Genomic DNA, 57357 nt, shown 5'->3' with positions numbered 1-57357 from the left:
TTCCAGAAGCGCATCTGCGCCGGTGCGGTGAACGGCGTGTTCCGTCTCGCCGATGCCCTGGCCGACGGCTACCAGGCCGGCAGCCAGGCGGCTGTCGACGCAGGCTTCAAGGCCGTCGAAGGCGACCTGCCGGCCGCTTCCGAGCGCGTCGAGGAAGCCACCCTGGCGCTGTTCCAGGTGCCCCACGAGAAGTCCACCTCCCGTGCGCCCAAGCAGTTCGTCGACACCCAGAACGACGTCACCGCCGCCGCCATCGAACTGGCCTGCCGCGAGGGCTTCGAGTCCATCGAGCACGTCAAGCGCTACACCGCGCTGGGCTTCGGCACCGACCAGGGCAAGCTGGGCAACATCAACGGCCTGGCCATCGCGGCCCGCGCCCAGGGCAAGAGCATCGCCGACACCGGCACCACCATGTTCCGCCCGAACTACACCCCCGTGACCTTCGGCGCCGTCGCCGGCCGTCACTGCGGTCACCTGTTCGAACCCGTACGCTTCACCGCCCTGCACGCCTGGCACGTGAAGAACGGCGCCGAGTTCGAGGATGTCGGCCAGTGGAAGCGCCCGTGGTACTTCCCCAAGCGTGGCGAAGACATGCACGCCGCCGTGGCCCGCGAGTGCCGCGCCGTGCGTGAGTCGGTCGGCCTGCTCGATGCCTCGACCCTGGGCAAGATCGACATCCAGGGCCCGGACGCCCGCGAGTTCCTCAACCGCGTCTACACCAACGCCTGGACCAAGCTGGACGTGGGCAAGGCCCGCTACGGCCTGATGTGCAAGGAAGACGGCATGGTCTTCGACGACGGCGTGACCGCCTGCCTCGCCGACAACCACTTCGTCATGACCACCACCACCGGCGGCGCCGCCCGCGTGATGGAATGGCTGGAGCTGTACCACCAGACCGAATGGCCGGAACTGAAGGTGTACTTCACCTCGGTCACCGACCACTGGGCCACCCTGACCCTGTCCGGCCCCAACAGTCGCAAGCTGCTGGCCGAAGTCACCGACATCGACCTGGACAAGGAAGCCTTCCCCTTCATGACCTGGAAGGAAGGCAAGGTCGCCGGCGTACCGGCGCGGGTGTTCCGCATCTCCTTCACCGGCGAGCTGTCCTACGAGGTGAACATCCAGGCCAACTACGCCATGGGTGTGCTGGAAGCGATCGTCGCTGCGGGCGCCAAGTACAACCTGACCCCGTACGGCACCGAGACCATGCACGTCCTGCGCGCCGAGAAGGGCTTCATCATCGTTGGCCAGGACACCGACGCCTCGGTCACCCCAGACGACCTGAACATGGGTTGGGCCGTGGGTCGCACCAAGCCGTTCTCCTGGATCGGCTGGCGTGGCATGAACCGCGCCGACTGCCAGCGCGAGGACCGCAAGCAACTGGTCGGCCTCAAGCCCACCAATCCGATGGACGTCCTGCCTGAAGGCGCGCAGCTGGTGTTCAACACCCAGCAGTCGATCCCGATGAACATGGTCGGCCACGTCACCTCCAGCTACATGAGCAGCAGCCTCGGCTACGGCTTCGCCCTGGCGGTGGTCAAGGGTGGTCTCAAGCGCATGGGCGAGAAGGTCTACGCCCCGCTGGCCGATGGCCGTGTGATCGAAGCGGAAATCTGCAGCTCGGTGTTCTACGACCCGAAAGGGGAACGGCAGAACGTGGATTGATCGGAGTGGGGTTCGCCCCTCTCCCCCGCCCTCTCCCTGAAGGGAGAGGGAGTGACTGAAGCTCCCGGATAGCACGGTGCGTAAAGCGCACTCGGATATCCCCTCTCCCTTCAGGGAGAGGGTCAGGGAGAGGGCAGACAGGTTTCCAGGGCGCACGACGCCCCAAGGTGAAAAAGAATGAGCAAGGCAAACCTCTACGAACAGCGCCCCGAAGCCGGCATCCAGGCCGAATCGCCCCTGCACCACGCCGAGCTGGACAAGCTGGCCAACCGCAAGGTGGCCAACGCCGGCGTGACCCTGCGCGAGAAGAAATTCCTCGGCCACCTGACCCTGCGTGGCGACGCCCACGACCCGGCCTTCGCCGCCGGCGTGAAAAAGGCCCTGGGCCTGGAGCTGCCGGTAGCCCTGACCCTGGTGGCCAAGGGCGACACCTCGCTGCAATGGCTCGGCCCGGACGAATGGCTGCTGATCGTCCCCGGTGGCCAGGAATTCGCCGTCGAACAGAGCCTGCGCAAGGCCCTGGGCGAAGAGCTGCACTACTCGGTGATCAACGTCAGCGGCGGCCAGACCCTGCTGGAACTGGAAGGACCCAAGGTCCGCGAAGTGCTGATGAAGTCCACCAGCTACGACGTGCACCCGAGCAACTTCCCGGTGGGCAAGGCGGTGGGCACCATCTTCGCCAAGTCCCAGCTGGTGATCCGCCACACCGGCGAACACACCTGGGAGCTGGTGGTGCGCCGCAGCTTCTCCGACTACTTCTGGCTGTGGCTGCAGGACGCCTGCGCCGAGTACGGCCTGCAAGTCGCCGCCTGAGTGGTACCCGGCCCCCCTCTCCCACCGGGAGCGGGGGCACTCTCCGATCGGAGCCAGACCATGAGCCGCACACCCGAGACCTGGATTCTCACCGCCGACAGCCCGAGCCTGCTGGGCACGGTCGACGTGGTCACGCGCTACCTGTTCGAACAACGCTGCTACGTCACCGAGCACCATTCGTTCGATGACCGCCTGGCGCAGCGCTTCTTCATCCGCATCGAGTTCCGGGCCGGCGACGGCTTCGACGAAGCGGCCTTCCGCGCCGGCCTCGCCGAACGCGTCTCGCCCTTCCAGATGAACGTCGAGCTGACCCCACCGGGCTATCGCAGCAAGGTGGTGATCATGGTCTCCAAGGCCGACCACTGCCTGAACGACCTGCTCTACCGCCAGCGCATCGGCCAGCTGCCGATGGACGTGGTGGCGGTGGTCTCCAACCACCCGGACCTGGAACCCCTGGCCCGCTGGCACGGCATCCCCTACCACCACTTCCCCCTCGACCCGAACGACAAGGGCGCGCAGGAAGCGAAGGTGTGGCGGGTGATCGAGGAATCCGGCGCGGAGCTGGTGATCCTCGCCCGCTACATGCAGGTGCTCTCCCCCGAGTTGTGCCGCAAGCTGGACGGCTGGGCGATCAACATCCATCACTCGCTGCTGCCCGGCTTCAAGGGCGCCAAGCCCTACCACCAGGCCTACCAGAAGGGCGTGAAGCTGGTCGGCGCCACCGCCCACTACATCAACAACGACCTCGACGAAGGTCCGATCATCGCCCAGGGCGTCGAGCCCGTGGACCACGCCTACTACCCCGAGGACCTGATCGCCAAGGGCCGCGACGTGGAGTGCCTGACCCTGGCGAAAGCCGTGGGCTTCCATATCGAACGCCGGGTGTTCCTGAACGCCAACCGGACGGTGGTGCTGTAACGGCGCTGCCCTGCGGTCCTCCCCCACCTGTGGGGGAGACGCTCTTTTCACTGGGTTCCCGCGTTCGCGGGAATGACGCAACCGGGGCACTGATTTCCCCGTCATCCCCGCGAACGCGGGAACCCGGAAAACCCGAGCAACACCGACAGACCGCCGGCTGCCAGTAATCCCGGCCCTGTCGCGCAACACACGACATCCCAGTGCAAAACCGTGTGGCCCTAAGTGCCCGCATTTGTACCCACAAACACAATGAGGAATGCGTATGTCTGGCAATCGTGGTGTGGTTTATCTCGGCCCGGGCAAGGTCGAAGTACAGAACATCCCCTATCCGAAGATGCAGGACCCGCAGGGCAAGCAGATCGACCACGGGGTGATCCTGCGCGTGGTCTCCACCAACATCTGCGGCTCCGACCAGCACATGGTGCGCGGCCGTACCACCGCGCCCGTCGGCCTGGTGCTGGGTCACGAGATCACCGGTGAGGTGGTGGAAATCGGCCGTGGCGTGGAAACCATGAAGATCGGCGACCTGGTCTCGGTGCCGTTCAACGTCGCCTGCGGCCACTGCCGTACCTGCAAGGAGCAGCACACCGGCGTCTGCCTGACCGTCAACCCGGCTCGCGCCGGCGGCGCCTACGGCTACGTCGACATGGGCGGCTGGGTCGGTGGCCAGGCCGAATACGTGATGGTCCCCTACGCCGACTTCAACCTGCTGAAGCTGCCGAACCGCGAGCTGGCGATGGAGAAGATCCGCGACCTGACCTGCCTCTCCGACATCCTGCCCACCGGCTACCACGGCGCAGTGACTGCCGGCGTCGGTCCGGGCAGCACCGTCTACGTCGCCGGCGCAGGTCCGGTGGGTCTTGCCGCCGCCGCCTCGGCCCGCCTGCTGGGCGCCGCCGTGGTGATCGTCGGTGACGTCAACCCGACCCGCCTGGCCCACGCCAAGTCCCAGGGCTTCGAGATCGCCGACCTGTCCAAGGACACTCCGCTGCACGAGCAGATCGCCGATCTCTTGGGCGAGCCGGAAGTGGACTGCGCGATCGACGCGGTAGGCTTCGAAGCCCGTGGCCATGGCCATTCCGGGTCGCAGCACGAGGCTCCGGCCACCGTGCTCAACTCGCTGATGGGCGTGGTTCGCGTTGCCGGCAAGATCGGCATCCCGGGCCTGTACGTCACCGAAGACCCGGGTGCGGTGGATGACGCCGCCAAGCACGGCGCGCTGAGCATCCGCTTCGGCCTGGGCTGGGCGAAGTCGCACACCTTCCACACCGGCCAGACCCCGGTCATGAAGTACAACCGCCAGCTGATGCAGGCCATCATGTGGGATCGCATCAAGATCGCCGACATCGTCGGGGTGGAAGTCATCACCCTGGACGACGCACCGAAGGGCTACGGCCAGTTCGATGCCGGCGTGCCGAAGAAATTCGTCATCGACCCGCACAACACCTTCCGCGCCGCCTGACGGCGCAGCCACCCCCGGCCGCGGTCCCACTACCGCGGCCGTCTCTCCAGGGGAGCCGCAAGGCTCCCTCTTTTTTTTGCCTGCTATTCCACCCAGCCCAACGCCGTTCCGTGCGGTTCGCGGAAGGAGTCCGCTCCTACGAGAGCCTCTCAGGCGCACCTCAGCCCACAGGTGAAATCCCGTACCCGGCCGACATCGTGCCGTGCGGTTCGCGAGCAAGCTCGCTCCTACAAGAGCCATCGCCCAGTTGCACCGCAAACTGCAGGCGAAACCCCGTAGGAGCGGACTCCGTCCGCGATTTCCCGGCCGCCACCGTGCAGTGCGCTTCGCGGATAAGATCCGCTCCTACGAGAGCCAACCACCCGCAACGCAGGTTCTTCCCGTAGGAGCGGGCCATGCCCGCGAATCGCGCCCATGGGGCGCTCCTACGATCGCGCGGACGTTACGGCTTCGGCGCAGGGCAATCGAAATCGCCTTCCTCGCAGGCGGACAGGCCCTTGAGCTCCTTCACCCGTGCATCGGTGACCTCGGCCAGGCAACCATCGAACACCATGGTGTAGGCCGACCCGCCCTCCACCGACGAGGCGGCGAACTTGCAGTGCAGGTCGCGGTAGTGCAGCCAGGCTTGCTGGGCCTCCTTCAGACCGTCCTTCTGCTTCGCGTCCAGGCGCGCGCGATAGCTGTTGTAGACCTGGTTGAGGCGCTTGTCGGCGGCAGAGTATTCCTGGGCGGCGCAGGCGTTGAAGGTGGCCTGGTCCATGGGATTGGCGCAGTCGGCCGCGTAGGCGGCGAGAGGGGCGGCCAGCAGGCCGAGGGACAGGAGCATGAGCTTCATGGGGACGCGATCCGTTCGATTGGATTGAGCCCCCACTCTAGCCGCTCGAACTTCCGAGCGGGGTACCGTCGGGCCATGAGCGGTGAATACGCCGCCTGGCCGGGCCATTACCCCAGCAGCTTCGCCGCCATTCGCTCCAGAGCCTGACGCTGGAAGGCGCGGAAGTCGGCATCCGGCTGCTGGCCTTCGAGCATCGGCAGGAAGGGGTCGACCACTTCGGTGCGCACGCCGGCCATTTCCTCGATCACCGCGTGGCCACAGAACGGCACGTAGGCCTCCGCATAACCACCCTCGTGCACCACCACCAGGCGCCCATCGCACAGGCGCTCGGCGGCGGCGCGTACGGCGGCGGTCATGAAGCGGAAGGTCTCGCTGTGGGCGAGCATGCGCGCCAGCGGGTCCACGCCGTTGGCGTCGAAGCCGCTGGCGACCACGATCAGCTCCGGCTGGAAGCGCTCCAGCGCCGGCACGATGATGGTCTCCATGGCCACGCGATAAGCATCATCACCGCTGCCCGGATAGAGCGGCACGTTGAGGTTGTAACCCTTGCCCGCGCCCTCGCCGATGTCGTCCACCGCGCCGGTGCCGGTGGGGTAGCAGTCGGCCTGGTGGATCGACAGGGTCAGCACATCGTCGCGGCCGTAGAAGATCGCTTCGGTGCCGTTGCCGTGGTGCACATCCCAGTCCAGCACCGCCACGCGCTGGATGCCATGGCGCGCCTTGGCCGTTTCCACCGCCACGGCAATGTTCGCCAGGTAGCAGAAACCCATGCCGCGATCGGGCAGGCAGTGGTGGCCCGGCGGACGCGACAGCGCGTAGGCGTTGTCCAGCTCGCCGCGCAGCACCGCGTCCACCGCGGCGATGGTCAGGCCGGCGGACTGCCGGGCGATGTCGTAGGTGCCATGGCTGACCATGGTTTCCTCGCCCATGTCGCCATGGCCGACTTCGCTGTAGGCCTTGAAGCGCTCCAGGTAGCTTGCCGGGTGTACCCGCAGCAGGTCTTCCTCGCTGGCCAGGGGCGCGCTGGAAAGATGCAGCTGATTGCTGAGGCCGGAGACGTCCATCAGGCTCTTCAGCCGGCGCTTGCTCTCGGGCGACTCGGCATGGCCGCCGCCCACCGGCGGCTGCAGCCAGCCACCGACCGGGAGGATCAGCGCGTGCAGTCCGGTCGCATGCCAGAAGCAGCGTTCGTCGAAGAAGAATCCGGTGCGACGGCTCATGCGCGGGCCACCTTCAGGTTCTGCTGGCGCTTGCGGCTGAACAGCCAGTAGACCGGCGACACCACAGCCAGGCCGACCACCCAGGAGATGTCCGCACCGTTCATGGCCTGGGCGGCCGGACCGGTGTAGAGCGCGGTGGACATGAAGGGAATCTGCACCAGGATGCCAAAGATGTAGCAGTTCACTGCAGTCCAGTTGAAGGTGCCGTAGATGCCGCCGTCGCGGCGGAAGAACGACAGCACGTCGTACTCGCCGTGGGCCACCAGGTAGTAGTCGACCAGGTTGATCGCGCTCCAGGGCACCAGCACATAAAGCAGCAACAGGATGAAGTTGGTGTAGTTGGCCATGAAGTTGTCCTGGCCCAGCAGGGCGATGGCCAGGGAGCCGCCGAACAGCACCAGGGCGATCACCGTGCGCCAGCCGGCCTTGGCGCTCCACGCCGGGAGCAGGGTCTGGCCGACGGTGATGGTGGAGAGCGTGCCGCAGTACAGGTTCATCGAGTTGGTGGCGGCGATGCCGAAGGAGAACACTGCGACCATCACGGCGCTGAAGCCACCGGTCATCTCGATCAGCCCGGCGATCACGTCGCCTTCGCCGACCGCGAGGCCAACCAGCACACCGAGCAGCATCGGCAGGATCGAGCCCAGGCAGCAGCCCCAGTAGCTCGACCAGAAGGCCGTGCGCGAACCGGTGCCCTGGGGCATGTAGCGCGAGTAGTCGGAGACGTAGGGCGCGTAGGCCAGCTGCCAGAGCGCGGCGATGGACAACGCGCCGAGGAACCCGGGGATGGTGGTTTCGTTACGATCCAGCAGGTCCGCCGGCAGGCCGTGGACGAACAGCAGCCAGATGAAGCAGACCAGCAGCACCGCGCCGGACAGCCAGCACATCAGCCGGGTGTAACCGTGGATCAGGCGGTAGCCGAAAATGGTGGCGATGACGCTCAGCGCGCCGACCGCGAGGATGCCTTCATTGGTGCTGATCGCCGGGAAGCGCGCGCTCAGGGTCTGCCCGCCGAGCACCAGGTTGGAGGCGAAGAAGCCCAGGTACATGATCACCACCAGGGCGACCACCAGCAGCGAGCCGAAGGAGCCGAACTGCCCGCGGGTCTGCACCATCTGCGGCACGCCCAGTTGCGGGCCCTGGGCCGAGTGCAGGGCCATGAAGATCCCGCCGACCAGGTGGCCGAGCACCAGCGCCAGCACGGCGCTGAAGAACGGCAGCTTGAACACGGTGACGGCCAGCGCACCGGTGACCACGGTGAGCAGCATGATGTTGCTGCCGAACCAGATGGTGAAAAGATCACGGGCACGGCCGTGACGTTCATGGGCGGCAATGGGCTGAATGGTGCTCAGCTCCAGAGTCGCCGACGAATTTTGCGTCGTTGTCATTGGAGGTCTCACGCGGGTAATACGAGGCAGGTGCCCGGCGCGGGCGCCGGGCACGAGTCAGGACGGGATCAGTGTGCCGCCCAGGCGTTGAAGCGCTGTTCCAGTTCCTCGCCGTGATCCACCCAGAAGGCGGAGTCGACGGCGCGGGCGCCTTCGAGGTTGGCCGGCGCGGTGGGCAGTGCGCTGCGCACGTCCGCCGGCAGCAGGTCCAGGGTGCCCTTGTTGACCGGGCCGTAGGGGATGTTGTCGGAGAAGACCTTCTGGGTCTGCGGCTGGCTGGCGAAGGCGATGAACTTCTCGGCCAGCGCCTTGTTCGGGGTGCCCTTCACCACGGCCCAGTATTCCGGGTCGTACAGGCTGCCCGGCCAGACGATGCCGAGCTTCACGCCTTCTTTCTGGGCGGCGGCGATACGGCCGTTGTAGGCGGCGCTCATTACCACGTCACCGGCGGTCAGCCACTGCGGCGGTTGCGCGCCGGCTTCCCACCACTGGATGTTGGCCTTGAGCTGGTCGAGCTTGGCGAAGGCACGGTCGACGCCCTCCTTGGTGCCGAGCACCTTGTACAGGTCTTCCTGTTTCACGCCATCGGCCAGCAGGGCGATTTCCAGGGTGTACTTGGCGCCCTTGCGCAGGCCGCGCTTGCCCGGGTATTCGGCGGTGTTCCAGAAGTCCGCCCAGCTCTGCGGCGCCTTGGCGACCTTGGCGCTGTTGTAGGCCATCACCATCGACCAGACGTAGGTGGCCACGCCGCACTCGCTCAGGGTGCCGGGTACGAACTGCGATTCGTTGCCGATGGCCGCCGGATCGATGCGCTCGAACAGGCCCTCCTCGCAGCCGCGCAGCAGCTCGGGGCTTTCCACTTCCACCACGTCCCATGTGACCTTGCCGACGTCCACCATGGCCTTCACCTTGGCCATCTCGCCGTTGTATTCACCCGCGACGATCTTCCCGGCGCCGCTGGCTTCGAAAGGTTTGAAATAGGCCTGCTCCTGGGCCGCCTTGGTGGCGCCGCCAAAAGAGATCACGGTCAGGCTTTGCGATTGCGCCTGGGCACTGCCGGCAATGGCGGTGGCGAGCAGGGCACAGGACAGGGTTGCGTGCTTGAGCAAGGACGGATACATGGAACGAACTCCCACAGCCGGTTGGCGTTGTTGTGTTGCTGGGCAGTAGCCGGCGACAAACCGGCCAGAAGGGGTTCCATCGCGCGGGCGTCTTTGCGCTCGCGGCGTTGTTGTTGGAATAGCTTTTCGCAGCAGCCGGCTTGCTCGCGAGCAAGCCGGCTACCACGGGGCGCGCCTTACAGCACGCCGATTTCCTGGGCAGTGCGGTCGACCGCGCGGCGGGTCTTCTCGACCAGCTCGTCGATCTCGGCACGGCCGGCGACCAGCGCCGGGGCCATGATCATGCGGCCGAGGGTGGAGCGAATGATCACGCCCTCCTCGAAGCCGATGGTGCGGCAGCGCCAGGCGATGTCGTTCTCGTTCTCGTAACGCTTGCGGGTAGCCTTGTCCTGGACGAACTGCAGCGCGGCGACGAAGCCGGCGCCCTGGATGTCGCCCACCAGCGGGTGGTTGCCGAAGACTTCGCGCAGGCACTGTTGCAGGTACGGGCCGGTGTCGTTCTTCACCTGGTTGACCCAACCCTCGTCACGCAGCGCGCGCAGGTTGGCCACGGCCACCGCCGCCGCCACCGGGTGGCCGGAGTAGGTCAGGCCGTGGGCGAACACGCCGCCCTCTTCCACCAGGGTCTGGGCGATGCGCTTGCTCAGCACCAGGCCGCCCATGGGGATGTAGCCGCTGGTCAGGCCTTTGGCGATGGACAGGGTGTCGGGCTGGAAGCCGAAGTGCTGGTGGGCGAACCACTCGCCGGTACGGCCGAAGCCGCCGATCACTTCGTCGGCGCACAGCAGCACGTCGTACTGGCGGCAGATGCGCTGGATTTCCGGCCAGTAGCTTTCCGGCGGGAAGATCATGCCGCCGGCGCCCTGGAAGGGTTCGGCGATGAAGCCGGCGACGTTTTCCGCGCCCAGCTCGAGGATCTTCTCTTCCAGCTGCAGGGCGCAGCGACGGCCGAACTCGGCCGGGGTCAGGTCACCGCCGGCGGCGAAGAAGTAGGGCTCGTCGATGTGCGCGATGTCCGGGATCAGGCCGCCCATCTCGTGCATGAACTTCATGCCGCCCAGCGCGGTGGCCGCCAGGGTGGAGCCGTGGTAGCCGTTCCAGCGGCCGATCATGATCTTCTTCTGCGGCTTGCCGGCGACCTGCCAGAAGCGACGCACGGTACGGATCAGCACCTCGTTGGCCTCGGAGCCGGAGTTGGTGTAGATCGCGTGGCTGTAGTGGTCGGGCAGCAGGCTGAAGAGGGTCTCGGAGAGCTCGATCACCGCCGGGTGGGTGGTGTGGAAGAACATGTTGTAGTAGGGCAGTTCATCCAGCTGCGCGGTGGCGGCGGCGGTCAGGTCCTTGCGGCCATAGCCCAGGTTGGTGCACCACAGGCCGGACATGCCGTCCAGGTAACGGTTACCGTCGTTGTCCCACAGGTGCAGGCCTTCGCCGCGCACCATCACGCGCGGGCCTTCGGCGTTCAGCGCCTTCTGGTCGAGGAAGGCATGGATGTGGTGAGCCGCGTCCGCTTTCTGGTAATCGCGGGTGTCACGTTGCGGTCTGATCTGGTCGGTCATCGACGTTCTCCAAGTTCCCGAGGCGTACGTCTGGCCATCGGGGTTTGCAGGGATCGAGGGCGACGGACTTACCTGGGCAGTCTCACCAGCCGTCTCGAGCGGTTCGGGTACGAAAATAAGTTCTAGAGCATCTCTTGCCTGCCCGACCGGACCACACGGGTCCGAAGGGGCTTCAGCGCAGCTGGAACCAGGTGGTCTTCAGCTGGGTGTATTTGTCGAACGAATGCAGCGACAGGTCGCGGCCGAAGCCGGACTGCTTGCCACCGCCGAACGGAATCGCCGGGTCCAGGGCGTCCACGGTGTTCACCGACACGGTGCCGGCGTTCAGGCGGCGCGCCACGCGGTGGGCACGGTGCAGGTCATCGCTCCACAGGGAGGCGGCCAGGCCGTAGATGCTGTCGTTGGCCATGCGCACGGCGTCGTCTTCGCTGTCGAACGGGATCACCGCCAGCACCGGTCCGAACACTTCGTCGCGGGCCAGGCTCTGCTCCGGGCGCACGCCGGTGAAGATGGTCGGCTCGATGAAGTTGTCCGAACCATTGAAGCTCAGCTGACGGCCGCCGCAGGCGAGCGTGGCGCCGTCGTTGGCGGCCTGGTCGATGCAGCGCAGGATGCCGGCGGTCTGCTTGCCGTCGACAATGGCGCCGGCGCGGCTGGCCGGGTTCAGCGGGTCGCCCGGCGCCCAGTTGCGGGCCTTGGCGATCAGGCGCTCGACGAATTCGTCGTGGATCGAACGCTCCACCAGCAGGCGCGAGTTGGCCGAGCAGACTTCGCCCTGGTTGAAGAAGATGCCGAAGGCGGCCTTCTCGGCGGCCAGGTCGAGGTCGCGGCAGTCGGCGAACACCAGGTTCGGGCTCTTGCCACCGCACTCCAGCCAGACCTGCTTGAGGTTGGACTGGGCGGAATATTGCATGAAGTACTTGCCGACCTGGGTCGAGCCGGTGAACACCAGAGCGTCCACGTCCGGGTGCAGGCCGAGGGCCTTGCCGGCGGTTTCGCCCAGGCCCGGGACCACGTTCAGCACGCCTTCGGGGATGCCGGCTTCCAGCGCCAGCTCGGCCAGACGCAGGGCGGAGAACGGCGACTGCTCGGCGGGCTTGAGCACCACGGAATTGCCGGCGGCCAGGGCCGGAGCCAGTTTCCAGGCGGCCATGTCGAGGGGGAAGTTCCACGGCACCACGGCACCGATCACGCCCAGCGGGGTGCGGGTGATGGTGGCCAGGGCGTCCTGGGCGGTCGGGGCAACCTGGTCGTAGAGCTTGTCGAGGCTTTCGGCGTACCAGGAGAACACGCCAGCGGCGCCGGGCACGTCGATGTTCCACGCGTCCATCACCGGCTTGCCCATGTTCAGGGTGTCGAGCAGGGCCAGTTCTTCGCGATTCGCCATCATCAGCTCGGCGAGCTTGAGCAGCACGGCCTTGCGCTCGCGCGGCGCCATGCGCGCCCAGGGGCCGGTCTCGAAGGCCTGGCGGGCGGCACGCACGGCGGCATCGACTTCGGCCTCGCCGCAGGCGGCGACATTGGCCAGCAGGCGGTTGGTCGCCGGGTCGATGGAAGCGAAGGTGGCGCCGTCACGAGCGGCCACGCGGCGGCCGCCGATCAGGGCGCTGTCGATGAAGGTCTGCCGGGCAGCGCGCTGCTGCCAGTCGTTGAGCTCGTACACCAAGGCACTCCTGCTTCAAGTCGCATCACGGGCGACTCTGTTGTTCTGGATATGCAATCGATGGTCGCGCAAGCCCCGAGATAGGAAAATTATTAAATTTGTCTTCGGGGTATATGAAAAAGCTGGGCAGCCCGCACCGCGATGGTTCGCGGCGCACCGCCACGGGGCTTGCCGTCAGCGGGTGAGTGCGCCGTACAGCTCGGGGCGGCGGCCCGGCAGGTAGGGGAAGGTCTCCGCCAGATTGGCCCGCTGGTTCGGGTCCAGGTTCACCAGCAGCAGGCTCTCGCCCGAACCGGCCACCGCCAGCCGCTGGCCGTCCGGCGCGGCGATGCAGGAGCCGCCAAGGAACTGCAGCCCCTCCTCCACCCCGCTACGGCTGCAGCAGGCGACGAACAGCTGGTTCTCCAGCGCCCGCGCCGGGGCGATCACACTCGACACCACGGCATATTCCGGGGTCAGCGCGGTGGGAATCAGCACCAGTCCGGCGCCGTTCAGGGCATGGGTACGCACCGCCTCGGGGTATTCCAGGTCGACGCCATTGAGCAGGCCGATGCGCCAGCCGGCATATTCGAAGGGCAGCCCCAGGCGGTCGCCGGGGCTGAACAGCTCCGCTTCCATGGCGCCGAACAGGTGCGTCTTGCGGTAATGGGCGATGGGTTCGCCGCTCGGGCCGATCACCTGCACCGAGTTGTACGGCTTGCCGCCCTGGGGATGGCGCTCGGCGTAGCCGTAGGCGATGGCGATGCCGAGGCGCCGCGCCACCAGCTCGCCGATGCAGCGCGCCGACGGGCCGTCCGTCGCCTCAGCCAGCTCAGCCATGCGCTGGGGAACGTTGTAGCCGCCCAGCCACAGTTCCGGGCACAGCAGCAGCTGTGCACCGGCCGCCGCCGCGGCGTCGGCCTGGCGCTCCAGCTGTTCGAGGTTGCCGGCGATGTCGCCGGGAAGTCCGCAGGTCTGCCACAAGGCGATGCGCATGAGCTTTACTCCGAGCTGCGTGTAGGAAAATTGCGCGGTCGCCGGAGTATGCCCGTGCCCGGCGGGACGCAGCAGACGGTCAAGGCCATGAAAAATGTGGTCGCCGGCGAGGAAAATCTTCGCCATGCCCCGTCCCCGCGGGCCGGCGCAACACGGTATCTTGTATAAAAAAGCATCAACGAGGCGTGCAGTGGCTTCCTATACCTTGCGGCAATTGAAGTATTTCGTGACCACCGTGGAATGCGGCAGCGTGGCCGAGGCGTCGCGCAAGCTGTACATCGCGCAGCCGTCCATCTCCACGGCGATCAAGGGCCTGGAGGAAAGCTTCGGCGTCCAGCTGTTCATCCGCCACCACGCCCAGGGCGTGTCGCTGACCCCCAGCGGCGCACGCTTCTACCGCAAGGCGCAGGAACTGCTGCGCATGGCCCACGAGTTCGAGCAGAACGCCCTGGCGGACAACGATGTGGTGGCCGGGCAGATCGATATTGGCTGCTTCGAGACCGTCGCCCCGCTCTACCTGCCGCGCCTGATCGCGGGCTTCCGCGAGCGCTATCCGGGCGTGGAAATCCGCATCAGCGACGGCGAACAGCAGGAACTGGTGCAGGGCCTGACCGCCGGCCGCTTCGATCTCGCCCTGCTCTACGACCACGACCTGGACGGCACCATCGCCACCGACCCGCTGATGCAGGCCCAGCGTCCCTACGCGCTGCTGCCGGCGGACCACCGCTTCGCCCAGCAGGACAAGGTATCCCTGCGCGACCTCGCCCTGGAGCCGATGATCCTGCTCGATGTGCAGCCCAGTCGGACCTATTTCGTGAGCATCTTCGAGGAACTGGGGCTGAACCCGCACATCGCCTTCAGCTCGCCGTCGATCGAGATGGTACGTGGCATGGTCGGCCAGGGCTTCGGCTTCTCGGTGCTGGTGACCCGCCCGCATTCGGAGTGCACCTACGACGGCAAGAAGGTGGTGATGGTGAACATCGCCGAGGACGTCAGCGCCTCCGGCCTGGTCGCCGCCTGGCTCAAGCGCGCCCAGCTGACCAAGCCGGCGCAGCTGTTCGTCGACTACGCGCGGGAAGAGCTGGGCGGGCAGCACTGAGGCTGCTTTTCGCTTTTCGTAGGACCGAGGGGGACGCCCAGTCCTTGCTCGCGAACCGACCGTCGGCGCCCGGGCACTCCCCTCACCCTAACCCTGGCTGCGCGCCCCGCTCCAAGGGGAGAGGGGACTGTTCCGCATGCGTTGAAAACTCGACACTCGCCGGCTGACTCCGCAACCTGTCGACACAGTGGACGCCCCCCTCTCCCTCCGGGAGAGGGCTGGGGTGAGGGAAGTCCGAGGCACAGGACCATCCCCTCCCATCATCTCCGCTGCCCCCAACCGGCCCAGGAGGTTACAATCCCGCCTCCTTTCGCTTTCGTTGTTCCGCCCCGCCCATGCTCATCTGGAAAGAGCGCGTGCAGCGCCTGATCACCCTCGTCCTCGGCCTGCTGCAGCGCTACCCGCGCGTCATCGCCCTGTTCGGCTTCTGCTCCGGGGTGTTCAGCTTCATCATGGTGGACCGCCACCGCGCCGGCTTCGCCCGGGTGATGGCCATCGTCATGCTGGTCAGCTGGATCTGGCTGATGCTGGAAAACCTGCTCACCGACCGCTTCAAGCGCCGCTTCGGCTGGGAAGTTCCACCGGGCCTGCTGCGCTACGCGACCCAGTTGATCCACCAGGAAAGCCTGTTCTTCTGCCTGCCGTTCTTCTTCGTCACCACCACCTGGAACAGCGGCCAGGCCCTGTTCACCGGCGCGCTGACGCTGGCCGGGCTGATGGCGATCACCGACCCGATCTACTACAAATTCCTCTCGGTGCGGCGCTGGACCTTCCTCGGCTACCACACCTTGACGCTGTTCGCGGTGCTGCTCACCGCGCTGCCGATCATCCTCCACCTGAGCACCCCGCAGAGCTACCAGGCGGCGCTGGGCATCGCCGTGCTGCTGTCCTTCCCGAGCCTGGCGGTGACGGTGAAGATCCACAAATGGTGGCGCTGGTTCGCCCTGGTCGGCCTGACCCTGTCGATCGGAGCGTTGGGCTGGTTCGCCCGCGCCTGGGTGCCGCCCTCGACCCTGTGGATGACCGAGATGGCGGTGACCGAAAGCTTCGACAACGCCCAGCGCACCCCCGGCGACAGCCTGGAAACCGTCAGCATCGCGCAGATAAAAAGCCAAGGTCTCTACGCCTACACCGCGATCAACGCCCCGCGCGGGCTGAACGAGCGCATCTACCACGCCTGGCGCCTGAACGGCCAGGAAGTCGACCGCATCGCGCTGGACATCAAGGGCGGCCGCGAAGCCGGCTACCGCGCCTGGACGCACAAGCAGAACTTCCCGACCGATCCGGTCGGCGACTGGCAGGTGCAGGTGCTCACCGAGGCCGGGCAGGTGATCGGCACCCTGCGTTTCGAGGTCACACCCTGACCGGTCGGTATCCTTGACCCTAAGCGGCGCTTTCCCCTAAAAGTTCCTCTTCCGAGAACAGAAAGCGCCGAGAGAGTCATGACCGATACCGCCCTGCACCCGTTCGACCGCGCCGTCGCCCTGCAACCCGTGGAAGGCCAGCCCGGCCTCTACGACGGCCACACCAGCCAGGACTACTGGAACATGGTCGGCCCCTTCGGCGGCATCACCGCGGCCATCCTCCTGCAGGGCGCGTTGCGCCACCCACAGCTGCTCGGCAGCCCGCTGTCGCTGACGGTCAACTACGCCAGCGCCGTGGTGGCCGGCGCCTTCCAGGTCCAGGCCACGCCGGTGCGCACCAACCGCTCGACCCAGCACTGGCTGCTGCAGCTGCTGCAGGCCGATGAAAGCGGCGAGCAGCAGGTCACCACCACCGCCACCCTGGTCACCGCCCTGCGCCGCGAGACCTGGAGCCAGAGCGACCTGCACATGCCACAGGTGACCCCGCCCGGCGAACTGGAGCGGATGTCCCTTGCGGGCAAGAGCGTGGCCTGGCCGCAGCAGTACGAAATGCGCGCCGCCAGCGGCAGCATCCCGACCCGCTGGGACGGCAGCGGCGAGCACAGCCGCAGCCAGTTCTGGCTGCGCGACGCCCAGCCCCGCGCGCTGGACTTCCTGTCGCTGGCGGCGATGAGCGATATCTTCTACCCGCGCGTCTGGCTGCGCCGCGCCACCCCGGTCCCGGCGGGCACCGTGTCGATCACCACCTACTTCCACACCGACCACGCGCAACTGGCGGAAGTCGGCACCGGCTACCTGCTCGGCGACGCCCGCGGCCAGGCCTTCCGCAACGGTTTCTTCGACCAGGCGGCGGAACTGTGGAGCGAATCGGGCGAGCTGCTGGCGACCAGCAACCAGATCGTTTACTACAAGGAATGACCTGTACCCGACCTGTAGGAGCGCGCCATGCGCGCGATCGCGGGCATGGCCCGCTCCTACAAGGGAACCCTGGAACAAAAAGCATGTAGGGCGGATAACGCGCAGCGTTATCCGCCGTGATGGGTATCGCTTCGCTCCACGCCATCCTACGAAACGGCAGACATGAAAAAGCCCGGCACTTGGCCGGGCTTTTTCATGTCAGCGAGAAGGCTCAGACCTTCTTCACGAACTCCGACTTCAGCTTCATCGCGCCGATGCCGTCGATCTTGCAATCGATATCGTGGTCACCGTCCACCAGGCGGATGTTCTTCACCTTGGTGCCGACCTTCACCACCAGGGACGAACCCTTGACCTTCAGGTCCTTGATCACGGTGACGGTGTCGCCGTCCTGCAGCAGGTTGCCTACGGAATCCTTGATCACACGAGCATCACCGTCAGCCTCGGCCGCGCCATTGGCGGACCACTCGTGAGCGCACTCCGGGCAGATCAGCAGGTCGCCGTCTTCATAGGTGTATTCGGAGTTGCATTTTGGGCAGGCAGGCAAGGTGCTCACGGCGATTCTCACATTGGAACGGTTGAAAGACCGCAAAGTATATAAGGTTTAACCCCTCCTTGTCGGCCTCCTCAGTCGGACACCCCTTTTTCCTTTCTCACAAGAGCGTTTCGGAAAACTCCGAACGAGGCTCGGAACCTTCAGCATTCCCTCCTCTGCAATGCGCGGCAAAGCTTGCGGGCTTCGGTCGTCCGGCCGATTTTCCGCCAACCGTTCAGAGTGAGCACTCCATGAAACGTCTCTGCATCCTCCTCGCCACCTGCGCCCTCCTCGCCGCCTGCGACAAGAAACCCGAACCGGCTCCACAAGCCAGCGCGCCCGCCGCCCAGCCGGCTGCTCCGGCCCCGGCCCCTGCTCCGGCGCCGGTTCCTGCCCCAGCCGAACCTGCCGCAGCCCCGCAAACCCAACCCGCCGCCGCTCCGGCTCCGGAAGCACAAGCCGCCCCGGCCGCTGCTCCACAGTCCACCGAGCAGCCCGCCGCCGAGCAGCCTGCCGAGCAGCAACAGCAGCAGTAAAGTCCCGCAGCGGCGTGCGCCCTTCCCGGCGCACGCCCATCGCGCAGGCAAAAAAAAGGGGGAGCATCGTGCTCCCCCGGGGACTGAACCTTAAAGACCCGTCTGTCCTTGGTCAGCCTTCAATTTCTACCAGGATCTCACCGGGGTTGACCCGGTCGCCCTTGGCCACGTGAATGGCCTTCACGGTGCCGGCGATGCCCGCCTGCACCTCGGTTTCCATCTTCATCGCTTCGGTGATCAGCACGGCCTGGCCGGCCTTGACGCTGTCGCCTTCCTTCACCAGCACGTCGACGATGTTGCCCGGCATGGTGGTCGTAACGTGGCCCGGCTCGCTGGCGTTCTTGCGCTTGCTGCCGCCACCGCTGACGAACTCGTTGAGCGGCTCGAACACCACCTCTTCCGGCATGCCGTCCACGGACAAGTAGAAGTGGCGCTTGCCGTCGGTCTTCACGCCGACGCCGGTGATGTCCACGCGGTAGCTCTCGCCATGCACGTCGACCACGAACTCGGTCGGCACGCCTTCACCGCCGGCCGCAGCGACGCCCTTGCCGTTGGGGATCGGCAGCAGCTCTTCGGGTTTCAGGGTGCCGGCGGCACGCTCTTCGAGGAACTTGCGGCCGATATCCGGGAACATGGCGTAGGTCAGCACGTCCTCTTCGGACTTGGCCAGGCTGCCGATTTCCTCGCGCAGCTTGTTCAGTTCCGGCTTGATCAGGTCGGCCGGACGGACGTCGATGACTTCCTCGTTGCCGATGGCCTGGCGGCGCAGCGTCTCGTCGATCTTGCCCGGCGCCTTGCCGTAGCGGCCCTGCAGGTACAGCTTCACCTCGTTGGTGATGGTCTTGTAGCGCTCGCCGGCCAGTACGTTGAAGAACGCCTGGGTGCCGACGATCTGCGAGGTCGGGGTGACCAGGGGCGGGAAGCCCAGGTCTTCGCGAACGCGCGGGATTTCCGCCAGCACTTCCGGCATGCGGTTCAGCGCGCCCTGCTCCTTGAGCTGGTTGGCCAGGTTGGAAATCATCCCGCCCGGCACCTGGTTGACCTGCACGCGGGTGTCCACGCCGGTGAACTCGCTCTCGAACTGGTGGTACTTCTTGCGCACGGCGTGGAAGTACATGCCGATTTCCTGGATCAGTTCCAGGTCCAGGCCGGTGTCAAACGGGGTGTCGCGCAGGGCGGCAACCATGGACTCGGTACCCGGGTGGCTGGTGCCCCAGGCCATGCTGGAGATGGCGGTGTCGATGCGGTCGGCGCCGTTCTCGACAGCCTTCAGCTGGCACATGCTGGCCACGCCGGCGGTGTCGTGGGAGTGCACGACCACGTCCAGCGGCAGCGCGTCTTTCAGCGCCTTGACCAGTTCGCCGGTGGCGTAGGGGGTCAGCAGGCCGGCCATGTCCTTGATGGCGATGGAGTCCACGCCCATGTCCGCCATGGCGCGGCCCTGGGCAACGAAGGCCTCGATGGTGTGCACGGGGCTGGTGGTGTAGCAGATGGTGCCCTGGGCGTGCTTGCCGGCGGCCTTCACCGCTTCGATGGAAACGCGCAGGTTACGCACGTCGTTCATCGCGTCGAAGATGCGGAACACGTCGATGCCGTTGACCGCAGCCTTGGCGACGAAGGCACGGACCACGTCATCGCTGTAGTGGCGGTAGCCCAGCAGGTTCTGCCCGCGCAGGAGCATCTGCAGGCGGGTGTTGGGCAGCGCGGCCTTGAGCTTGCGCAGGCGCTCCCACGGGTCTTCCTTGAGGAAGCGCACGCAGGCGTCGAAGGTGGCGCCGCCCCAGACTTCCAGCGACCAGTAGCCGACCTGGTCGAGCTTGTCGCAGATCGGCAGCATGTCTTCGGTGCGCATCCGGGTCGCCAGCAGCGACTGGTGGGCGTCGCGCAGGATGGTATCGGTGACGGTGACTTTCTTGCTCATTCGATGATCCTCACAGGCCAGCGTGGGCGGCAATGGCGGTGGCGATGGCGATGGCCAGGTGCGACGGGGTGCGCTTGATGGAGTACTCGGTCAGTTCCGGGTGGCTCTCGACGAAGCTGGTATTGAACTGCGCGCTACGGAATTCCGGGTTCTTGAGGATTTCCTGGTAATAGGCGGCGGTGGTCTTCACGCCCTGCACGCGCATGTCGTCCAGCGCACGCAGGCCACGGTCCAGCGCCTCTTCCCAGGTCAGCGCCCAGACCACCAGCTTCAGGCACATCGAGTCGTAGTACGGCGGGATGGTGTAGCCGGTGTAGATCGCCGTATCGGTGCGCACGCCGGGGCCGCCGGGCGCGTAGTAGCGGGTGATCTTGCCGAAGGACGGCAGGAAGTTGTTCTTCGGGTCTTCGGCGTTGATGCGGAACTGCAACGCGTAGCCACGGTGGATGATGTCTTCCTGCTTCACCGAGAGCGGCAGGCCCGAGGCGATACGGATCTGCTCGCGGACGATGTCGATGCCGGTGATTTCCTCGGTGATGGTGTGCTCCACCTGCACGCGGGTGTTCATCTCCATGAAGTACACCTCGCCATCGGCGAGCAGGAACTCCACGGTGCCGGCGTTCTCGTAGCCCACGGCCTTGGCCGCGCGCACCGAGAGGTCACCGATGTAGGCGCGCTGCTCGGGGGTGAGCTGCGGGCTGGGGGCGATCTCGATGAGCTTCTGGTTGCGGCGCTGGATCGAGCAGTCGCGCTCGAACAGGTGCACGGTGTTGCCGAAGGAGTCGGCCAGCACCTGGGCTTCGATGTGCTTCGGATTGACGATGCACTTCTCGAGGAAGACTTCCGCGCTGCCGAAGGCCTTGGTGGCCTCGGAGATCACGCGGGGGAAGTTCTGCTCCAGCTCTTCGCGGCTGTTGCAACGGCGGATACCGCGGCCGCCACCGCCGGAGGTGGCCTTGAGCATCACCGGGTAGCCAATGCGCTCGGCCTCGGAGATGGCTTCGGCCAGGTCCGCGACGTTGCCTTCGGTGCCGGGAGTGCAGGGCACGCCGGCGGCGATCATGCTGCGGCGCGCTTCGGTCTTGTCACCCATGCGGCGGATGACTTCCGCCGACGGGCCGATGAACTTGATCCCGCGCTCGGCGCAGATATCGGCCAGCTCGGCGTTCTCGGAGAGGAAGCCGTAGCCCGGGTGCAGTGCGTCGCAGCCGGTTTCCACCGCCAGGTTCACCAGGGCGCGCGGGTTGAGGTAACCGGCGAGCGGGTCGGTGCCAATGCTGTGCGCTTCGTCGGCACGCTTGACGTGCAGGGCGTGGCGGTCGGCGTCGGCGTAGACGGCCACCGAGCGGATGCCCATCTCGGCGCAGGCGCGCACGATCCGGACAGCGATTTCCCCACGGTTGGCGATCAGGATTTTCTTGATCACTACGGCTTTCCCTCGGCCCGGGCCTTTGGGACCCCGGCGTAAAAACCAATCGGCAGCGCCGGTGGCGGCAGCTGGACGTGTGGGCCGGAGCGGGTTCCGGCGTGGGATTTACCCTAGCGCGGGAAGGAGGATTAACCAAAATCAATAATTATTGGGGTAGCCATAAAGAATGCTTTATAGTCATTCAAAAATACCGCCAAAAGACAGGCTTCTATGCGTAAGTCATTGATGCGTATGACCCTTCGCCAGCTGCAGGTTTTCCGCGCAGTGTGCGAAAGCCGTTCCTACAGCCGGGCGGCCGAGGAAATGGCGCTGACCCAGCCGGCGGTCAGCCTGCAGATTCGCCAGCTGGAAGAACTGGTCGGCCAGCCGCTGTTCGAATACATCGGCAAGAAGCTCTACCAGACCGACGCCGCCGACGCCCTGCTGCGCGCCACCAACGACATCTTCCAGCGCCTGGAAGTGCTGGACATGAACCTCTCCGACCTCAAGGGTTCGCTGCAGGGCCAGCTGCGTCTGGCGGTGGAGTCCAGCGCCAAGTACATCACTCCGCACCTGTTCGCCGCCTTCCACGCGCAGCACCCGGATGTCAGCCTGAACCTCACGGTGGTCAACCGCGCCCAGGCGATCAAGCGTCTCTCGGACAACCGCGACGACCTGGTGATCATGTCCCTGGTGCCGCAGGACATGGCCCTGGAGTTCCTGCCCTTCCTGAACAACCCGATCGTCGCCGTGGCGCCGCCGGACCACCCGCTGTGCAACGCGGCCAAGCTGTCGCTGAAGGACCTGGAGCCCTACCCGCTGCTGGTCCGCGAGCCCGGTTCGGGCACGCGCAAGGCCTGCGAGGAACACTTCCAGCAGAAGCGCGCGCATTTCCCGCAGACGCTGGAATTCGCCTCGCTGGAGGGCTCGCGGGAAGGCGTGCTGGCCGGCCTGGGCCTGGCGCTGCTGCCGCGCCATGCGGTCAGCCGCGAACTGCACTCGGGCCTGTTGCGCGAACTGCCGGTGGAAGAGCTGCCGCTGTACCGCAGCTGGTGTCTGGTACACGCCCGCGGCAAGCGCCTGAGCCCGGTGGCCCAGGCGTTCGTCGCCTTCATCCGTGAAGAGCGGGCGCTGATCAGCCAGCTGGCCGAGCGCTTCGCCGGCCCGCCCGCGCAGAAGTGAGGTAGGCGACGGCGATCAGGTCGGGGTAATCGGAGGTTTCCACGGCGAGGCGCTGCGCCTCCATGCGGTCTTCGATGGCGCGGCGGAACTGCATGCGCCGCTGATCTTCAATCTTGCGGCGGGTCTTGGCGTCCAGTTGGAGCTGGGTGTCGTCGATATGGCGGGGCATCTCGCATCTCCCAAGGCCGAAGGGCTGGAGACGCCAGCATGCTGACGACGGATGACCGTTTGACGACGTGGCGGTGAAGCACCGGTGACGCCGACGGGCGGTAGTCAGGCTGGTTTTGTAGGAGCGAGCTTGCTCGCGAACCGTCCAACCCTGAAGCCGCCGGAAAATCCATTCGCGAGCAAGAACTAGGCGTCCCCCTCGCTCCTACACAAAAGCGCTTAGGACGCCTCTTCCGGGCGCTCCTCGTGGCTCTTCACCACTTTCGGCGACAGGCGCAGGCTACGCAGGCTGCGCTTCACGCTCTTGAGGTGATTCACCAGGTCCGGGCCGCGGGCCATGGCCACGCCCATCGCCAGCACGTCGATCACCACCAGGTGGGCGATACGCGAGGTCAGCGGGGTGTAGATGTCGGTGTCCTCGTGCACGTCCACCGCCAGGTTGACCGTGGCGAGGTCCGCCAGCGGGGTCTGGCTGGGGCACAGGGTGATCAGCGTGGCGCCGGCCTCGCGCACCAGGTTGGCGGTCACCAGCAGGTCCTTGGAGCGGCCGGACTGGGAGATGCAGATGGCCACGTCCGAGGGCTTGAGGGTCACCGCCGACATGGCCTGCATGTGCGGGTCGGAATAGGCAGCCGCCGAGAGCAGCAGGCGGAAGAACTTGTGCTGGGCATCCGCCGCCACCGCGCCGGACGCGCCGAAGCCGTAGAACTCCACGCGCTGGGCATGGGCGATGGCCGCAATGGCGCGCTCCAGGGCGTGGGTATCGAGGTGCTCGCGCACTTCCATCAGCGAGTGCAGGGTGGTGTCGAAGATCTTCAGGCTGAAGTCCGCCACCGAGTCGGTCTCGTTGATCGAGAACTGGCCGAAGCTGGCACCGGCGGCCAGGCTCTGCGCCAGCTTGAGCTTGAGGTCCTGGAAACCGCTGCAGCCGATGGCGCGGCAGAAGCGCACGATGGTCGGCTCGCTGACGCCAACGCCATGGGCGAGGTCCGCCATGGAGCTGTGCATGACCGATGCAGGGTCCTGCATCACGTGATCGGCAACCTTGAGCTCCGACTTGCGGAGCAGATGACGCGACTGGGCAATGTGCTGCAAAAGGTTCACAGGGGTAGGCTCGGTGATGATTGTCTGAGAATTCTGTAGTCTTGTTGTAGTTATACTACAAATCGACACGCCACGCCCAGGGAATAAGTCTTGAATACGCCCGCCAGCCCTAGTCTCCCCGGCTCCTGCGACATCCTGGTGTTCGGCGGTAGCGGCGACCTCGCCCTGCACAAGCTGCTGCCGGCGCTCTACCACCTGCACCGGGAAAACCGCCTGCCGGCCGATACGCGGATCTTCGCCCTCGCCCGCAGTAACCGCGACACCGCCTCCTACCTCGCCCTGGCCGAACGCAACTGCCGCGCCCAGGTGGCGCGCAACGACTTTTCCGCCGAGGCCTGGCGCAGTTTTGCCCAACGCCTGGAATACCTGGCGATGGACGCCTCGCAGAGCGCCGACTTCGGCCGTCTGGCCAAGGCGCTCAAGCGCAGCGAAGGCCGCGTGCTGGTGCATTACCTGGCCACCGCGCCGAGCCTGTTCGCACCGATCGCGCAGAACCTCAAGGTCGCCGGGCTGGCCGGCCCCCTGGCGCGCATCGTGCTGGAGAAGCCGCTGGGCCATTCGCTGGACTCGGCGCTGGCGATCAACCAGGCCATCGGCGAGGTATTCGACGAATCTCGGGTGTTCCGCATCGATCACTACCTGGGCAAGGAAACCGTGCAGAACCTGATGGCCCTGCGCTTCGCCAACACCCTGTTCGAGCCGGTGTGGCGCAACGGGCACATCGACCACGTGCAGATCACCGTCAACGAGACCCTGGGCGTGGAGAACCGCGGCGCCTACTACGACCAGGCCGGCGCCATGCGCGACATGGTGCAGAACCACCTGCTGCAGCTGCTCTGCCTGGTGACGATGGAAGCGCCGGTGCGCTTCGACGCCGAAGCGGTGCGCAACGAGAAGGTGAAAATCCTCCAGGCGCTCAAGCCGATTTCCGGGCAGGACGTGCAGGACAAGACCGTGCGCGGCCAGTACACCGCCGGGCACATCGGCGGGCAGGAGGTGCCGGCCTACTGGTTCGAGAAAAATGTCGACAACGACAGCGATACAGAGACCTTCGTCGCCGTACAGGCCGAGATCGACAACTGGCGCTGGTCCGGCGTGCCGTTCTATCTGCGCACCGGCAAACGCATGGCGAAGAAGTGTTCGGAGATCGTCATCCAGTTCAAGCCGGCGCCGAACGGCCTGATCGGCGCCGCCAGCACCGCCAACCGCCTGTGGATAAGGTTGCAGCCGGAAGAGCGCATCAGCGTGCAGCTGATGGCCAAGGCACCGGGCAAGGGCATGCAGCTGGAGCCGGTGGAACTGGACCTCAACCTGGCCGAGGCCTTCAGCCGCAACAAGCGCCGCTGGGACGCCTACGAGCGCCTGCTGCTGGACGTGATCGAGGGCGACTCGACGCTGTTCATGCGCCGCGACGAGGTGGAAGCCGCCTGGAGCTGGGTCGACCCGATCCTCGCCGGTTGGCAGGAGCACTACCAGAGCCCGCGCCCCTACCCGGCCGGCAGCAATGGGCCGGAGCAGGCGCAGACGCTGCTGGAGTTGCAGGGCCGCAAATGGCTGGAGTGATGCGCCAACCCAACTTCGCAGGATGAACGCTGCGTAGGATGGCGTGGAGCGAAGCGATACCCATCAATTCCGCGCGCCGGCAGCATGGGTATCGCTGCGCTCCACCCATCCTACGAAGAGCAGGACGGCCATGCCGTCGCGGGGAGCGGATAGAGCATCCGTTGACCTCGCTCATCACCCGCAAGCCCTGATTTCCCTAGAGTGGCGGCCTTTATCCACAGCCCGCTCCGCCACCATGTCCCACACTCCGTTTTCCCCCGAACTGCTCTGCCCTGCCGGCTCGCTGAAGAGCCTGCGCCACGCTTTCGCCTACGGCGCCGATGCCGTCTACGCCGGCCAACCGCGCTACAGCCTGCGAGTGCGCAACAACGAATTCGACCACGCCAACCTCGCCACCGGCATCCACGAGGCCCACGCCCTGGGCAAGCGCCTCTACGTGGTGGTGAACATCGCCCCGCACAACGCCAAGTTGAAGACCTTCCTGCAGGACGTCGAGTCGGTGATCGCCCTCGGACCGGATGCGCTGATCATGTCCGATCCCGGCCTGATCATGCTGGTTCGCAAGCATTTCCCCGAGGTTGATATCCACCTCTCGGTGCAGGCCAACGCGGTGAACTGGGCCAGCGTGGAGTTCTGGCGCCAGCAGGGGCTCAAGCGGGTGATCCTGTCCCGCGAGCTGTCGCTGGAAGAAATCGGCGAGATCCGCGAGCGGGTGCCGGGCATGGAGCTGGAAGTCTTCGTCCACGGCGCGCTGTGCATGGCCTACTCCGGGCGCTGCCTGCTGTCGGGCTACATCAACCGCCGCGATCCGAACCAGGGCACCTGCACCAACGCCTGCCGCTGGGAGTACCAGACCCACGCCGCCCATGAGGACGAACTGGGCCACGCGGTGCGCAACATCGAACCGACCCTGGGCATCGGTGCACCAACGAAGGACATCTTCCTGCTCGAAGAAGGCAACCGCCCCGGCGAGCTGATGGAGGCCTTCGAGGACGAGCACGGCACCTACATCATGAACTCCAAGGACCTGCGCGCCATCCAGCATGTACAACGTTTAACGCAGATGGGCGTGCATTCGCTGAAGATCGAGGGCCGAACCAAGTCCCACTACTACGTCGCGCGCACCGCCCAGGCCTACCGCAAGGCCATCGACGATGCCGTCGCCGGACGCGCCTTCGACCGCGGCCTGATGGACACCCTGGAGTCCCTCGCCCATCGCGGCTACACCGAGGGCTTCCTGCGCCGCCACGTGCACGACGAATACCAGAACTACCAGTACGGCCAATCGCTGTCCGAGCGCCAGCAGTTCGTCGGCGAGTTCACCGGCGAGCGCCGCAACGGCCTGGCCGAAGTGCGGGTGAAGAACCGTTTCGAAGTGGGCGACAGCGTCGAGCTGATGACCCCGGCGGGCAACCGCACGCTGCATTTGCAGGCGCTGGAGAACAGCCGGGGCGAATCCATCGGCGTGGCGCCGGGGGATGGGCATGTGGTTTATCTGCCGGTTCCCGAGGGGCTGGACCTGCAGTACGCGCTGCTGATGCGCAATCTGAATGGCGGGACCACGAGGGATGCACGGGAGTCGGTATCGGCCGGTGGTTGCGGGAATGACTGCGGCAAGTGCGGGTGTGGCGGGAGTTGAACGCACTGCGTTTCGCCTGAGAGCACCCTCACCCTAACCCTCTCCCAAGGGGAGAGGGGACTGATCGGCACAGGATGAAACGTCGGCGTCAGCCGGCACGGACGGCTCCCTCTCCCTCCGGGAGAGGGCTGGGGTGAGGGGAAAGCCCGTGCGCAAACGGTTCGCGAGCAAGAACTAGGCGTCTCCCTCGATTCTACGAAGAGCGGAGCGTCCTCACGGATTCTGCAGAAACACCACATACCCCCTGAACCACGGACTCCGCGCCAGGTAATCCGGCGCCTGCCACTCCCCGTACTGCGCCAGCCCGATGCGGAACGGCAACTGCAGCCGGGCCACGCGCGGCAAGTACGCCGCGTAGTTGGGAATGGTGTGCCGCCCCTGGTAGGTCTGCACCACCACCTCGTCCACCACGCCGGCCAGGCGATTGATGGTTTCCGGCGCGGCGTTGCTGCCCCAGTCCATCAGCCCGGTGATGCTCAGCCGGCAGTCCGCCGGCAGGCGCTTGCGCAGGTCCTCGAGGAATTCGACGTACTCGCCCAGGTAGCGCGTGCGCGCGTCGAAGTCGATCTGCACGCCCACCACCGGATTGCCGGCGGCACGCCAGCGGCGCAGCTGGGCCAGCAGGGTGCGGTAGATATCCTCGTGCCAGCGCAGGGTATGGGCGCGGTAGACCACCCAGACCTCGCCCTTCGACAGGCGTGGAATGGCGATGCCCTGGGCGATCAGCCGGGCGTTGCCGTCCTTGTAGCGCGGCGCGCTGACCTGGCCCTGCAGCACATAGAGGGTGCGCGCCTGGGCCAGCACCGGCTGCGCGGCGACGCCGCTCCATAGCCAGAAGGCATCGTGGTCGGCGGCATCCACCTCGCCTGCAGCGGCTCCGGCGCTGCCCAGCAGCAGCGCCAGGGCGACCGCGACGGCACGCAGCATCGGCTTACCAGTAGTACTTCAGCGCCTTCGCCCAGGGCGTGGCGGCGTACTGGCTCTTCAGGGTGCGGAACCACTGCTTGCGCTGGGACGGGGCGATGTCCTGGCTGCCGCAGCCGTTGAAGCCGCTGGGCGCGTAGCAGTTGATCGCGCGGAACAGGGCGTAGGCGCGATCGTCTTCCGGCGCCTGCTTGTCGGCGATGATCTTGAGGTAGCCGTCCATGCGCGAATAGGCGGTGCCGGGGAACAGCGACTCGCCGCCACCCAGTTCACGCTCGCTCGGCGGGTTGTCCAGCGGGAAGCCGTCCAGGTTGTTGCGCAGGATGAACTCGCCCAGGCAGTTCAGCGCCTTCGGCGGCTGCGGGCTTTGCTGCAGGTCGCGGGCGACGTCGACGATCGCCGGGCACTCGTAGCCGGTGTCGTTCTTGCCGCCCGGCCACTGGAACAGCGTCAGCGGCATGCTGCCGTAGAGGTAGCCAATGCTGGCGCCCAGCGGCTTGCGGGCCGGCTCGGACGGCAGCAGTGCGAGGTCGTCGATGAAGGCCTGGTACTGGCCGTGCAGCAGGTCCTTGTAGAGCAGGGCGAACAGCGCGGTATCGCGCTCCTCGACCGAGGCCGAGGTGGAGCGCGCCTGCTGGCGCAGCAGGTCGGGGCCGGCGACGTGGCGCAGGAGAATCTCGCGGACGATCGGCGTCTGCACCGGCGAGCCCTCGGCGAAGACCTTCACCAGGCGGTCGCTACGCTCGTAGTTGAAGGCCAGCGCCAACTCCAGCTGGTCGCGCTGCATCGGCTGCTTCGCCAGCGGCAGGAGGCGCAGCCAGAGCTTCTCGGCGGCGATCCAGTCATTGCCGGCTTCCAGGGCGAAGCCCCTCAGGACCTGCTGACTGAAGGCGAGGTAGTCGAGCTTGTTCGGCAGCTCTTCGGGGAGGGATTTCAGCGCATCGGCCGGTTTTTCCTCCACGTACAGCTGGTAAGCCGCCGTCAGGTAGCCGTGCAGGCCGGGCTGCTTGGCGAACAGCTCTTTCTGCCCCGCCAGCCCGGCACTGTCCAGGGCACGCGGCTCGTTCGGTTCGTGATGGCGCATCTGCATCAGGTCGAGCACGGCCAGCAGGCGCGGATCGCGGACGTCCGCCGGATGGGCAGTGACCAGTAGCTTGTTGTCGACTTCCTGGATCAGCGGCGCGAGGTCCGCGTCGTGACGGGCGAACAGCTCGGCGTATTCCCCGGCGAGTCGGCCCTCGTCGCTCATCAGCCAGTAGACGCGGCGCATCAGGCCCTGGGCCGAGCCGGCGTACTGGCCCTGTGGATAACGCTTGAGGTAGTCGCCCAGGCTCGCCTCGGCGTTCTTCAGTCCGTTCTTGTCGACCTTGCGCAGGTCGGGGTAGCCCATGTCGTCGAAGGCGTTCTGCTGGGCCTCGTTGAGCTGGCTGCGGGCGATCATGTAGCGCGCGGTTTCCTGCAGCCAGGGCAGGTCGCTGTCCTGCAGGGCGCGGAAGGCCTTGAGCGCCTCGCCGAAGCGACCGCTGTAGAACTCCGCAGCGCCCTTGAGGTAGGTGGCGAAAGCCTTGCCCGGCGCGGACTGCAGGTCGCTGGGCAGGATGACGGTGAGCTGGGTGTCGTCCCACTGGCAGGCGCCGAGCAGGGTCAGGCGGGCGCGCGCCAGGCTCTGCCGCTCCTCGGCGGGCAGCCCCTCGACGAGCAGCAGCTGGCTGAGGAAGTCCTGGGCGGTGCTGGCGTTGTTGCTGCGGCAGCGGCTGCCTTCGCCGCTGGCGAAGCTGTCGGCGGACTGCGCCAGGCTGTCCGCCGGCAGGCCGATGCGCGCCACCAGGTCGGCCAGCGGCGCGGACGACTGGGTAACACCGGCCGAACCGTCGCCATCGCCGGGCGCCCCATCGTCGAGCAGGCGCGCCATCGGGAACGGCACCTTGCCGTAGCCCAGTTGCTGCTCGTCGTCGGAGAGCGGCCGGTCCGGGAGGTTCGCCTGGCCGGCGTCGGCCAGCAGCAGCTGCAGGTTGATCCGGCTGTCGTTGCCGGGGCTCAGGAACGGCAGGCTGTTGCACACGTCCAGCGTGTCGCGCTTGAGGTTCCAGCTCGGGTAGCAGGAATCGTCGCTGCTCGCGCGCGCTTCCTGCACGCCGAGGCAGCCAATGGTCAGGGCCAGCAGGGTAAGTCCGTGCAGACGCATGGAGGGTCCTTGTCCGTTGGGGCCCGCACACCAGGCGCGGGGGGTTAACTCAGTGAGCAGAATCTTACCTCGCCGTCTTCTTCCTTGCCCGTATCCATCGTTGCAAGACTGTAAATGGGAGCTACTGCACAACAGTGCCTGCGACACGTTGTCCGACTGTGGGCTTGTTTGCTCCGGCGCAAAGAAGATTCCGGCCCAAGGCGTATCTCTGTGCTCGACGACAGTTCGTCCATTACGGAGAAGTACCCATGCAAGATCAGGAAGAAATGTCCCTTTCCCGGCGCACCCTGCTGGCCGGCGCAGTGGTCCTCGGCGTCACCGGCTCGATGCTCGGCAGCACGCGCGCTTTCGCCAAGGGCGAGCCGGCACCGAAGAGCATGGGGCCGGCGCCCGACCTGTCGACGCTGGAGCACGTCAAGGTCGAACTGGTCGCCCCGCCGTTCGTCCATGCGCACGAGCAGCGCGCCACGGGCAAGCCGCGCGTGGTCGAGTTCCGCATGGTCATCGAGGAGAAGAAGCTGGTCATCGACGACGACGGCACCGAGATCCACGCCATGACCTTCAACGGCTCGGTCCCGGGGCCGCTGATGGTGGTGCACCAGGACGACTACGTCGAACTCACCCTGGTCAACCCGGCCAGCAACACCCTGACCCACAACATCGACTTCCACGCCTCCACCGGCGCCCTGGGCGGAGGCGCGCTGACCATCATCCAGCCCGGCGAGGAAGTGAAGCTGCGCTTCAAGGCCACCCGCCCCGGCGTGTTCGTCTACCACTGCGCGCCGGGCGGGGCGATGATCCCCTGGCACGTGGTCTCGGGCATGAACGGCGCGATCATGGTGCTGCCGCGCGACGGCCTGAAGGACCGCGAAGGCCGGCCGCTGAAATACGACAAGGTGTTCTACATCGGCGAGCAGGACTTCTACGTCCCGCGCGACAAGGACGGCAACTTCAAGCGCTACGCCAAGCCGATGGACGGCTACAACGACATGCAGGAGGTCATGAAAGGGCTGATTCCCAGCCACATCGTGTTCAACGGCAAGGTCGGCGCCCTCACCGGCAAGAATGCGCTCACCGCCAAGGTCGGCGAGACGATGCTGCTGGTGCACTCCCAGGCCAACCGCGATACCCGCCCACACCTGATCGGCGGCCATGGCGACCACGTCTGGGCCACCGGCAAGTTCAACAACCCGCCGGAGCAGGACCTGGAAACCTGGCTGATCCCCGGCGGCGCGGCCGGCGCGTCGCTCTACACCTTCCTGCAGCCGGGCCTGTACACCTATCTCAACCACAACCTGATCGAGGCCGTCCTGCTGGGTGCCGCCGCCCACATCCAGGTCGAAGGCCAGTGGAACGCCGACCTGATGAGCCAGATCGAGCCGCCAACGGCGATCAAGTAAGGCCCGAGGCCGGCCCGCGGGGGCCGGCCCTTTCCAGGCTATGCCCCGGACATTACCGCCATGCGCAAGACAACCCTGATCGGCGCATCCCTCGCACTGCTGATCGCCGCCGCTACCCTGCTGCAGCCGCAGTACGACACCGAATTGGCACCGGAAACCGTGAAGCTGGTGCCGCGCGACTTCGACTTCCGCCCCGCCGGCGACTACTGGCGGGAGAAGCGCGCGGTGGATGCCCCTTCGCGGCGTGAACGGCTGGCGCCGCGCTTCGAGGTGATGAAATACCAGGTCAGCCAGGCCGAGTACGTCCGCTGCGTGGCCGACGGCGACTGCCTGCCCCTGGACAGCAACAGCAGCGCGGACCTGCCGCAAACCGGCGCCAGCCTGCTGGATGCACAGCGCTATGCCGCCTGGCTGTCCCGGCGCACCGGCCAGGACTGGCGCCTGCCCACCGACCGCGAGTGGGCCTTCTTCGCCGGCTCGCGCTGGGCCGACGATGCCCTGCGCATCGAAGAGGATGACGGCAGCAATCCGGCCCGACGCTGGCTGGCCCGCTACCGCCTCGAAGCCGAGAGCCGCACCAGTGCCTCGGCGCAGCCGCAGGTACGCGGCAGCCACGGGCTGAACGAGTTCGGCGTGGCCGATCTGGGCGGCAACGTCTGGGAATGGACGCAAAGCTGCCACCAGCGGGTCAATCTCGATGCGCAGGGCATTCAGACCGAGCGCGCCGAGTACTGTTCGATCCGCATCGCCGAAGGCCGCCACCGCGCCGCCATCAACGATTTCGTCCGCGATGCCCGTGGCGGCGGTTGCAGCGCCGGGCAACCACCGGACAACCTGGGATTCCGCCTGGTCCGGGACATCCCTTGATTCCCCTCAAGTCTCGCCGCAGCGCTTGAACGGTATGCTGCGGCGAACCTACGGAAATCACCGCCGTGACCGCCAATCTCCCCCCGAGCCCCGCCATGACCGACAACCTGACCGAACGCACCCTGAGCGACCTGGCCTTCAGCCTGCCGGGCAGCACCGCGCTGTTCCACGACTACAAGCTCGACTTCTGCTGCGCCGGCCAGCGCAGCCTCGGCGAGGCGGCCAGCGAACAGGGTCTCGACGGCCAACGCATCGCCGCCGAGCTGCAGGCCCTGCCGCCGGCAAACGAGCAGGCCGACTGGCGGCACAGCAGCAATGACCAACTGATCGACCACATCCTCGAGCGCTACCACAAGGTCCACCGCGAACAGCTGCCGGCGCTGATCCCGCTGGCCGAGCGCGTCGAGAACACCCACGCCGCGCACCCGCAATGCCCGACCGGGCTGACCGCGCACCTGAAGAAGATGCAGGAAGAACTGGAATGGCACATGTGCAAGGAGGAAAGCGTGCTGTTCCCCTGGCTACGCCAGGGTATTCCGCTGACCCACGTGCAGGGGCCGATCGGCGTGATGCGTCATGAGCACGACGAACATTCGCAGTCACTGGCGGTACTGGCCGATCTGACCGGCGACCTCAGCGTCCCCGCCGACGGCTGCAACAGCTGGCGCCGGCTCTACGCCGGGCTGGAAGAGCTGCGCCGCGACCTGATGCAGCACATCCACCTGGAAAACAACCTGCTGTTCCTCGGCGCCAACCGTCCGGGCTGAGGCGTGGCGGCGGCCGTGGACGCTGACCAGACCCGCTTCACACATAGGGCAAGGCGCGAAGGGTTGTTGATCGCCATCAAGCCGGGGCCGTTCAGGGCGCTCCTAGAATCGCCCCGGATGCCAGGCGGGAAGCCGGCGTCATCGACCGGCGCTCCGGCGCCCAGCCCCGAGGAGGAGATTTCATGAACAAAGCCCTGGTTGCCCTGCTGTTCGGCGGACTGCTGGTCCAGACGACGGCCACGGCCAGTACCGGCGAGGAACTGTTCAAGACCAAGGCCTGCGTGGCCTGCCATGCCGTCAACAAGACACTGGTCGGCCCGGCCTTCAAGGAAGTCGCGGCGAAGTACGGCACCGACGGTGTTGCACACATCAGCAACAGCATCGAGAAGGGCAGCAAAGGTGTTTGGGGTCCGATCCCGATGCCGGCCAACGCCGTCAGCCCGGAGGAGGCCAGGACCCTCGCCGAGTGGATCGTCACCCTCAAGTGACACCCCGCGCGGCCGGCGCGCTCAGCGCCGGCCGACGCTCCCCAGCAATTCCAGGCAATCCCCCGCCGCCAGCGGCGGGCTGATCAGATAACCCTGGATCTCGTCGCAGCCGTGGGCGCGCAGGAAGCGCAGCTGCTCGGCCTGCTCGACGCCCTCCGCCACCACCTTCAGCTCCAGGCTGTGCGCCATGGCGATGATCGCCCGGGTGATGGCTGCGTCCTCGCCGCGCTCGGAGAGGTCGCGGATGAAGGTCTGGTCGATCTTCACGTAGTCCACCGGGAAGCGCTTCAGGTAGCTGAGCGAGGAATAGCCGGTGCCGAAGTCGTCGATGGCCAGTTTCACGCCCATCTCGCGTAGCTGGCGGAAGGTCGTGGTGACGCTCTCGACGTTGTCCAGCAGCTGGCTTTCGGTCAGCTCCAGCTCCAGCAGGTGCGACGGCAGGCCGGTCTCTTCCAGCACGGTGCGCACCAGGTCCACCAGGTTGCCGGTGCGCAGCTGGTGCACCGAGAGGTTCACCGAGACCCGCAGTTCATGGCCCTGGCGCTGCCAGTCGCGGGCCTGACGGCAGGCGCGGCGCAGGACGAACTCGCCGATGGCGCCGATCAGTCCGGTTTCCTCGGCGAGGCCGATGAAGTCGCTGGGCGGCACCATGCCCAGCTCCGGGTGGCGCCAGCGCACCAGCGCCTCGGCGCTGTCCAGGCGTTCGTTGGCGAGGTTCAGCTTGGGCTGGTAGTGCACGTCCAGCTGGCCTTCGTCGATGGCCTTGCGCAGCCGGGTTTCCAGCTGCAGGCGCTCCAGGGTGCAGGCCTGCAGGTTGTCGGTGAAGAACTGGAAGGTGTTGCCGCCCAGGTGCTTGGCGTGGTGCATGGCCATGTTTGCCTGGCTCATCAGTGCGGAGATTTCCCAGGCGTTCTCCGGCAGCAGGCTGATGCCCACCGAGGCGCTGATCACCAGTTCGTGGCCGCCCACGGTCATCGGCGTGCGGAGCTTGGCCAGCAGGCGGCTGGACAGGCGCGCCAGCGCGGCGAGGCTGGCGTAGGAGTCGATCAGCACGGCGAATTCGTTGCCGGACAGCCGGGCGATGGTGTCCGCCTCGGGTACCGTCTGGGTCATGCGCCGCGCCATCTGCCGCAGCAACTGGTCGGCGACTTCGTGGCCGAGGCTGTCGTTGAGCAGCTTGAAGCGGTCCAGGTCGATCAGCAGCAGCGCCGCCGTGCGGCCTTCCTGGCGGGCGCGCTGGCTGGCTTCGTGCAGGCGCTCCTTGAACAGGCTGCGATTGGCCAGGCCGGTGAGTTCGTCGTAGTGCGACAGGTAGCGCAGGCGCTCCTCGGCATCGCGGCGGGCGGTGAGGTCAGCGAAGAAGCCGACCACATGGGTCACCTGGCCACGGCCGTCACGCACGACGTTGAGCTGCAGCCACTGCGGGTACAGCTCGCCATTCTTGCGGGTCTCGATCAGCTCGCCCTGCCAGGTGCCCTGGCACTCCAGCTCGGTGCGGATCGCCTGGTAGCGGCGCAGGGTTTCCGCCGAGCCCATCAGGCGGCTGACATTGCGCCCCAGCAGTTCTTCGCGGCGGTAGCCGGTGAGGCGGGTGAAGGCTTCGTTGAGGGCGAGCAGGCGGTAGCTCGGGTCGAGGATGATGATGCCTTCGCTGGCGGCCTCGAACACCGTGGCGGCCAGGCGCTGTTCTTCCTCGCGCAGCTTGCGGGCGGAGATGTCGCAGCGGGTGCCGACCATCCGCGTGACCTGCCCGGACTCGTCACGCTCCATGGCCCGGCCACGGTCTTCGACCCAGACCCAATGGCCGTCGGCGTGGCGCACGCGGTATTCGATGCGGTAGCCATCGGTACGGCCCTTGAGGTGTTCGACCAGCGCACGGCGCAGCAGCGGCAGGTCGTCGGGGTGCAGGCGCGGGCGCAGGTCGTTGCGCACGCTCTTCACCGCCGCCTGGGTGATGCCGAAGATTTCCTCCAGGTGCGAGTGATGCACCTCGTCGGTCAGCAGGTTCCAATCCCACAGCCCCAGCTCGCTGGCTTCCAGCGCCAGGGCCAGGCGCGCCTCGGTGTTGCTGAGCTGCGCGCTGCCGGCCTCCACCCGCGCCTGCAAGGCGTCGCGGGCGCGGCACAGCTCGCGTTCGGCGCGGCGGCGCTGCTCGACTTCGCGCTCCAGGTCCTGGTTCAGCGCTTCGGTCTGGCCCTTGGCACGCTCCAGGTGCGCCACCAGCGCCTGGGCCTGGAAGCGCCGCAGCAGGCTGGTATGGACCAGCCGGTGAATCTGCCAGGCCACCACCAGCAGCGCCGCCAGCAGGATCACCCCGAGCACGCCCCAGCCCTGCTGCAGCGGGTTTTCGCTGAGCAGCAGGTAGGAAATCGAGGGGAACAGGCAGGGCAAGGCAAAGGTGAGGAAGGCTGGCAGGCTGACCGCGTAGGCCACGCTGGCCGAGAGGATGGCGGCGGCGATCAGGCCGAATACCAGGGATTGCTGGAGGAAGGCGTCCGCCGGCACCAGGGCGATGGCGGCAAAGGCCAGGGTCAGGCCGGAGGCACCGGCGCCGAACAGGAAGGCGCGTTGCCAGTGCGGACTGGCCTGGCGCTCGGCGCTGGCGGCGTGGAAGGCCGATACCTGGATCAGCCGCAGCACGGCCAGCAGCACCAGCGATACCAGCCAGCCGCTGAGCAGGGCGGTGGATACCCGTTCCCACAGCAGCCCGGCACAGGCCAGGCCGTTGAGCAGCATGAGCAGCGTCGGAATCCGCGACCCCTGATACAGCAGGCGGGTGCGTTCGACGGCAATTTCGTGAGCATACTGCTGGCGGATCTCGGCATGGCTCACCGGGATCGCCGAAGGCTCTACATACGCTGTCATAGGCAGTTTTTCTTGTAGGTTCTGGCCTAAGAGTCGGCGGAGCATAACCGAGGACAATCCTCCGCTGACAGCATCACAGATGGCATTTCGCCGGCTGCCTGCCCAACTTTCGTCGGGAATCCGCCGAACGGCGGTCCGGTTTGCCCGGGTTTCGGCCCCACCGGTAGAATGCCGCCCCATGAATGACGACCTCTCCCTCCTGCTCAACTCCCTCAATGACCCGCAGCGCCAGGCCGTGGCCGCGCCGCTGGGGCGCCAGCGCGTGCTCGCCGGCGCCGGGTCCGGCAAGACCCGCGTGCTGGTGCACCGCATCGCCTGGCTGATCCAGGTCGAGCGCGCCTCGCCGCACAGCATCCTGGCCGTGACCTTCACCAACAAGGCCGCCGCCGAGATGCGCGCGCGGATCGAGCAGCTGCTGGGGATCAACCCGGCGGGCATGTGGGTCGGCACCTTCCACGGCCTGGCCCACCGCCTGCTGCGCGCGCACTGGCAGGAAGCCAACCTGCCGGAGAACTTCCAGATCCTCGACAGCGACGACCAGCTGCGCCTGGTCAAGCGCGTGGTGCGCGAGTTGGGCCTCGACGAACAGCGCTGGCCGCCGCGCCAGGCGCAGTGGTTCATCAACGGGCAGAAGGACGAGGGCAACCGCCCGCAGAACATCCAGGCCAGTGGCGACCTGTACCTGTCGACCATGGTCAGCATCTACCAGGCCTACGAAGAAGCCTGCGCCCGCGCCGGCGTGGTGGACTTCGCCGAGCTGCTGCTGCGCTCGCTGGACCTCTGGCGCAACCGCCCGAGCCTGCTGGAGCACTACCAGCGGCGCTTCCGCCATATCCTGGTGGACGAGTTCCAGGACACCAACGCCGTGCAGTACGCCTGGCTGCGCTTCCTCGCCAAGGGCGGCGAGAGCCTGATGGTGGTGGGCGACGACGACCAGTCGATCTACGGCTGGCGCGGCGCGAAGATCGAGAACATCCAGCATTTCGCCGATGACTTCGCCGGCACCGAGGACATCCGCCTGGAGCAGAACTACCGCTCCACCGCGACCATCCTGAAGGCCGCCAACGCCCTGATCGCCAACAACAGCGGGCGCCTGGGCAAGGAGCTGTGGACCGACGGCGTCGACGGCGATCCGATCACCCTCTACGCCGGCTTCAACGAGCACGACGAGGCGCGCTACATCGTCGAGACGATCGAGGACGCCCTGCGCAAGGACGGCCTCAAGCGCAGCGAAATCGCCATCCTCTACCGCTCCAACGCCCAGTCCCGGGTGCTGGAAGAGGCGCTGCTGCGGGAAAAGATCCCCTACCGCATCTATGGCGGCCAGCGCTTCTTCGAGCGCGCCGAGATCAAGAACGCCCTGGCCTACCTGCGCCTGATCCGCCTGCGCGACGACGACGCCGCGCTGGAGCGGGTGATCAACGTGCCGCCACGCGGCATCGGCGAGAAAACCGTCGAGGCGATCCGCAACGCCGCGCGCCTGAACGGCACCTCGATGTGGCGCGCGATCAACGACGTGATCGCCGCCAAGGCCGTGGCCGGCCGCGCCGCCAGTGCGCTGAGCGGCTTCCTCGAAGCCGTCGACCTGCTCGCGCTGAAGGTGGAAGGCATGCCGCTGCACCAGATGACCCAGATCGTCATCGAGCAATCCGGCCTGATCACCTACCACAAGGAAGAAAAGGGCGAGAAAGGCCAGGCTCGGGTGGAAAACCTGGAAGAATTGGTCAGCGCCGCCCGCGCCTTCGAGACCCCGGACGACGAGGACACCCCCCCGCTGGTGGCCTTCCTCGACCACACCGCGCTGGAATCCGGCGACACCCAGGCCGACGCCTTCGAGGACAGCGTGCAGCTGATGACGCTGCACAGCGCCAAGGGCCTGGAATTCCCGCTGGTGTTCCTCGCCGGCGTGGAAGAAGGGCTGTTCCCGCACAAGATGAGTCTGGAAGAACCGGGCCGTCTGGAAGAGGAGCGCCGCCTGGCCTACGTGGGCATCACCCGCGCCATGCACCGTCTGGTCATGACCTACGCGGAAACCCGCCGCCTGTACGGCAGCGAGACCTACAACAAGGTCTCGCGCTTCGTCCGCGAAATCCCGCCGAGCCTGATCCAGGAAGTGCGCCTGTCCAATTCGGTGAGCCGTCCGCTGTCCGGCAACCAGCGCAGCGGCAACCTGTTCAGCGGCGCCAGCGTGCCCGACACGCCCTTCAGCCTCGGCCAGTCCGTGCGCCATCCGCTGTTCGGCGACGGCGTGATCCTCAACTTCGAAGGCTCCGGCGCCCAGGCACGGGTGCAGGTGAACTTCGACAGCGAGGGCAGCAAGTGGCTGATGATGGGTTACGCGAAGCTGGAAGCGATCTGACGCGCTAGTAGCGAACTCACCGGGATACGTAGGAGCGGACTCCGTCCGCGATAGCTCTCAGCGAGCTCGGAACATCGCGGACAGAGTCCGCTCCTACGCCCCGTTCGGCAGCGACATCAAGGGTGATGCCCACCGCCGTTCTGCTCGAAGGTTTCGATCAGCGCCACCTGCATCCGCGAATGCACGCGGATGAACCAGCGCCAGAACACCGCGATCACCAGCGCGGCGATCAGCGCCACGACGACCAGCAGCTCACCCGGCGGCAGGATGCTGGAACTCAGCGCCGCCAGCAGCAGCATCATGCCGCCCAGCGACAGCAGCGGGATCAGCTCGGAAATCACCCGGCGCACCCGCGCCGTATGGCGGCCCGCGCTTTCCGCCTTCACGCCCATTTCCGCCAGCAGCATCGCCAGCGCCTTGAGCTTGCGGTAGGCGGCGATCAGGAACGGCAGCGACAGCAGCAGCGCGGCGCCCCAGACCAGTGCCTTGTGCAGCGCTTCCTGCTCGACGATATCGGCCAGCCACTGGGAAATGGTCCCGGCGAAGTAGGCCAGGCCGAAGAAGATGGCGATCACCAGGGTCAGGTTCACCCCCACCTGCAGCAGGATGCGGCGGATCATCCCGGCGAGGATCGCCTTGTCGCCACGCGGCTTGATGCTGCGCAGCCATTCGCCGTACAGGCTGAACACCCGCACCATGGGCGACGGCAGGCTGCGCCCCAGGTACAGCGCCAGCGGGTCGGCGGAGCGGATCAGGTAGGGCGTCAGCAGCGTGGTAATGGCCGACACGCCGACCACCACCGGGTAGAGGAAGTCGCTGGTCACGCCCAGGCTCATGCCCAGCGCGGCGATGATGAAGGAGAACTCGCCGATCTGCGAAAGGCCCATGCCGACACGCATCGAGGTGCGCCCGTCGTTGCCAGCGATAAAGGCGCCAGCGCCGCAGGACACCAGCTTGCCGGCCACCACCACCAGGGTGATCACCAGTATCGGCGCGGCATAGTCCACCAGCACCTTGGGGTCGATGGTCAGGCCGATGGCAACGAAGAAGATCGCGCTGAACATGTCGCGCACCGGCTCCATCAGGCGTTCGATCTGCACCAGCTGGCGCGACTCGGCCATGATCGCGCCGATCAGGAAGGCGCCGAGGATCATGCTGTATTCCAGCTTCACCACCAGCAGGCAGAAACCGAAGCATAGGCCCAGCACCGTCACCAGCAGCATCTCGTTGCTTTCGAACTTCGCCACGTAGGCCAGCAGGCGCGGCACCAGCAGAATGCCGACGACCAGCGCGACGACCATGAACAGGCTGAGCTTGCCGACCGTGGAAAACACCTGGTCGGCTTCCACCGTGCCGCTCACCGCAATTCCGGAGAACAGCGCGATGATGCCGATGCCGAGGATGTCCTCGATGATCAGCACGCCGAAGATCAGCTGGGCGAAGCGTTCGTTCTTCATCTTCAGGTCGCCCAGCACCTTGATGATGATGGTGGTCGAGGACATCGCCAGGATCGCGCCGAGGAACAGCGAGTCCATGGTGTTCCAGTCGAACAGCCGGCCGATCTCGAAGCCGGCCCAGATCATCAGGGTGATTTCCAGGAACGCGGCGATGAACGCCGTGGCGCCGACCTGGAACAGCTTGCGCAGGGAGAACTCCAGGCCCAGGCAGAACATCAGGAAGATCACCCCCAGTTCGGCGAGGGTCTTGATCGTCTCCTGGTCGTGCACCAGGGCGAAGGGCGGGGTGTGCGGGCCGATGATCACCCCGGCGATGATGTAGCCCAGCACCACCGGCTGCTTGAAGCGGTGGCAGAGGATGGTGACGAAGCCGGCGATCAGCATGATCACCGCGAGGTCCTGGATGAAGTCGATGGCATGCATGGTCGGCGGTCCTCGCGGCGTGGGGTCTGGGGATCGCGCGGCGAATGGCCTCGCTCAGCGAAGCCTAACACCCGACCCGACCGGCGGGCGGCTCTGAAAAAATCAGTAACAGACTGATTTGGAAAGGGAATCCATAGACCCCATCTAAGCGGCGAGCCCGAAAAAGACAGGGCAACAGCGCGAAACAAAATCCGACTGGTCCTCTAAGGCATTGCTCGGCAACATGACGCGCGTCGAATACCAACCAAGAGAATGACAACGATGAAGCGCTTTCTCAGCCTTGCCATGGCCTTCTGTGTCGCCGTGACGCTCAGCCTCGACGTCAACGCCGCCAAGCGTTTCGGTGGCGGCAAGAGCATGGGCTCGGCGCCGAGCCACCAGACCCGCCAGGCGCAACCTTCTGCCGCCCCGACTTCCCCCACCGCCGCCCCGGCCGCGACCGGTGCCGCCGCAGGTGCTGCCGGCGCCGCCGCCAAGAGCGGCGCTTCGCGCTGGCTCGGCCCGCTGGCCGGCCTCGCCGCCGGTGGCCTGCTCGCCTCCATGCTGATGGGCGACGGCTTCCAGGGCATGCAGTTCCTGGACATCCTGATCATCGCGCTGATCGCGTTCATCGCCTTCCGCTTCATCGCCTCCCGTCGCCGCCAGCAGCAAGGTCACCAGCCCGCCATGGCAGGTGGACATGCGCCGATGCAGCGTGAAATGCCGACCCAGCCGTCGGTCTTCGGTGGCGCATCCCGTCCGGTCATGGATACCCGTCCGGTGATCAACGCGCCGAGCTGGTTCGATGAAACCCGCTTCGTCGGCGCCGCCCGCGAGCACTTCATGGCCCTGCAGCAGCACTGGGACGCCAACGAAATGGACAAGATCGCCGAGTTCGTCACCCCGCAGATGCTGCAATTCCTCAAGCAGGAGCGCGCCGACCTGGGCGACGGCTACCAGTCCACCTACATCGACAACCTCGATGTGCAACTGGAAGGCGTGGACGACAACGCCGAGAAGACCATCGCCACCCTGACCTTCAGCGGCGTGTCGAAGACCTCGCGCTTCGACCAGGGCGAGCCCTTCAGCGAAAGCTGGCGCATGGAGCGTGCCCAGGGCGAGAACCAGCCCTGGCTGGTGGCGGGTATCCGTCAGAACTGATCCTGCACGCAACACTGGAAAAGCCCGGCCTTGCCGGGCTTTTTCGTTTCCCGATGAAGTCCGGCGCGGCGACTTGCCCTCACCCCAACCCTCTCCCGGAGGGAGAGGGGGCAGGCTGGAGCGGCCGGAAGATTCAGCATCCGCCCTGGTCGCTTGGACTTGCCGGCTGACGCCGGTGTATCCGAACTCGCCGAACGGCCCCCTCTCCCCCTGGGAGAGGGCTGGGGTGAGGGCGCTCTCAGGCACCAACACCACTCCAACCGCCCGTCCGGCCACCGCCACGGCAGTGGCCTTGCGCGAAGTGCCGGCTACTACTGTATAAAGCGCGCCACCATCCAGACGTAGAGAGGCCCCGCCTGTGGAAGATGTGATCGAGAAACTGCGTGAAGCGAACGAACCGGTTCCCGTCCCGCTGGAATTGCCGGACGAAGAACTGCTGGTGGAGATCGAAGAAGCCCTGCTGATTGGCATTCCGTCGGAATTCCGCGAATTTCTGCTGCAGGTCAGCGACGTGGTTTATGGGCGTCTGGAGCCGGTTACGGTGACCGATCCGCAGTCCCATACCTACCTGCCGGAAGTGGCCGCCGTGGCCTGGGCCATGGGCCTGCCGCGCGAGCTGATCCCGCTCTGCGCCGATGGTGACGACTATTACGCGGTGGCCGAGGACGGCGAAGTGGTGCTCTGGGCCGACGGCGAGCTCACCGAAGAGACCTGGGACTCGGTCTGGACCTGGGCACGCGACGTATGGCTCGACACCTGATCGCGAGCTTCGGAATTTCCTGACACTTCGATGGTCTCACTGGCAACTCACCGTACCTTCGGCCCCTTTGCTGTCCAGGCCAGGCACGATGCCTTGTTGTGGAGATGCTATGAAGTTCAAAGCCCTGTTCACCAGCCTGTTGCTGCTCGGTCTCGCCGGATGCGCCGACAAGGCCGTGGTGACGCTGCAGGATGGCAGCGAAATCCTGGTGAAGGATCACTCTGATTACGACAAATACAATGACTACTACGAATTCGAGCAGCTCAATGGCGAAACGATCCTGATCAAGAAGGACAACGTCCGCTTCATCAAGACGCCTTGAATGCCGACACGGTGAGATATCGATCAGCAAGGAGCTGAGCGCAGCGCCCGCGCTCCTGGCTGATCCTGTCCGCTTTGCTGCGGGGCCTATCGCGCCCCCAGCCGTCCCCCGCTTTCCAGTTCGAGCAGATTGAGCAGGTACTGGCCGCAATAGCCCAGGTCCTGCTCGATGGCCTTGCGCGCGCCTGCGCCATCGCCGCGCTCCAAGGCGCGCAGCGCGTCCTCGTGGAAGTCGTTCAGGCGCAGCGACAAATCGGCCTCGGTGAACAGGCGGTTGAAGAATGGCCCGACCTGCAGCCAGAGCGCCTCGATCATGCGCAGCAGGGTCGGATTACCGCAGGCGCTGTAGAGCGTGAGGTGGAACAGGCTGTTGGCGTCGAGATAGCCCTGGACGTCACGGGCGTTCAGCGCGCTTTCCATGCGCTCGGTGCATTCGCGCAGCACGTCCATGTCGGCCGGGCGCAGATGCCGGGCCGCATCCTCCACCGCCAAGCCCTCCAGCGACTGCCGCACCTGCAGGATCTGCAGGTAGCGCTCGCGGGTCATCACCGGTACCCGCAGCGAGCGCTGCGGCTCGCCTTCCAGCGCACCCTCGGCCACCAGCCGCTGCAGGGCGGCGCGCACGGGCATCGGGCTGGTGCCCCATTCTTCGGCCAGATCACGGATCTTGAGCCGCTCGCCGGGCTGGAAGCGCCCGCTCAAGAGCGCCTGGCGCAGGTCCAGGTACAGCTGTTCCTGAAGGTTGTCGGCCATCGCACATCACTCCCGGCCGGCCGGCGGCGCCGGCAGTTGGGCGAAGGTCAGGCTGCAGTTGTGCATCATCTTGCGTATCCTTTTTTCAATCTGTGATCACAGAATTTGTTGCAGGCCAGATTATCAGGCTGAACATCTTCTGTATTGACATTTTTGTGATCACAAATGGAAGATGTGCGAAATAACAAACGAGGTGTGCAACATGACCGCCAGCGGAATCGCCCAACAGGCCGTTGATCTCTTCACCGCCCGTGAGCGCCAGCGCTTCCTGGAACAGAACCCCAAGTCCGTCGCCCTCGCCGAGCGTGCGCACAAGTCGCTGTACGCTGGCGTGCCGATGCACTGGATGGCCGACTGGTCCACGCCCTGCCCGCTGTTCGTCGAGCGCGCCCAGGGCGCCCGCTTCCATGACGTAGACGGCCATGACTATGTGGACTTCTGCCTGGGCGACACCGGCAGCATGTTCGGTCACTCGCCGGCGCCGATCGCCCGCGCCCTCGCCGAACAAGGCGCCCGCGGCCTGACCACCATGCTCCCCGGCGAAGACGCCGTGGTCTGCGGCGAGCTGCTCGCGGAGCGCTTCGGCCTGCCCTACTGGCAGGTGACCGCCACCGCCACCGACTCCAACCGCTACGTGCTGCGCTGGGCCCGCGCGGTGACCAGGCGCAAGACGCTGCTGGTGTTCGACGGCTGCTACCACGGCACCGTGGACGACGTGATGGTGCGCTACCGCGACGGCGAAACCGTGCACCGCTCCGGCCTGGTCGGCCAGGCCTACGACCTGACCCAGCACAGCCGCTCCATCCCTTTCAACGACGTCGAAGCGCTGGAAGCCGCGCTGGCCCAGGGCGACGTCTGCGCCCTGCTGTGCGAGCCGGCGATGACCAACATCGGCATGGTCCTGCCCGATCCGGGCTTCATGCAGAAGTGCCGCGAGCTGACCCGTAAATACGGTTCGCTGCTGATCATCGACGAAACCCACACCATCTCCACCAACATCGGTGGCTGCACCAGACTGTGGAACCTCGACCCGGACTTCTTCGTGGTCGGCAAGCCGATCGCCGGCGGCGTGCCCTGCGGCATCTTCGGCTGCAGCGCGGAGATGGCCGAACGCATGGCCGCCTCGCGCAAGAGCGCCCAGAAAGACAGCCATGGCCACGGCCACAGCGGCATGGGCACCACGCTCTCGGCCAACGCCCTGGCCATGCACTGCATGCGCGCCAACCTGGAACAGGTAATGACCCAGGCGGCCTACGACCACATGCTGCCGCTGGCCAAGCGCCTGGCCGACGGCTTCCGCCGGCTGATCGCCAAGCACGAGCTGAAGTGGTCGGTGACCGAGTTGGGCGCACGCAGCGAGTTCCAGTTCTGCCCCGTCTCCCCGCGCACCGGCGCCGAGGCCGAAGCGGCCTTCCACGACGAACTGCAGATGGCCCTGCACCTGTACCTGATCAACCGCGGCATCCTCATCACGCCGTTCCACAACATGACCCTGTGCTGCCCGGACACCACCGCCGCCGACGTGGATCGCCTGATCGAGACCCTCGATGCCGGCATCACCGAGCTGCTGGCTATCCCCGGCGCGCGCGAGGCCTGATCGAAACCGCCCCTACTCTGGTTTCTGGATCCCCGCGTTCGCGGGGATGACCGGATGACTCCGTCGCTCCCGCGAACGCGGGAGCCCAGACAACACAAAGCATTCCGGCGCCCCGCGCCAACCGAGGACCACCATGCAATTCGCCGATCGAAAGGAAGCCGAAGCCTTCCTCGCCGCCCACCCGGACGTGCGCAGCATCGAACTCTTCATCATCGATTCCAACGGCATCCCGCGCGGCAAGCTGCTGCACCGTGACGAGCTGCTGGCGATCTACGACAACGGCCGCCCGCTGCCCAGCTCGATCCTCGCGCTGACCGTGCAGGGCGAGGACGTCGAAGGCACCGGCCTGGTCTGGGAAGTCGCCGACGCCGACTGCTGGACCTACCCGCTGCCCGGCAGCCTGACCCTGCAGCCCTGGCGCGCCAGCCCCACCGGGCAGTTGCAGGTGAGCATGCACCCGACCCAGGGCCTGCCGGCCACCCCGGCCGATCCGCGCCAGGCGCTGCTGCGCGTGGTCGACCGGCTGAAGGCCGACGGCTTCCACCCGGTGATGGCGGTGGAGCTGGAGTTCTACCTGCTGGACAAGCAGCGCGACGCCAACGGCCGTCCGCAGCCGGCCGTGCAAATGAACGGCATCCGCCCGGAGGCGCCGCAGGTCTATGGCGTCTACGAACTGGAACAGCTGCAGCCGTTCCTCGACGACCTCTACGCCGCGTGCGAAGCCCAGGGCCTGCCGGTGCGCACGGCAATTTCCGAATACGCGCCGGGCCAGGTCGAGCTGACCCTGGAACACCGCTTCGACGTGATGCAGGCCATCGACGAAGGCGTGCGCTACAAGCGCCTGGTGAAGGGCGTGGCGAACAAGCACGGGTTGCAGGCCTGCTTCATGGCCAAGCCGTTCGGCGACCGCGCCGGCTCCGGCATGCACCTGCACGTCAGCCTGGCCGATGAACAGGGCAACAACCTCTACGCCAGCGAAGACATCCACGGCACCCCGCTGCTGCGCCACTCCATCGGCGGCATGATGGCCCGCCTGCTGGATTCCCTGGCGATCTTCTGCCCCAACGCCAACTCCTTCCGCCGCTTCCAGGCCAACAGCTACGCGCCGCTGGCCAAGAGCTGGGGCGTGAACAACCGCACCGTGTCGTTCCGCGTACCCGGCGGCCCGGCCAAGAGCCGGCACATCGAGCACCGCATCTGCGGCGCCGACGCCAACCCGTACCTGGCGGCGGCGGCGATCCTCGCGGCCATCCACGAAGGCATCCGCGAGCAGATCGACCCGGGCGCCCCCATCGTCGGCAACGGCTACGAACAGGCCACCGAATTCCTCCCCACTGACTGGCTCACCGCGCTGCGCGCGCTGGAGTCCTCCACCTGGGCCCGCGAGGCGCTGGGCGAGGAATTCCTCAAGGTGTTCCTGGCGATCAAGTGGGAAGAGTACCGCCAGTTCATGGGCGAGGTCGGCGAGCAGGACTGGCGCTGGTACCTGAATCACGCGTGAATGGTCGCTCGGTGCCAGGGCTTCCCCCTCACCCCAGCCCTCTCCCTCAGGGAGAGGGGGCCGTCCGTGCCGGCTGATTGCGCAGTTTCATCCTGCACCATTCAGTCCCCTCTCCCTCCGGGAGAGGGTTAGGGTGAGGGGCCTTTGAACTTGCCGGGGACACGACCAACTCAACCCTCCCCACTGACCCACGACAGCCTTACGAAAAATTTACCCTGTCAGACTGAAGAATCTGGTCTTTTCTTGGTCTGTAATTGCACGGGGCGCGGATGCGCCCCGTCGTCGAAACGGCGCCCGCCGGTACTGCCTGCCGGCCGCCGTCCTCTCTCAGGCAGGGAGAACCCGTAGACAATGAGCACTCCTGTCGTACTGATCACCGGCGCCGCCGGTGGCCTCGGAAAAGCCATCGCCAAACGTTTCGCCCAGAGCCACTGGCGCATCGCCGCCACCGATGTGGATAAAGCCGGCCTGCACGCACTGAACGCCCAGGTGCCGCTGGATGCCACCGCCGTCGGTGACCTGCGACGCGCCGACAACTGCCACAGCCTGGTCTCCGACATCCTCGCTCGCACCGGCCGCCTCGACGCCCTGGTGAACGCCGCCGGCGTCTGGCGCGAAGGGCCGGTGGAAGACTTCAATGAGGACGACTTCGACTTGGTGATGGGCGTGAACCTCAAGGCTGCCTTCTACATGTGCCAGGCGGCGACGCCTTATCTCAAGGAGAACCACGGCTGCATCGTCAACATCTCCAGCGACTCCGGCCGCCAGGCCTATCGCGGCTCCGCGGCCTACTGCGCGAGCAAGGCGGCGCTGACCATGCTCACCCGCACCCTGGCGCTGGAACTGGCCGAGTCGGGCGTGCGGGTCAACGCCATTTCGCCCGCCGACATCGCCACGCCGATGCTCGACTACCAGGCCGAGCGCTATGGCCAGGGCAATCCGGCAGCCTACAAACTCGAACTGCTGAAAGATTATCCACAGGGCAAGGTGGCGCGCTTCATCCGCCCGGAAGAAGTCGCCGAACTGGTGTGGTACCTGTGCAAACCGGAATCCGAGGCCATCACCGGCGCGGACCTGGCCATCGACTTCGGTCTCTCCGCCGGACGCTGATCCGGCACCACCGACAACGGGCGGCCATGGCCGCCCGTTGTCGTTGCGGGGCGTTGATCGAACGACGGATGCACCGCTGGCGGAGCGTCCACTGGTGCCAGGCGCCAATCGGCGGTATAGAAAAAACTGTGTCGCGAGCCCCGCCCCGGTGCGTCCAGAGTGGGTCCCTTTTCCATTGGCCACAGAGAACAGCATGGAACCCGGCAACCACCAGCTCAGCATGACCGTCCTGATGACCCCCGACATGGCCAACTTCTCCGGCAATGTCCACGGCGGCACCCTGCTCAAGTACCTCGACGAAGTCGCCTACGCCTGCGCCAGCCGCTATGCCGGCCACTATGTGGTAACCCTGTCGGTGGACCAGGTGATCTTCCGCGAGCCGATCCATGTCGGCGAACTGGTCACCTTCCTGGCCTCGGTCAACTACACCGGCCGCACCTCCATGGAAATCGGCGTGAAGGTGGTCACCGAGAACATCCGCGAGAAGTCGGTGCGCCACACCAACAGCTGCTTCTTCACCATGGTGGCGCTCGACGATGAGCGCAAAACCACCGCGGTACCGCAGCTGGAGCCGCAGACCAAGGACGAGAAACGCCGCTTCGCCCAGGCCCAGCAGCGTCGCCAGCTGCGCCAGGAGCTGGAACAGCGCTACAAGGCAATTCGCGACGAATGACAGACGATCGCGACATTTCTTGATAAGAATTGCCTGTGCCTCGAAAAAATTCTGTCGCGTCAACGGGTTACTCTTGCGCGAAAGCAATGTAGGAATTCATTCCAGCGCCTAGAGTTTTCATACGCGGGTTTGCCCCCGTGATCCACCTTCGAGCAACCTGGGCCCACCGGCTCCGGTTGCTCCCTGCGTGCCCGGAGCCCAGACCATGCATCACACGCCCCTGCTTACCACCCTCGCTGTCGGCTTCGTGCTGGCCTTCGTCCTCGGCGCCCTGGCCAACCGTCTGCGTATTTCACCGCTGGTGGGCTACCTGGTCGCCGGCGTGCTGGCCGGCCCCTTCACCCCCGGTTACGTCGCCGACCAGGCGCTGTCCGGCGAGATCGCCGAACTGGGCGTGATCCTGCTGATGTTTGGCGTCGGCCTGCACTTCTCCCTGAAGGACCTGCTGTCGGTCAAAGCCATCGCCATCCCCGGCGCGGTGGTGCAGATCGGCGTCGCCACCCTGCTCGGCATGGGCCTGGCCTGGATGATGGACTGGCAGTTCGGCGCAGGCCTGGTGTTCGGCCTGGCCCTGTCGGTGGCCAGTACCGTGGTCCTGCTGCGCGCCCTGGAGCAGCGCCAGCTGATCGACACCAAGCGCGGCCGCATCGCCATCGGCTGGCTGATCGTCGAGGACTTGGCGATGGTTCTCACCCTGGTCCTGCTGCCGGCGCTGGCCGGCTCCCTCGGCGGTACCTCCGACGGCAACGAAGGCAGCGTGCTGATGCCGATCCTGCTGACCCTGGGCAAGGTCGCCGCCTTCGTCGCGGTGATGATCCTTGGTGGCCGGCGCATCGTGCCCTGGGCCCTGGAGCGCGTGGCCAAGACCGGCTCGCGCGAGCTGTTCACCCTGGCCGTGCTGGCCATCGCCCTGGGCATCGCCTATGGCTCGGCGGTGATCTTCGGCGTGTCCTTCGCCCTCGGCGCCTTCTTCGCCGGGATGATCCTCAACGAGTCCGAGCTCAGCCACGAGGCCGCCGAGAATTCGCTGCCACTGCGCGACGCCTTCGCCGTGCTGTTCTTCGTCTCGGTGGGCATGCTGTTCAACCCGGCGATCCTGATCCACGAGCCACTGCCGGTACTGGCGACCTTCCTGGTCATCGTCTTCGGCAAGTCGGTGGCGGCGTACGTCATCGTGCGGATGTTCGGCCACCCCAACAGCACCGCGCTGACCATCGCCGCGAGCCTGGCGCAGATCGGCGAGTTCTCCTTCATCCTGGTCGGCCTGGGGGTCAGCCTGAACCTGCTGCCCGAGGCGGGCCGCGACCTGGTGCTGGCCGGGGCGATCCTGTCGATCCTGGTCAACCCGCTGCTGTTCATCGCCATCGACCGCCTGCAGGCGCGCCAGGCGCAGAAGGCCGAAAGCGAGCCGGGCGTGGTGCAGGTAGAGGCCCAGGACCTGCCGCCGCCGGTGCTGGAGCATGACCATGCAATCCTCATTGGCCACGGCCGGGTCGGCGCGCTGGTGAGCGAGCGCCTGCGCCAGGACAAGGTGCCGCTGGTGGTGATCGAGGACAAACGCGAGAAGGCGGCCGAGCTGCGCGAGCACGGCCTATGCGTGGTAGTCGGCAACGCGGCCCATCCCGAGGTACTGGCCCAGGCTAACATCGCCTCGGCGCGCTGGCTGCTGATCGCCATCCCCAACGGCTTCGAGGCCGGGACCATCGCCAGCCACGCGCGGGCGATCAACCCGGACCTGAACATCGTCGCCCGTGCCCACTTCGATGCCGAGGTGGACTACCTGGAGCAGAACGGCGCCAACCTGGTGATCATGGGCGAGCGGGAAATCGCCCGGGGAATGGTCGAGCAGGTGGAGCGGCAGGGGGCCGAAAGGGCCGTCAGCGACGACGAGTTGCCGCAGTCGGCCTGAGACTTGGTGCCGGGCCTCCCCTCACCCCAGCCCTCTCCCGGAGGGAGAGGGAGCCGTTCGGCATTCTGTGGATATATCGGAGTCAGCCGACGAGCTTCGCCATGCCCGCACACTCAGGACAGTCCCCTCTCCCTCCGGGAGAGGGTGAGGGGAAAGCTCAGCGCAGGACTTCCCCAGAATCGCGCTCAACTCAGCCCAGCTTCACCGCCTCGAACTTCACCCGCGGATGCGCGATGCGATCCTGCGCCCGCACCAGCTCCAGCTCGTAGCTGCCGCAAACCTGGGTCTCCAGCAGCACTTCATGCACGGCGGCGGCGCAGAATTCGAAGGCGCTGCGCAGGTCGTCGCCCAGCAGCAAGCGGGCGAGGAACAGCCCGGAGGTGAGATCGCCCACCCCCACCGGCTGGCGCGGGAAAGCCAGCAGCGGACGGCGCAGGTGCCAGGTCTCGCCCGGCGTCACCAGCAGCATCTCGAAGGCGTCCGCCGGCTTGCCCGGATAGTTCAGGTGCTTCACCAGGACCGCCTTCGGGCCGCGCTCCAGCAGGCCGCGCGCCATGGCCACGCAGTCTTCCAGCGAGGTCGGCTGGCGGTCGCAGAAGCTGTCCAGCTCCAGCTGGTTCGGGCACAGGTAGTCGGCCACGGCGGCGGCTTCGTCGAGCAGGAACTCGCCGACTTCCGGAGCGACGATGCAACCCTTCTCCGGATGGCCCATCACCGGGTCGCACAGGTACACCGCGCGCGGGTTCACCTCGCGGATACGGCGTACCACTTCGAGGATCGAACGCCCCTGCTCCGCGCTGCCCAGGTAGCCCGACAACACCGCATCGCAGTTGCCCAGTTCGCCGATGGCGGCGATGCCGTCGACCAGCGCGGGAATCTGCTCCGGCGGCAGCACCTGGCCGGTCCAGTGACCATACTGAGTATGGTTGGAGAACTGCACGGTATTCAGCGGCCAGACGTTGACCCCGACGCGGCGCATGGGGAACTCGGCGGCGCTGTTGCCGGCATGGCCGAAGACGACGTGGGACTGGATGGCGAGAACGTGGGGAGTGCGCGACATAACGGTGTCCTGCAACGGAATGGGGCAGTATGGGGCGCAATTCACGGGCTGTGAACATCCGCCCCTCGCCGCCCGGCGGCGGAGTGAGTAAGCTGATGCGCCGATTCCGAGGAAGTAGAAGTGGACCTGGGCAATCTTTTCGTCTTCATGCTGATTGTCGCGGCTGCCGCCTGGTGGTGGCGCGCCCATGGCATTCGTGAGCGTGCGCTGGTCCTGGCCAAGCAGCACTGCGCGCGCGAGGGCGTGGAACTGCTCGACGAAGCCATGGCCCTGCAGCGCATCCGCTTCCGCCGGGATGGCCGCAACCACCTGCGCCTGGCCCGTGAATACGGCTTCGAATTCACCGCCACCGGCCAGGAACGTTACAACGGCACCATCCGCATGTTCGGCCACTACCTGGGCCGCATCGAGCTGGCGCCCTTCCGCATGGCGCCCGAGCCGCGGGCGACCGTCGTCGCGCCGGTTGCGACCTTCAACCCGGTCGATGACGAGATCGTCGACGCGGTGTTCGACGACACCCCGCCGTCGCGCCCCAAGGCCGAGGTGGTGCGCCTGGACGAATGGCGCCGGGCGCACCAGGACAAGAAGGTCGGCGACTAGAGCTGCGCGCGGATCTTGCGCCAGTCCTGTTCCACCGCCGCCGTCATCGCCCGCCGTAGCAGCCGGCAACGCCCACGGTGCCACAGCGAATGCCGGCGCTTCTGGTTACGCCGGCAGGCCTCGAACAGCCAGTCCGGATCGAAGCCTTGCCACACGCCCGCCGTCGCCCAGGCGTTGGTCCAGACCACCGGCGCCACCTCCAGGCGGTAGATCGCCTCCAGCTCCGCCACGGAAAAGCCGCTGATCGCCAGGGTCTTCGCGATGGCGGCGCGACCGGGCTTATCCAGCTCGGTGTCCAGCCACAGCTCGGACAGCGCCAGCCAGACGGACTCGCGGGCCGGGTCGTTCATTCGTGGCCCAGCAGGAAGCGCGAAACGCGCTCCGCGCTGTCCTCGGGATACTCCTGCATGAAGCAGTGCCCGCCATCGACGCATTGCCCGCTGATCGCCGGGTTGCTCGCGCACCAGCGCGCCACCGCCTTGGGCACGAAGGGATAGGTGTGCTCGCCGAACAGCACCTGGGTCGGCGTCACCACCTTGTTCAGCGACGGCCACAGGCGCTTGGGGAAGGAGCTGAAGATTTCCGCCTCGCGGCTGGGCCGGCATTTCAGTTCGACGCCGCCCTCCACCGCCTTCATCGCGTGCTCCACATAGGCCCACAGCGCGGCGTCGGTCCAGCCCTTGAAGATGCCCCGGCCATGCAGGCTGGCGTAGGCGGCCTCGCGGTCCGGCCACTGGCTGCGCCGGGCGCGCGCCTTCTGCACCATGGTGCGGCGCTGATGCAGGCCGAGCACCTCGGAGAGCGCCATCACGCCGATCATCGCCGGGGTGAACAGCACCGGGTCGAGCAGCACGGCGCGGCGGAACAGCTGCGGATGACGCCCGAGGATCAGGCTGGTCAGCACGCCGCCGAAGCTGTGCCCACAGGCGTAACGCGGCACGTCGCCGAATGCGCCGCGCCCGGCCTCGAAGGCTTCCACCGCCATCTCGGCGTTGCGGTTCCAGCCGTGGAAACGCCCGCCATGGTCGCTGTCGCCATGGCCCTGGACGTCGCACAGCCAGAGGTCGAAATCCTTCGCCAGCAGCTTGAGCAGCGGCTCATAGGCGCGGGTGCAGAAACCGTTGCCATGAATGAAGTGCAGCAGCGGTTTGCCGCTGGGCTCGCTGCGCCAGCCGCGCAGGGTGAAACCGGCGGACCCTTCGTGGGTCCAGGACAACAACTGCATGGATGCGTCTCCGTCGGGATGCCCGCAGTGTAGCGAGGCGGCCGGCCGCCGAACCAGTGCGACAACATGCTATCGTCGCCGTCCTATGCTCGACTTGCTTCGAAAATGCCGCTTCCCCGCCCCCTTCGCCTCGCCCTGATCAGCCTGCTCCTGCTGGCCGGCCTGCTGCTGTCGGCGTACTGGGCGGGCGAACAGGCGCGGCACCGCGCGCTGCTTGCCGAGGCGGAGGCGGCCCACGAGCAGCTCGGCCTCTACGCCAACTCCCTGCACACGTTGATCGAGCGCTTCCGTAGCATTCCGGCGGTGCTCGCCCTCGACCCGGACCTGCGCAGCGCCCTGCAAGGCCCGGTGACCGGCGAGCGGCAGCACCGGCTCAACCTCAAGCTGCAACAGATCAACGCCGCGGCGCGCTCCTCCACCCTGGAAGTGCTCGACCGCGACGGCCTGGCGGTGGCGGCGAGCAACTGGGACCTGCCGACCAGCTATGTCGGCCACAACTACAGCTTCCGCCCCTACTTCCGCCAGACCATCGCCCAAGGCGCCGGGCGCTTCTATGCGGTGGGCGTGACCACCGGGATTCCCGGCTACTTCCTGTCCAACGCCGTGCGCGACGACGCCGGCAACTTCCTCGGCGCCATCGTGGTCAAGCTGGAGTTCCCCGACCTGGAACGCCAGTGGAGCCAGACCCCGGACGTGGTGCTGGTGAGCGATAGCAAGGGCATCGTGTTCCTCGCCAACCATCCGCGCTGGCGCTACCGCGAACTGCTGCCGCTGGACGCCGTGGCCCGCGCCGAACTCAGGGACACCCGCCAGTACCACCAGCACCCGCTGAGCGCCCTGTCTCACCAGACGCTCCAACGCCTGGGCGACAACGCCCGGATGACGCGGGTGGAAGGCCAGGAAATCGGCGGCGACTACCTCTGGCAATCGGTCGAGCTACCCGAGGACGACTGGACCCTGCACCTGCTGCGTGACGCCGGCAGCCTCCAGAACGACGTCACCAGCGCCCGCCTCGCCGCCGCCGGCGCCTGGCTGGCGCTGGTGTTCCTGGTGCTCTGGCTGCACCAGCGGCGACGCCTCGCCCGCCTGCGCCAGCGCAACCAGGAAGAACTGGAGCAACTGGTCGAGCAGCGCACCGCCGCCCTGCGCACCGCCCAGGATGGCCTGGTGCAGGCCGCCAAGCTGGCCGCGCTGGGGCAAATGTCCGCGGCGCTGGCCCACGAGATCAACCAGCCGCTCACCGCCCAGCGCATGCAGCTGGCCAGCGTGCGCCTGCTGCTCGACGCCGGCCGCCAGGACGACGCCCGCAGCGCCTTGCTGCGGGTGGATGAACTGCTGGAACGCATGGCCGCGCTCACCGGCCACCTGAAGACCTTCGCCCGCAAGACCCCCGGCGGCCTGCGCGAGCGCATCGAGCTGGGCCATGTGCTGGACCAGGCGCTGCACCTGCTCGCCGTGCGCATCCGCGACGAGCGGGTGGAAGTCGTCCGGCAGCTGGACGAGCCGGCCTGGGTGCTGGGCGATGCGATCCGCCTGGAACAGGTGCTGGTCAACCTGCTGCGCAACGCCCTGGATGCGCTGGCCGGCATCGAACACCCGCAGATCACCCTGAGTCTGCGCCGCGAAGGCGATCACTGGTGCCTGGACGTCGCCGACAACGGCCCCGGCATCGACGAAGCCAACCTCGCCAGCGTCTTCGATCCCTTCTTCACCACCAAACCGGTGGGCGAAGGACTGGGCCTGGGGCTCGCGGTATCCTACGGCATCGTCCATGAACTCGGCGGGCGCCTCGGCGCCGCCAACCAGCCCTCCGGCGGCGCGCTGTTCCACCTGAGCCTGCCCGCCGCCCCGGAAGAAATCCGAGCATGAGCCAGACCATTCTCTTCGTCGACGACGAAGCCGCCATCCGCGACGCCGTGCAGCAGTGGCTGCAACTCTCCGGCTTCGACGTGCGCCTGTGCAGCAGCGCCGACGAGTGCCTGAAGAGCGTGGCGCGCGAACTGCCCGACGTGATCATCAGCGACGTGCGCATGCCCGGCACCGATGGCCTGGCCCTGCTCGAACGCCTGCAGCAGCAGGACCGCGACCTGCCGGTGATCATGGTCACCGGCCACGGCGACGTGCCCATGGCGGTGCAGGCGATGCGCCAGGGCGCCTACGACTTCATCGAGAAACCCTTCACCCCCGAACGCCTGCTCGACAGCCTGCGCCGCGCCCTGGAGAAACGCCGGCTGGTTCAGGAAAACCGCCAGCTGCGCGAGCAGGCGGCGCTCAAGGACCAGATCGAATCGCGCCTGCTCGGCGTCTCGCGGCCGATGGAAACCCTGCGCCGACAGATCCTGGCGCTGGCCGGCACCCCGGTGAACGTGCTGATCCGTGGCGACACCGGCAGCGGCAAGGAGCTGGTCGCGCGCTGCCTGCACGGCTTCGGCCCGCGTGCCGGCAAGCCCTTCGTCGCGCTGAACTGCGCGGCGATCCCCGAGCAGTTATTCGAGAGCGAACTGTTCGGCCACGAGAGCGGCGCCTTCACCGGCGCCCAGGGCAAGCGTGTCGGCAAGCTGGAACACTCCAACGGCGGCAGCCTGTTCCTCGACGAGATCGAGAGCATGCCGCTGGCCCAGCAGGTGAAACTGCTGCGCGTGCTCCAGGAACAACAGCTGGAGCGCCTGGGCTCGAACCAGAGCATCAAGGTCGATTTGCGGGTGATCGCTGCGACCAAGCCGGACCTGCTGGAAGAGGCCCGCGCCGGGCGCTTCCGCGAGGACCTGGTGTACCGCCTGAACGTCGCTGAGCTGCGCCTGCCGCCGCTGCGCGAACGCCGCGAGGACATCCCGCTGCTGTTCGAACACTACGCGCTGCTGGCCAGCGAGAAATTCGGCCGCGAGTCGATGCCGCTGTCGGCCACCGAACTGGCCCGCCTGCTTGCCCACGACTGGCCGGGCAACGTGCGCGAACTGGCCAACGCCGCCGAGCGCCACGTGCTCGGCCTGGACCGCGACGACACGCCCGTCGAGCCCGCCGGCAACGGCCTCTTCGAACGCATGGAAGCCTACGAGGCGCAGTGCATCCGCCAGGCGCTGGGCCAGTGCAAGGGCGACATCAAGGCGGTGATGGAGCTGCTCGGCCTGCCGCGCCGCACCCTCAACGAGAAGATGCAGCGCCATGGCCTGAGCCGTGGGGACTACCTGGGCGAGGACTGACGCCCCGGCAACCAGCGCGCGCCAAGACAGGTGCTGCCGGCCAACAACAGCAGCGGCCCGAGGATCGAGATAGACGCGATCAGGGGCAGGCCCGCGGAGGTCTGCATACGCATCAGCGCGTCATGGAACAGGACATAGCCGAGCACGCCGAGCAGCGCCGTGCACAGCAGCCAGCCAAGGCCCGCGGTCACACCCGACAGCAGTACGCGGCCGGCTGAATAGCGCGGCAGCCAGTTCGGAAGCCGCGTGTAGACGCACAGCAGCACCAGCGCGGCGGGAAGCGTCCATGCCAGGACCTCCAGCGCAGTCCCCCAATACCCCATCCGGTTGAGCACGAAGAGACGCACCAGCCCCGACAGCAGCTTGGCGGTGAGCCCGGCGAAGGCAAGGGCAACCCCGAGCGCGGCGTGCATCCGCCGGATCGGCGGCAGCGCCTCCGAGGTCTGGCGTTCGGAGCGCGAGCGGGTCACCGCCAGAACCATCCACAGGCAGATCAGGGACAGCACCAGTTGCACCAGCGCCCCGCCCAGCAGCGCGATCGGTATGACGACGAACGACTGGTTGCTGAGATCGCCCAGCCAGAAGGCGAACTCCTGTATCGGTGCGACGAGAACCTTGCTGTAGAACTGCTCGGCGACCATCTGCAACGCGAAGAACGCCACCGCGATGACCGCCAGGGGGCGGAATCGCAGGATCCCGTGCCGCTCCCGCTGGGCCTGC

General features: G+C 66.7%; 48 protein-coding genes (2 of these 48 only partly in view). 27 read left to right on the top strand and 21 right to left on the bottom strand.

Annotated features, from left to right (window positions below; all coding sequences use genetic code 11):
- The 4 genes from J5M67_RS09210 to fdhA form a co-directional block, all read left to right on the top strand.
- Positions 1–1665, top strand: the 3' portion of a protein-coding gene (locus tag J5M67_RS09210) for a sarcosine oxidase subunit alpha (protein WP_207884992.1). 1356 nt of this gene lie to the left of the window's left edge; only the last 1665 of its 3021 coding nucleotides appear in the window; the start codon falls outside the window, past its left edge; the stop codon is at positions 1663–1665.
- A gap of 177 nt (positions 1666–1842) precedes the next feature.
- Entirely contained in the window at positions 1843–2478 is a 636-nt protein-coding gene (locus J5M67_RS09205; RefSeq protein WP_207884991.1) for a sarcosine oxidase subunit gamma, read from the top strand.
- Between the two features lie 60 nt (positions 2479–2538).
- Positions 2539–3396 (top strand): formyltetrahydrofolate deformylase, encoded by an 858-nt coding sequence (locus J5M67_RS09200; RefSeq protein WP_207884990.1) that lies wholly within the window; start codon positions 2539–2541, stop codon positions 3394–3396.
- 262 nt (positions 3397–3658) lie between these two features.
- A complete protein-coding gene (fdhA, locus tag J5M67_RS09195) occupies positions 3659–4858 on the top strand; it encodes a formaldehyde dehydrogenase, glutathione-independent (RefSeq protein ID WP_207884989.1) in 1200 nt (399 codons plus the stop codon).
- Between the two features lie 442 nt (positions 4859–5300).
- Here the strand turns inward: fdhA and J5M67_RS09190 are convergent, their stop codons facing one another.
- The 7 genes from J5M67_RS09190 to J5M67_RS09160 form a co-directional block, all read right to left on the bottom strand.
- Positions 5301–5693 carry a lysozyme inhibitor LprI family protein gene (locus J5M67_RS09190; RefSeq protein ID WP_207884988.1) on the bottom strand — a complete coding sequence of 131 codons (393 nt, stop codon included), beginning with the start codon at positions 5691–5693 and terminating at the stop codon, positions 5301–5303.
- 107 nt (positions 5694–5800) lie between these two features.
- Positions 5801–6913: a class II histone deacetylase gene (locus tag J5M67_RS09185; protein WP_207884987.1), complete on the bottom strand. Its 1113-nt coding sequence runs from the start codon at positions 6911–6913 to the stop codon at positions 5801–5803.
- Positions 6910–8301 (bottom strand): cytosine permease, encoded by a 1392-nt coding sequence (locus tag J5M67_RS09180; RefSeq protein ID WP_207884986.1) that lies wholly within the window; start codon positions 8299–8301, stop codon positions 6910–6912. Before J5M67_RS09180 ends, J5M67_RS09185 begins: the two co-directional genes overlap by 4 nt.
- A 68-nt stretch (positions 8302–8369) precedes the next feature.
- On the bottom strand, positions 8370–9422 hold the full coding sequence (locus J5M67_RS09175) for an ABC transporter substrate-binding protein (protein ID WP_207884985.1): 1053 nt from the start codon (positions 9420–9422) through the stop codon (positions 8370–8372).
- Positions 9423–9598: 176 nt separating this feature from the next.
- Complete coding sequence (locus J5M67_RS09170; protein WP_207884984.1) at positions 9599–10981, bottom strand: aspartate aminotransferase family protein; 1383 nt, start codon at positions 10979–10981, stop codon at positions 9599–9601.
- Positions 10982–11153: 172 nt separating this feature from the next.
- Positions 11154–12644: an aldehyde dehydrogenase gene (locus J5M67_RS09165; RefSeq protein ID WP_207884983.1), complete on the bottom strand. Its 1491-nt coding sequence runs from the start codon at positions 12642–12644 to the stop codon at positions 11154–11156.
- A gap of 174 nt (positions 12645–12818) precedes the next feature.
- Positions 12819–13619 (bottom strand): carbon-nitrogen hydrolase family protein, encoded by an 801-nt coding sequence (locus J5M67_RS09160; RefSeq protein ID WP_207884982.1) that lies wholly within the window; start codon positions 13617–13619, stop codon positions 12819–12821.
- Between the two features lie 190 nt (positions 13620–13809).
- Here J5M67_RS09160 and J5M67_RS09155 point away from each other — a divergent pair, with 190 nt between their 5' ends.
- From J5M67_RS09155 to J5M67_RS09145, 3 genes are all read left to right on the top strand, one after another.
- Positions 13810–14718: a LysR family transcriptional regulator gene (locus J5M67_RS09155; RefSeq protein WP_207884981.1), complete on the top strand. Its 909-nt coding sequence runs from the start codon at positions 13810–13812 to the stop codon at positions 14716–14718.
- Between the two features lie 335 nt (positions 14719–15053).
- Positions 15054–16082 (top strand): DUF5924 family protein, encoded by a 1029-nt coding sequence (locus tag J5M67_RS09150; protein ID WP_207884980.1) that lies wholly within the window; start codon positions 15054–15056, stop codon positions 16080–16082.
- A 78-nt stretch (positions 16083–16160) separates the two neighbouring features.
- Positions 16161–17000, top strand: coding sequence for an acyl-CoA thioesterase II (locus J5M67_RS09145; RefSeq protein WP_207884979.1), 840 nt, complete (start codon positions 16161–16163; stop codon positions 16998–17000).
- A 211-nt stretch (positions 17001–17211) separates the two neighbouring features.
- On the opposite strand, the gene J5M67_RS09140 is transcribed toward J5M67_RS09145, so the two are convergent.
- Entirely contained in the window at positions 17212–17553 is a 342-nt protein-coding gene (locus J5M67_RS09140) for a zinc ribbon domain-containing protein YjdM (RefSeq protein ID WP_207884978.1), read from the bottom strand.
- A 230-nt stretch (positions 17554–17783) separates the two neighbouring features.
- Between J5M67_RS09140 and J5M67_RS09135 the strand changes: the two genes are divergently transcribed.
- Positions 17784–18068 (top strand): hypothetical protein, encoded by a 285-nt coding sequence (locus tag J5M67_RS09135; protein ID WP_207884977.1) that lies wholly within the window; start codon positions 17784–17786, stop codon positions 18066–18068.
- 112 nt (positions 18069–18180) lie between these two features.
- Here J5M67_RS09135 and oadA read toward each other — a convergent pair whose 3' ends face one another.
- A complete protein-coding gene (gene oadA / locus J5M67_RS09130; RefSeq protein WP_207884976.1) occupies positions 18181–19989 on the bottom strand; it encodes a sodium-extruding oxaloacetate decarboxylase subunit alpha in 1809 nt (602 codons plus the stop codon).
- Positions 19990–19999: 10 nt separating this feature from the next.
- A complete protein-coding gene (locus J5M67_RS09125; RefSeq protein ID WP_207884975.1) occupies positions 20000–21415 on the bottom strand; it encodes an acetyl-CoA carboxylase biotin carboxylase subunit in 1416 nt (471 codons plus the stop codon).
- Between the two features lie 228 nt (positions 21416–21643).
- Here J5M67_RS09125 and J5M67_RS09120 point away from each other — a divergent pair, with 228 nt between their 5' ends.
- Positions 21644–22579 carry a LysR family transcriptional regulator gene (locus tag J5M67_RS09120; protein WP_207885002.1) on the top strand — a complete coding sequence of 312 codons (936 nt, stop codon included), beginning with the start codon at positions 21644–21646 and terminating at the stop codon, positions 22577–22579.
- Here J5M67_RS09120 and J5M67_RS09115 read toward each other — a convergent pair.
- Together J5M67_RS09115 and hexR are read right to left on the bottom strand one after the other, a co-directional pair.
- Positions 22533–22748, bottom strand: coding sequence for a PA3496 family putative envelope integrity protein (locus J5M67_RS09115; protein ID WP_207884974.1), 216 nt, complete (start codon positions 22746–22748; stop codon positions 22533–22535). The genes J5M67_RS09120 and J5M67_RS09115 overlap by 47 nt on opposite strands.
- 218 nt (positions 22749–22966) lie before the next feature.
- Positions 22967–23851, bottom strand: coding sequence for a transcriptional regulator HexR (gene hexR, locus J5M67_RS09110; RefSeq protein WP_152227592.1), 885 nt, complete (start codon positions 23849–23851; stop codon positions 22967–22969).
- Between the two features lie 90 nt (positions 23852–23941).
- Between hexR and zwf the strand changes: the two genes are divergently transcribed.
- Both zwf and yegQ read left to right on the top strand, forming a co-directional pair.
- Positions 23942–25414 (top strand): glucose-6-phosphate dehydrogenase, encoded by a 1473-nt coding sequence (gene zwf / locus J5M67_RS09105; RefSeq protein WP_207884973.1) that lies wholly within the window; start codon positions 23942–23944, stop codon positions 25412–25414.
- Between the two features lie 235 nt (positions 25415–25649).
- Complete coding sequence (gene yegQ, locus J5M67_RS09100) at positions 25650–27053, top strand: tRNA 5-hydroxyuridine modification protein YegQ (RefSeq protein WP_207884972.1); 1404 nt, start codon at positions 25650–25652, stop codon at positions 27051–27053.
- Between the two features lie 213 nt (positions 27054–27266).
- Here the strand turns inward: yegQ and J5M67_RS09095 are convergent, their stop codons facing one another.
- Positions 27267–27980, bottom strand: coding sequence for a DUF3142 domain-containing protein (locus tag J5M67_RS09095; protein WP_207884971.1), 714 nt, complete (start codon positions 27978–27980; stop codon positions 27267–27269).
- Between the two features lie 4 nt (positions 27981–27984).
- On the bottom strand, positions 27985–30162 hold the full coding sequence (locus tag J5M67_RS09090) for an outer membrane assembly lipoprotein YfiO (RefSeq protein WP_207884970.1): 2178 nt from the start codon (positions 30160–30162) through the stop codon (positions 27985–27987).
- Positions 30163–30539: 377 nt separating this feature from the next.
- Here J5M67_RS09090 and nirK point away from each other — a divergent pair, with 377 nt between their 5' ends.
- The 4 genes from nirK to J5M67_RS09070 all read left to right on the top strand — a co-directional run bounded on the left by nirK (position 30540) and on the right by J5M67_RS09070 (position 33684).
- The gene (gene nirK, locus J5M67_RS09085) at positions 30540–31562 is read left to right on the top strand and encodes a copper-containing nitrite reductase (protein WP_243434594.1); all 1023 of its coding nucleotides are present in this window, start codon (positions 30540–30542) and stop codon (positions 31560–31562) included.
- Between the two features lie 60 nt (positions 31563–31622).
- Positions 31623–32429 carry an SUMF1/EgtB/PvdO family nonheme iron enzyme gene (locus J5M67_RS09080; RefSeq protein ID WP_207884968.1) on the top strand — a complete coding sequence of 269 codons (807 nt, stop codon included), beginning with the start codon at positions 31623–31625 and terminating at the stop codon, positions 32427–32429.
- 95 nt (positions 32430–32524) lie between these two features.
- Positions 32525–33196 carry an iron-sulfur cluster repair protein YtfE gene (gene ytfE / locus J5M67_RS09075; RefSeq protein ID WP_207884967.1) on the top strand — a complete coding sequence of 224 codons (672 nt, stop codon included), beginning with the start codon at positions 32525–32527 and terminating at the stop codon, positions 33194–33196.
- Positions 33197–33378: 182 nt separating this feature from the next.
- On the top strand, positions 33379–33684 hold the full coding sequence (locus tag J5M67_RS09070) for a c-type cytochrome (RefSeq protein ID WP_207884966.1): 306 nt from the start codon (positions 33379–33381) through the stop codon (positions 33682–33684).
- Between the two features lie 21 nt (positions 33685–33705).
- On the opposite strand, the gene J5M67_RS09065 is transcribed toward J5M67_RS09070, so the two are convergent.
- The gene (locus J5M67_RS09065) at positions 33706–36549 is read right to left on the bottom strand and encodes an EAL domain-containing protein (RefSeq protein WP_207884965.1); all 2844 of its coding nucleotides are present in this window, start codon (positions 36547–36549) and stop codon (positions 33706–33708) included.
- Positions 36550–36727: 178 nt separating this feature from the next.
- Between J5M67_RS09065 and uvrD the strand changes: the two genes are divergently transcribed.
- A complete protein-coding gene (gene uvrD, locus J5M67_RS09060) occupies positions 36728–38908 on the top strand; it encodes a DNA helicase II (protein WP_207884964.1) in 2181 nt (726 codons plus the stop codon).
- Positions 38909–39024: 116 nt separating this feature from the next.
- Here uvrD and J5M67_RS09055 read toward each other — a convergent pair whose 3' ends face one another.
- Positions 39025–40788 carry a cation:proton antiporter gene (locus J5M67_RS09055; protein WP_207884963.1) on the bottom strand — a complete coding sequence of 588 codons (1764 nt, stop codon included), beginning with the start codon at positions 40786–40788 and terminating at the stop codon, positions 39025–39027.
- A gap of 261 nt (positions 40789–41049) precedes the next feature.
- Between J5M67_RS09055 and J5M67_RS09050 the strand changes: the two genes are divergently transcribed.
- The 3 genes from J5M67_RS09050 (at position 41050) to J5M67_RS09040 (ending at position 43010) form a co-directional block, all read left to right on the top strand.
- Positions 41050–41928, top strand: coding sequence for a Tim44 domain-containing protein (locus J5M67_RS09050; RefSeq protein ID WP_207884962.1), 879 nt, complete (start codon positions 41050–41052; stop codon positions 41926–41928).
- Positions 41929–42286: 358 nt separating this feature from the next.
- Positions 42287–42688, top strand: a complete 402-nt coding sequence (locus tag J5M67_RS09045) for an SMI1/KNR4 family protein (RefSeq protein ID WP_207884961.1) — start codon at positions 42287–42289, stop codon at positions 42686–42688.
- Positions 42689–42797: 109 nt separating this feature from the next.
- A complete protein-coding gene (locus J5M67_RS09040; protein ID WP_015479678.1) occupies positions 42798–43010 on the top strand; it encodes a YgdI/YgdR family lipoprotein in 213 nt (70 codons plus the stop codon).
- Between the two features lie 86 nt (positions 43011–43096).
- On the opposite strand, the gene J5M67_RS09035 is transcribed toward J5M67_RS09040, so the two are convergent.
- Positions 43097–43762 carry a GntR family transcriptional regulator gene (locus tag J5M67_RS09035; RefSeq protein ID WP_207884960.1) on the bottom strand — a complete coding sequence of 222 codons (666 nt, stop codon included), beginning with the start codon at positions 43760–43762 and terminating at the stop codon, positions 43097–43099.
- A 202-nt stretch (positions 43763–43964) separates the two neighbouring features.
- Between J5M67_RS09035 and J5M67_RS09030 the strand changes: the two genes are divergently transcribed.
- From J5M67_RS09030 to ybaL, 5 genes are all read left to right on the top strand, one after another.
- Positions 43965–45359 (top strand): aspartate aminotransferase family protein, encoded by a 1395-nt coding sequence (locus tag J5M67_RS09030; RefSeq protein ID WP_207884959.1) that lies wholly within the window; start codon positions 43965–43967, stop codon positions 45357–45359.
- Positions 45360–45492: 133 nt separating this feature from the next.
- Positions 45493–46860 (top strand): glutamine synthetase family protein, encoded by a 1368-nt coding sequence (locus J5M67_RS09025; protein WP_207884958.1) that lies wholly within the window; start codon positions 45493–45495, stop codon positions 46858–46860.
- Between the two features lie 351 nt (positions 46861–47211).
- The gene (locus tag J5M67_RS09020; protein ID WP_207884957.1) at positions 47212–47970 is read left to right on the top strand and encodes an SDR family NAD(P)-dependent oxidoreductase; all 759 of its coding nucleotides are present in this window, start codon (positions 47212–47214) and stop codon (positions 47968–47970) included.
- 193 nt (positions 47971–48163) lie between these two features.
- Complete coding sequence (locus J5M67_RS09015) at positions 48164–48643, top strand: acyl-CoA thioesterase (RefSeq protein ID WP_207884956.1); 480 nt, start codon at positions 48164–48166, stop codon at positions 48641–48643.
- 205 nt (positions 48644–48848) lie between these two features.
- Complete coding sequence (gene ybaL / locus J5M67_RS09010; protein ID WP_207884955.1) at positions 48849–50552, top strand: YbaL family putative K(+) efflux transporter; 1704 nt, start codon at positions 48849–48851, stop codon at positions 50550–50552.
- Between the two features lie 190 nt (positions 50553–50742).
- On the opposite strand, the gene pdxY is transcribed toward ybaL, so the two are convergent.
- Positions 50743–51612 (bottom strand): pyridoxal kinase PdxY, encoded by an 870-nt coding sequence (gene pdxY, locus J5M67_RS09005; RefSeq protein ID WP_207884954.1) that lies wholly within the window; start codon positions 51610–51612, stop codon positions 50743–50745.
- A gap of 120 nt (positions 51613–51732) precedes the next feature.
- Here pdxY and J5M67_RS09000 point away from each other — a divergent pair, with 120 nt between their 5' ends.
- On the top strand, positions 51733–52212 hold the full coding sequence (locus tag J5M67_RS09000) for a DUF3301 domain-containing protein (protein ID WP_207884953.1): 480 nt from the start codon (positions 51733–51735) through the stop codon (positions 52210–52212).
- On the opposite strand, the gene J5M67_RS08995 is transcribed toward J5M67_RS09000, so the two are convergent.
- A complete protein-coding gene (locus J5M67_RS08995; protein WP_207884952.1) occupies positions 52209–52562 on the bottom strand; it encodes a hypothetical protein in 354 nt (117 codons plus the stop codon). The genes J5M67_RS09000 and J5M67_RS08995 overlap by 4 nt on opposite strands.
- The gene (locus J5M67_RS08990; protein WP_207884951.1) at positions 52559–53437 is read right to left on the bottom strand and encodes an alpha/beta fold hydrolase; all 879 of its coding nucleotides are present in this window, start codon (positions 53435–53437) and stop codon (positions 52559–52561) included. The genes J5M67_RS08995 and J5M67_RS08990 overlap by 4 nt, the downstream gene beginning before the upstream one ends.
- A 105-nt stretch (positions 53438–53542) precedes the next feature.
- Between J5M67_RS08990 and J5M67_RS08985 the strand changes: the two genes are divergently transcribed.
- Together J5M67_RS08985 and J5M67_RS08980 are read left to right on the top strand one after the other, a co-directional pair.
- Positions 53543–55306, top strand: a complete 1764-nt coding sequence (locus J5M67_RS08985) for an ATP-binding protein (RefSeq protein WP_207884950.1) — start codon at positions 53543–53545, stop codon at positions 55304–55306.
- The gene (locus J5M67_RS08980) at positions 55303–56637 is read left to right on the top strand and encodes a sigma-54 dependent transcriptional regulator (protein WP_207884949.1); all 1335 of its coding nucleotides are present in this window, start codon (positions 55303–55305) and stop codon (positions 56635–56637) included. Before J5M67_RS08985 ends, J5M67_RS08980 begins: the two co-directional genes overlap by 4 nt.
- On the opposite strand, the gene J5M67_RS08975 is transcribed toward J5M67_RS08980, so the two are convergent.
- Positions 56619–57357: the 3' portion of a hypothetical protein gene (locus tag J5M67_RS08975; RefSeq protein ID WP_207884948.1), read on the bottom strand. Its footprint extends 242 nt past the window's final position; only the last 739 of its 981 coding nucleotides appear in the window; the start codon falls outside the window, past its right edge; the stop codon is at positions 56619–56621. The genes J5M67_RS08980 and J5M67_RS08975 overlap by 19 nt on opposite strands.

The sequence above is a fragment of the Pseudomonas sp. 30_B genome, from assembly GCF_017491605.1.
Classification (GTDB): Bacteria; Pseudomonadota; Gammaproteobacteria; order Pseudomonadales; family Pseudomonadaceae; genus Pseudomonas.
Note: the sequence above shows the minus strand (reverse complement) of the source record. Positions and strands in the feature narration are given on the sequence as shown.

Excerpts from the sequence above, each read along its gene's own strand:
- J5M67_RS09205 (WP_207884991.1), top strand. The coding sequence starts at position 1,843 with ATGAGCAAGGCAAACCTCTACGAACAGCGCCCCGAAGCCGGCATCCAG.
- J5M67_RS09200 (WP_207884990.1), top strand. The coding sequence starts at position 2,539 with ATGAGCCGCACACCCGAGACCTGGATTCTCACCGCCGACAGCCCGAGC.
- fdhA (WP_207884989.1), top strand. The coding sequence starts at position 3,659 with ATGTCTGGCAATCGTGGTGTGGTTTATCTCGGCCCGGGCAAGGTCGAA.
- J5M67_RS09190 (WP_207884988.1), bottom strand. The coding sequence starts at position 5,693 with ATGAAGCTCATGCTCCTGTCCCTCGGCCTGCTGGCCGCCCCTCTCGCC.
- J5M67_RS09185 (WP_207884987.1), bottom strand. The coding sequence starts at position 6,913 with ATGAGCCGTCGCACCGGATTCTTCTTCGACGAACGCTGCTTCTGGCAT.
- J5M67_RS09180 (WP_207884986.1), bottom strand. The coding sequence starts at position 8,301 with ATGACAACGACGCAAAATTCGTCGGCGACTCTGGAGCTGAGCACCATT.
- J5M67_RS09175 (WP_207884985.1), bottom strand. The coding sequence starts at position 9,422 with ATGTATCCGTCCTTGCTCAAGCACGCAACCCTGTCCTGTGCCCTGCTC.
- J5M67_RS09170 (WP_207884984.1), bottom strand. The coding sequence starts at position 10,981 with ATGACCGACCAGATCAGACCGCAACGTGACACCCGCGATTACCAGAAA.
- J5M67_RS09160 (WP_207884982.1), bottom strand. The coding sequence starts at position 13,619 with ATGCGCATCGCCTTGTGGCAGACCTGCGGACTTCCCGGCGACATCGCC.
- J5M67_RS09150 (WP_207884980.1), top strand. The coding sequence starts at position 15,054 with ATGCTCATCTGGAAAGAGCGCGTGCAGCGCCTGATCACCCTCGTCCTC.
- J5M67_RS09145 (WP_207884979.1), top strand. The coding sequence starts at position 16,161 with ATGACCGATACCGCCCTGCACCCGTTCGACCGCGCCGTCGCCCTGCAA.
- J5M67_RS09135 (WP_207884977.1), top strand. The coding sequence starts at position 17,784 with ATGAAACGTCTCTGCATCCTCCTCGCCACCTGCGCCCTCCTCGCCGCC.
- oadA (WP_207884976.1), bottom strand. The coding sequence starts at position 19,989 with ATGAGCAAGAAAGTCACCGTCACCGATACCATCCTGCGCGACGCCCAC.
- J5M67_RS09120 (WP_207885002.1), top strand. The coding sequence starts at position 21,644 with ATGCGTATGACCCTTCGCCAGCTGCAGGTTTTCCGCGCAGTGTGCGAA.
- J5M67_RS09115 (WP_207884974.1), bottom strand. The coding sequence starts at position 22,748 with ATGCCCCGCCATATCGACGACACCCAGCTCCAACTGGACGCCAAGACC.
- yegQ (WP_207884972.1), top strand. The coding sequence starts at position 25,650 with ATGTCCCACACTCCGTTTTCCCCCGAACTGCTCTGCCCTGCCGGCTCG.
- J5M67_RS09095 (WP_207884971.1), bottom strand. The coding sequence starts at position 27,980 with ATGCTGCGTGCCGTCGCGGTCGCCCTGGCGCTGCTGCTGGGCAGCGCC.
- J5M67_RS09090 (WP_207884970.1), bottom strand. The coding sequence starts at position 30,162 with ATGCGTCTGCACGGACTTACCCTGCTGGCCCTGACCATTGGCTGCCTC.
- nirK (WP_243434594.1), top strand. The coding sequence starts at position 30,540 with ATGGGGCCGGCGCCCGACCTGTCGACGCTGGAGCACGTCAAGGTCGAA.
- J5M67_RS09080 (WP_207884968.1), top strand. The coding sequence starts at position 31,623 with ATGCGCAAGACAACCCTGATCGGCGCATCCCTCGCACTGCTGATCGCC.
- ytfE (WP_207884967.1), top strand. The coding sequence starts at position 32,525 with ATGACCGACAACCTGACCGAACGCACCCTGAGCGACCTGGCCTTCAGC.
- J5M67_RS09070 (WP_207884966.1), top strand. The coding sequence starts at position 33,379 with ATGAACAAAGCCCTGGTTGCCCTGCTGTTCGGCGGACTGCTGGTCCAG.
- J5M67_RS09065 (WP_207884965.1), bottom strand. The coding sequence starts at position 36,549 with ATGACAGCGTATGTAGAGCCTTCGGCGATCCCGGTGAGCCATGCCGAG.
- uvrD (WP_207884964.1), top strand. The coding sequence starts at position 36,728 with ATGAATGACGACCTCTCCCTCCTGCTCAACTCCCTCAATGACCCGCAG.
- J5M67_RS09055 (WP_207884963.1), bottom strand. The coding sequence starts at position 40,788 with ATGCATGCCATCGACTTCATCCAGGACCTCGCGGTGATCATGCTGATC.
- J5M67_RS09050 (WP_207884962.1), top strand. The coding sequence starts at position 41,050 with ATGAAGCGCTTTCTCAGCCTTGCCATGGCCTTCTGTGTCGCCGTGACG.
- J5M67_RS09040 (WP_015479678.1), top strand. The coding sequence starts at position 42,798 with ATGAAGTTCAAAGCCCTGTTCACCAGCCTGTTGCTGCTCGGTCTCGCC.
- J5M67_RS09035 (WP_207884960.1), bottom strand. The coding sequence starts at position 43,762 with ATGGCCGACAACCTTCAGGAACAGCTGTACCTGGACCTGCGCCAGGCG.
- J5M67_RS09030 (WP_207884959.1), top strand. The coding sequence starts at position 43,965 with ATGACCGCCAGCGGAATCGCCCAACAGGCCGTTGATCTCTTCACCGCC.
- J5M67_RS09025 (WP_207884958.1), top strand. The coding sequence starts at position 45,493 with ATGCAATTCGCCGATCGAAAGGAAGCCGAAGCCTTCCTCGCCGCCCAC.
- J5M67_RS09020 (WP_207884957.1), top strand. The coding sequence starts at position 47,212 with ATGAGCACTCCTGTCGTACTGATCACCGGCGCCGCCGGTGGCCTCGGA.
- J5M67_RS09015 (WP_207884956.1), top strand. The coding sequence starts at position 48,164 with ATGGAACCCGGCAACCACCAGCTCAGCATGACCGTCCTGATGACCCCC.
- ybaL (WP_207884955.1), top strand. The coding sequence starts at position 48,849 with ATGCATCACACGCCCCTGCTTACCACCCTCGCTGTCGGCTTCGTGCTG.
- pdxY (WP_207884954.1), bottom strand. The coding sequence starts at position 51,612 with ATGTCGCGCACTCCCCACGTTCTCGCCATCCAGTCCCACGTCGTCTTC.
- J5M67_RS08995 (WP_207884952.1), bottom strand. The coding sequence starts at position 52,562 with ATGAACGACCCGGCCCGCGAGTCCGTCTGGCTGGCGCTGTCCGAGCTG.
- J5M67_RS08990 (WP_207884951.1), bottom strand. The coding sequence starts at position 53,437 with ATGCAGTTGTTGTCCTGGACCCACGAAGGGTCCGCCGGTTTCACCCTG.
- J5M67_RS08985 (WP_207884950.1), top strand. The coding sequence starts at position 53,543 with ATGCCGCTTCCCCGCCCCCTTCGCCTCGCCCTGATCAGCCTGCTCCTG.
- J5M67_RS08980 (WP_207884949.1), top strand. The coding sequence starts at position 55,303 with ATGAGCCAGACCATTCTCTTCGTCGACGACGAAGCCGCCATCCGCGAC.